54 protein-coding genes (1 of these 54 running past the window's edge) are annotated in these 57,671 nt (G+C 27.9%); 4 read left to right on the top strand and 50 right to left on the bottom strand.

Annotation, left to right across the window (positions count from 1 at the left end; all coding sequences use genetic code 11):
- The 12 genes from mraY to TY07_RS05905 form a co-directional block, all read right to left on the bottom strand.
- A protein-coding gene (gene mraY, locus TY07_RS05960; RefSeq protein WP_042396652.1) for a phospho-N-acetylmuramoyl-pentapeptide-transferase crosses the window boundary here: on the bottom strand, positions 1-981 show its 5' portion. 6 nt of this gene lie to the left of the window's left edge; 981 of the gene's 987 nt are visible here — the first part of the coding sequence; the start codon lies at positions 979-981; its stop codon lies off the left edge, out of view.
- Between the two features lie 40 nt (positions 982-1,021).
- Positions 1,022-2,380, bottom strand: a complete 1,359-nt coding sequence (locus TY07_RS05955) for a UDP-N-acetylmuramoyl-tripeptide--D-alanyl-D-alanine ligase (RefSeq protein WP_042396649.1) — start codon at positions 2,378-2,380, stop codon at positions 1,022-1,024.
- Positions 2,381-2,545: 165 nt separating this feature from the next.
- Positions 2,546-4,744, bottom strand: a complete 2,199-nt coding sequence (locus TY07_RS05950; RefSeq protein ID WP_042396647.1) for a stage V sporulation protein D — start codon at positions 4,742-4,744, stop codon at positions 2,546-2,548.
- Between the two features lie 96 nt (positions 4,745-4,840).
- Positions 4,841-5,344: a hypothetical protein gene (locus tag TY07_RS05945; RefSeq protein ID WP_195953529.1), complete on the bottom strand. Its 504-nt coding sequence runs from the start codon at positions 5,342-5,344 to the stop codon at positions 4,841-4,843.
- Between the two features lie 12 nt (positions 5,345-5,356).
- Positions 5,357-6,289 (bottom strand): 16S rRNA (cytosine(1402)-N(4))-methyltransferase RsmH, encoded by a 933-nt coding sequence (gene rsmH / locus TY07_RS05940; RefSeq protein ID WP_042396640.1) that lies wholly within the window; start codon positions 6,287-6,289, stop codon positions 5,357-5,359.
- 12 nt (positions 6,290-6,301) lie between these two features.
- Positions 6,302-6,730 carry a division/cell wall cluster transcriptional repressor MraZ gene (gene mraZ, locus TY07_RS05935; protein WP_042396637.1) on the bottom strand — a complete coding sequence of 143 codons (429 nt, stop codon included), beginning with the start codon at positions 6,728-6,730 and terminating at the stop codon, positions 6,302-6,304.
- A 299-nt stretch (positions 6,731-7,029) separates the two neighbouring features.
- On the bottom strand, positions 7,030-8,127 hold the full coding sequence (gene ychF / locus TY07_RS05930) for a redox-regulated ATPase YchF (RefSeq protein ID WP_042396633.1): 1,098 nt from the start codon (positions 8,125-8,127) through the stop codon (positions 7,030-7,032).
- A gap of 194 nt (positions 8,128-8,321) precedes the next feature.
- Positions 8,322-8,789, bottom strand: a complete 468-nt coding sequence (locus TY07_RS05925) for a GNAT family N-acetyltransferase (protein WP_052330626.1) — start codon at positions 8,787-8,789, stop codon at positions 8,322-8,324.
- Between the two features lie 180 nt (positions 8,790-8,969).
- Positions 8,970-9,491, bottom strand: coding sequence for a GNAT family N-acetyltransferase (locus TY07_RS05920; RefSeq protein WP_042396631.1), 522 nt, complete (start codon positions 9,489-9,491; stop codon positions 8,970-8,972).
- A 28-nt stretch (positions 9,492-9,519) separates the two neighbouring features.
- Positions 9,520-10,050, bottom strand: a complete 531-nt coding sequence (locus TY07_RS05915; RefSeq protein WP_242833233.1) for a GNAT family N-acetyltransferase — start codon at positions 10,048-10,050, stop codon at positions 9,520-9,522.
- Between the two features lie 61 nt (positions 10,051-10,111).
- A complete protein-coding gene (locus TY07_RS05910; RefSeq protein ID WP_394805640.1) occupies positions 10,112-11,863 on the bottom strand; it encodes an ABC transporter ATP-binding protein in 1,752 nt (583 codons plus the stop codon).
- 34 nt (positions 11,864-11,897) lie between these two features.
- Positions 11,898-13,628 carry an ABC transporter ATP-binding protein gene (locus TY07_RS05905; RefSeq protein ID WP_042396626.1) on the bottom strand — a complete coding sequence of 577 codons (1,731 nt, stop codon included), beginning with the start codon at positions 13,626-13,628 and terminating at the stop codon, positions 11,898-11,900.
- A 493-nt stretch (positions 13,629-14,121) separates the two neighbouring features.
- Between TY07_RS05905 and pdaA the strand changes: the two genes are divergently transcribed.
- Positions 14,122-14,928: a delta-lactam-biosynthetic de-N-acetylase gene (gene pdaA, locus TY07_RS05900; protein WP_042396625.1), complete on the top strand. Its 807-nt coding sequence runs from the start codon at positions 14,122-14,124 to the stop codon at positions 14,926-14,928.
- 221 nt (positions 14,929-15,149) lie between these two features.
- On the opposite strand, the gene TY07_RS05895 is transcribed toward pdaA, so the two are convergent.
- The 7 genes from TY07_RS05895 to TY07_RS05865 all read right to left on the bottom strand — a co-directional run bounded on the left by TY07_RS05895 (position 15,150) and on the right by TY07_RS05865 (position 22,804).
- Positions 15,150-15,782 carry a cyclodeaminase/cyclohydrolase family protein gene (locus TY07_RS05895; RefSeq protein WP_042396623.1) on the bottom strand — a complete coding sequence of 211 codons (633 nt, stop codon included), beginning with the start codon at positions 15,780-15,782 and terminating at the stop codon, positions 15,150-15,152.
- A gap of 12 nt (positions 15,783-15,794) precedes the next feature.
- On the bottom strand, positions 15,795-16,940 hold the full coding sequence (locus tag TY07_RS05890) for a glycosyltransferase (RefSeq protein WP_042396621.1): 1,146 nt from the start codon (positions 16,938-16,940) through the stop codon (positions 15,795-15,797).
- Between the two features lie 5 nt (positions 16,941-16,945).
- A complete protein-coding gene (locus tag TY07_RS05885; RefSeq protein ID WP_042396620.1) occupies positions 16,946-18,226 on the bottom strand; it encodes a glycosyltransferase in 1,281 nt (426 codons plus the stop codon).
- Positions 18,227-18,243: 17 nt separating this feature from the next.
- Positions 18,244-19,770 (bottom strand): murein biosynthesis integral membrane protein MurJ, encoded by a 1,527-nt coding sequence (gene murJ, locus TY07_RS05880; RefSeq protein ID WP_042396617.1) that lies wholly within the window; start codon positions 19,768-19,770, stop codon positions 18,244-18,246.
- On the bottom strand, positions 19,770-20,507 hold the full coding sequence (locus tag TY07_RS05875) for a WecB/TagA/CpsF family glycosyltransferase (RefSeq protein ID WP_042396615.1): 738 nt from the start codon (positions 20,505-20,507) through the stop codon (positions 19,770-19,772). The genes murJ and TY07_RS05875 overlap by 1 nt, the downstream gene beginning before the upstream one ends.
- A gap of 19 nt (positions 20,508-20,526) precedes the next feature.
- Complete coding sequence (locus TY07_RS05870) at positions 20,527-21,615, bottom strand: tetratricopeptide repeat protein (RefSeq protein ID WP_042396613.1); 1,089 nt, start codon at positions 21,613-21,615, stop codon at positions 20,527-20,529.
- 253 nt (positions 21,616-21,868) lie between these two features.
- Positions 21,869-22,804, bottom strand: coding sequence for a hypothetical protein (locus TY07_RS05865; protein WP_042396611.1), 936 nt, complete (start codon positions 22,802-22,804; stop codon positions 21,869-21,871).
- 181 nt (positions 22,805-22,985) lie between these two features.
- Between TY07_RS05865 and TY07_RS05860 the strand changes: the two genes are divergently transcribed.
- Together TY07_RS05860 and TY07_RS05855 are read left to right on the top strand one after the other, a co-directional pair.
- The gene (locus tag TY07_RS05860) at positions 22,986-24,368 is read left to right on the top strand and encodes a GTP pyrophosphokinase (RefSeq protein ID WP_042396609.1); all 1,383 of its coding nucleotides are present in this window, start codon (positions 22,986-22,988) and stop codon (positions 24,366-24,368) included.
- Positions 24,369-24,527: 159 nt separating this feature from the next.
- Positions 24,528-25,631, top strand: a complete 1,104-nt coding sequence (locus TY07_RS05855) for a DEAD/DEAH box helicase (protein WP_042396607.1) — start codon at positions 24,528-24,530, stop codon at positions 25,629-25,631.
- 205 nt (positions 25,632-25,836) lie between these two features.
- Here TY07_RS05855 and TY07_RS05850 read toward each other — a convergent pair whose 3' ends face one another.
- The 26 genes from TY07_RS05850 to TY07_RS05725 all read right to left on the bottom strand — a co-directional run bounded on the left by TY07_RS05850 (position 25,837) and on the right by TY07_RS05725 (position 53,283).
- The gene (locus TY07_RS05850; protein WP_042396604.1) at positions 25,837-26,784 is read right to left on the bottom strand and encodes a ribonuclease Z; all 948 of its coding nucleotides are present in this window, start codon (positions 26,782-26,784) and stop codon (positions 25,837-25,839) included.
- Between the two features lie 20 nt (positions 26,785-26,804).
- Entirely contained in the window at positions 26,805-27,539 is a 735-nt protein-coding gene (locus TY07_RS05845; RefSeq protein WP_042396601.1) for a nuclease-related domain-containing protein, read from the bottom strand.
- A gap of 94 nt (positions 27,540-27,633) precedes the next feature.
- The gene (rsgA, locus tag TY07_RS05840) at positions 27,634-28,722 is read right to left on the bottom strand and encodes a ribosome small subunit-dependent GTPase A (protein WP_042396598.1); all 1,089 of its coding nucleotides are present in this window, start codon (positions 28,720-28,722) and stop codon (positions 27,634-27,636) included.
- A gap of 292 nt (positions 28,723-29,014) precedes the next feature.
- The gene (locus tag TY07_RS05835; protein WP_042396596.1) at positions 29,015-29,533 is read right to left on the bottom strand and encodes a GNAT family N-acetyltransferase; all 519 of its coding nucleotides are present in this window, start codon (positions 29,531-29,533) and stop codon (positions 29,015-29,017) included.
- Between the two features lie 92 nt (positions 29,534-29,625).
- Positions 29,626-30,204, bottom strand: a complete 579-nt coding sequence (locus TY07_RS05830) for a GNAT family N-acetyltransferase (RefSeq protein ID WP_052330625.1) — start codon at positions 30,202-30,204, stop codon at positions 29,626-29,628.
- Between the two features lie 144 nt (positions 30,205-30,348).
- Positions 30,349-30,885, bottom strand: coding sequence for a GNAT family N-acetyltransferase (locus tag TY07_RS05825; protein ID WP_172676147.1), 537 nt, complete (start codon positions 30,883-30,885; stop codon positions 30,349-30,351).
- Positions 30,886-30,910: 25 nt separating this feature from the next.
- Positions 30,911-31,792, bottom strand: coding sequence for an aminoglycoside 6-adenylyltransferase (locus TY07_RS05820; RefSeq protein ID WP_042396589.1), 882 nt, complete (start codon positions 31,790-31,792; stop codon positions 30,911-30,913).
- Between the two features lie 42 nt (positions 31,793-31,834).
- Positions 31,835-32,314, bottom strand: a complete 480-nt coding sequence (locus tag TY07_RS05815; RefSeq protein WP_042396587.1) for an NUDIX hydrolase — start codon at positions 32,312-32,314, stop codon at positions 31,835-31,837.
- Positions 32,315-32,496: 182 nt separating this feature from the next.
- A complete protein-coding gene (gene fliB / locus TY07_RS05810) occupies positions 32,497-33,645 on the bottom strand; it encodes a flagellin lysine-N-methylase (RefSeq protein ID WP_042396584.1) in 1,149 nt (382 codons plus the stop codon).
- 153 nt (positions 33,646-33,798) lie between these two features.
- On the bottom strand, positions 33,799-35,058 hold the full coding sequence (locus tag TY07_RS05805; protein ID WP_042396582.1) for an HlyC/CorC family transporter: 1,260 nt from the start codon (positions 35,056-35,058) through the stop codon (positions 33,799-33,801).
- A gap of 153 nt (positions 35,059-35,211) precedes the next feature.
- A complete protein-coding gene (gene codA / locus TY07_RS05800) occupies positions 35,212-36,477 on the bottom strand; it encodes a cytosine deaminase (RefSeq protein WP_042396579.1) in 1,266 nt (421 codons plus the stop codon).
- Positions 36,478-36,489: 12 nt separating this feature from the next.
- On the bottom strand, positions 36,490-37,743 hold the full coding sequence (codB, locus tag TY07_RS05795) for a cytosine permease (protein WP_157029146.1): 1,254 nt from the start codon (positions 37,741-37,743) through the stop codon (positions 36,490-36,492).
- Between the two features lie 327 nt (positions 37,744-38,070).
- Positions 38,071-39,120 carry a flavodoxin-dependent (E)-4-hydroxy-3-methylbut-2-enyl-diphosphate synthase gene (ispG, locus tag TY07_RS05790; RefSeq protein WP_042396577.1) on the bottom strand — a complete coding sequence of 350 codons (1,050 nt, stop codon included), beginning with the start codon at positions 39,118-39,120 and terminating at the stop codon, positions 38,071-38,073.
- A 12-nt stretch (positions 39,121-39,132) separates the two neighbouring features.
- The gene (locus TY07_RS05785; RefSeq protein WP_042396576.1) at positions 39,133-40,152 is read right to left on the bottom strand and encodes a M50 family metallopeptidase; all 1,020 of its coding nucleotides are present in this window, start codon (positions 40,150-40,152) and stop codon (positions 39,133-39,135) included.
- A complete protein-coding gene (gene dxr, locus TY07_RS05780) occupies positions 40,153-41,325 on the bottom strand; it encodes a 1-deoxy-D-xylulose-5-phosphate reductoisomerase (protein WP_042396573.1) in 1,173 nt (390 codons plus the stop codon). It abuts the gene before it with no gap.
- A gap of 9 nt (positions 41,326-41,334) precedes the next feature.
- Positions 41,335-42,318, bottom strand: coding sequence for an AI-2E family transporter (locus TY07_RS05775; RefSeq protein ID WP_042396571.1), 984 nt, complete (start codon positions 42,316-42,318; stop codon positions 41,335-41,337).
- 141 nt (positions 42,319-42,459) lie between these two features.
- A complete protein-coding gene (locus tag TY07_RS05770) occupies positions 42,460-43,254 on the bottom strand; it encodes a phosphatidate cytidylyltransferase (protein ID WP_042396568.1) in 795 nt (264 codons plus the stop codon).
- Positions 43,255-43,269: 15 nt separating this feature from the next.
- Positions 43,270-44,028, bottom strand: coding sequence for an isoprenyl transferase (locus TY07_RS05765; protein WP_042396566.1), 759 nt, complete (start codon positions 44,026-44,028; stop codon positions 43,270-43,272).
- A gap of 116 nt (positions 44,029-44,144) precedes the next feature.
- Positions 44,145-44,702: a ribosome recycling factor gene (frr, locus tag TY07_RS05760; RefSeq protein ID WP_042396563.1), complete on the bottom strand. Its 558-nt coding sequence runs from the start codon at positions 44,700-44,702 to the stop codon at positions 44,145-44,147.
- A gap of 13 nt (positions 44,703-44,715) precedes the next feature.
- Positions 44,716-45,426 (bottom strand): UMP kinase, encoded by a 711-nt coding sequence (gene pyrH / locus TY07_RS05755; protein ID WP_042396561.1) that lies wholly within the window; start codon positions 45,424-45,426, stop codon positions 44,716-44,718.
- Positions 45,427-45,498: 72 nt separating this feature from the next.
- Positions 45,499-46,413, bottom strand: coding sequence for a translation elongation factor Ts (gene tsf, locus TY07_RS05750; RefSeq protein ID WP_042396558.1), 915 nt, complete (start codon positions 46,411-46,413; stop codon positions 45,499-45,501).
- A gap of 86 nt (positions 46,414-46,499) precedes the next feature.
- Positions 46,500-47,201: a 30S ribosomal protein S2 gene (gene rpsB, locus TY07_RS05745; protein WP_042396556.1), complete on the bottom strand. Its 702-nt coding sequence runs from the start codon at positions 47,199-47,201 to the stop codon at positions 46,500-46,502.
- A 392-nt stretch (positions 47,202-47,593) separates the two neighbouring features.
- Entirely contained in the window at positions 47,594-48,370 is a 777-nt protein-coding gene (gene codY / locus TY07_RS05740; RefSeq protein WP_042396553.1) for a GTP-sensing pleiotropic transcriptional regulator CodY, read from the bottom strand.
- A 159-nt stretch (positions 48,371-48,529) separates the two neighbouring features.
- Complete coding sequence (gene topA / locus TY07_RS05735) at positions 48,530-50,635, bottom strand: type I DNA topoisomerase (RefSeq protein ID WP_042396551.1); 2,106 nt, start codon at positions 50,633-50,635, stop codon at positions 48,530-48,532.
- Positions 50,636-50,684: 49 nt separating this feature from the next.
- Positions 50,685-51,743 carry a DNA-processing protein DprA gene (gene dprA / locus TY07_RS05730; RefSeq protein WP_042396549.1) on the bottom strand — a complete coding sequence of 353 codons (1,059 nt, stop codon included), beginning with the start codon at positions 51,741-51,743 and terminating at the stop codon, positions 50,685-50,687.
- Between the two features lie 16 nt (positions 51,744-51,759).
- Positions 51,760-53,283 (bottom strand): YifB family Mg chelatase-like AAA ATPase, encoded by a 1,524-nt coding sequence (locus tag TY07_RS05725; RefSeq protein ID WP_042396548.1) that lies wholly within the window; start codon positions 53,281-53,283, stop codon positions 51,760-51,762.
- A gap of 125 nt (positions 53,284-53,408) precedes the next feature.
- Here TY07_RS05725 and TY07_RS05720 point away from each other — a divergent pair, with 125 nt between their 5' ends.
- A complete protein-coding gene (locus TY07_RS05720) occupies positions 53,409-53,780 on the top strand; it encodes a YraN family protein (RefSeq protein ID WP_042396544.1) in 372 nt (123 codons plus the stop codon).
- On the opposite strand, the gene TY07_RS05715 is transcribed toward TY07_RS05720, so the two are convergent.
- The 5 genes from TY07_RS05715 to rimM form a co-directional block, all read right to left on the bottom strand.
- A complete protein-coding gene (locus TY07_RS05715) occupies positions 53,781-54,599 on the bottom strand; it encodes a ribonuclease HII (RefSeq protein WP_042396541.1) in 819 nt (272 codons plus the stop codon). It lies immediately after the preceding gene.
- On the bottom strand, positions 54,599-55,552 hold the full coding sequence (gene ylqF, locus TY07_RS05710; protein WP_042396539.1) for a ribosome biogenesis GTPase YlqF: 954 nt from the start codon (positions 55,550-55,552) through the stop codon (positions 54,599-54,601). Before ylqF ends, TY07_RS05715 begins: the two co-directional genes overlap by 1 nt.
- Positions 55,553-55,870: 318 nt before the next feature.
- Positions 55,871-56,221 carry a 50S ribosomal protein L19 gene (gene rplS / locus TY07_RS05705; RefSeq protein WP_042396536.1) on the bottom strand — a complete coding sequence of 117 codons (351 nt, stop codon included), beginning with the start codon at positions 56,219-56,221 and terminating at the stop codon, positions 55,871-55,873.
- A 112-nt stretch (positions 56,222-56,333) separates the two neighbouring features.
- Positions 56,334-57,047, bottom strand: a complete 714-nt coding sequence (trmD, locus tag TY07_RS05700; RefSeq protein ID WP_042396533.1) for a tRNA (guanosine(37)-N1)-methyltransferase TrmD — start codon at positions 57,045-57,047, stop codon at positions 56,334-56,336.
- Positions 57,037-57,534 carry a ribosome maturation factor RimM gene (gene rimM, locus TY07_RS05695; protein WP_042396531.1) on the bottom strand — a complete coding sequence of 166 codons (498 nt, stop codon included), beginning with the start codon at positions 57,532-57,534 and terminating at the stop codon, positions 57,037-57,039. Before rimM ends, trmD begins: the two co-directional genes overlap by 11 nt.
- Positions 57,535-57,671: the final 137 nt, after the last annotated feature.

Below are 57,671 nucleotides of genomic sequence, written 5' to 3'. Positions count from 1 at the left end.
TGCAAAAAAACCTATTATACATAAAAGTACTGTTATAATTGAAAATACTGTTACTATTTTAACTTCATTCCATCCACATTGTTCAAAGTGATGATGTATTGGAGCCATTTTAAACACTCTTTTACCAGTTAATTTAAATGAAGTAACTTGAATTATTACTGATAAAGCTTCTATTACATAAATTCCACCAACTAAAACTATTATTAATGGATTTCCGCTTATAATTGCTATAGTTGTTATTGCTCCTCCAATTGCAAGAGAACCTGTATCTCCCATAAAAACTTTTGCAGGATATGCATTAAATTTTAAGAAACCTATTAATCCAGCTATTAAAGCTACTGAAAAAACAGTTAATGAATAATCCTTTAATATAAATGTTAATACTGCAAAAAATGTTAATACTAAAACTGATACTGTAGATGCTAAACCATCTAATCCATCAGTTAAGTTTACTGCATTTGTCATAGACGCATAAACAAAAATAACAAATGGTATATATAATACTCCTAAAGGAAGAGTCATACTTGTAAAAGGTATCGCAATATCATGTGGTAAATTTACATAGCTATAATAAGCAAATGCTCCTGAAACTATTAATAAAAGAACCATCTTTTGCCAAGCTTTTAATCCTTCACTTTGTTTTTTTAGTATTTTTAAAATATCATCTAAAAATCCTATAAATCCAAATGCTATTAGTGAGTATAATGCAACCATTCCTTTATCAGTCAAGCTACGACTTACAATCAACATAACTATTGTAGTTGATAAAATGAACATTACACCACCCATTGTAGGTGTTCCAGCTTTCTTTAAATGGCTTTTAGGACCTTCTTCTCTAATATTTTGACCAAACTTTAATCTCTTTAATAAAGGAATTGTAATTGGTCCAAGTATTAAAGCTATAATAACTCCTAATACAAATGTAATGATTAATGTTTTTGTTATATCTCCTTGTAATATGTTCATAATACTATCCCCCATCTTTTACTGCTATAAAAAGCAGTTCACCTCCTTCGTATAATTAAACCTCTTCTAATTTTTTAACAACGTCTTCTAGTTTAACACCTCTTGATGCTTTAACTAATACAACGTCATCCTTTTTAACAATACTTTTCAATTCTTTTATGCATTCCTCTTTAGTATTGTACATGATTATATTATCATTCTTAAAACCATCTTTAAAGTTATTTATATGTTCACCTATTACGATTAATAGATCAACTTTATCTCTTGCGTATTCCCCTACTTCGAAATGAGCTCTTTTAGCTTCATCTCCAAGTTCATACATATCTCCTAATATAGCAACCTTTCTACAATTTTTATAAGCAGAAAGTACATCTAAAGAAGATTTCATAGAATCTGGACTTGCATTATAACAATCATTAATTATAGTAAGCCCTTCTCTTTTTATCACTTGTAATCTCATTGATGTTGCTTCAATATTCTCTAATCCTAAAATCATTTCCTTAAAAGATACATTTAAACACTCTGCAACTTCGATAGCTAACATTGTATTTAACACATTGTGTTTTCCTGCCATTGGTAGAGTAAATACAGCTTCTTCACCAAAAGCATGAGCTAGAAACTCTGTTTCATCTTCTCTTAATATAATATTAGATGCGTAAACATCATATTCATGATTATAACCAATTTTTTTAACTTTAAAACTTTTTCCAGAAATATTCTTTAAAAATTCATCTTCTCCATTAACTATTAAAACATTGTTTTCATTAAAGAAAGTGCTTATTTCCATCTTAGCTTTTAATATATTTTCTTGAGTTTTTAAATTTTCTATATGCGATAATCCTATATTAGTTATAACACCTATATCAGGTCTTGCCACATCTGCAAGCAATTCTATTTCACCTAATGAGCTCATTCCCATTTCTAAAACTGCTACATCATAATCACATGTCAATTCTAATATCATTAATGGTAAGCCTATATCATTATTAAAATTTCCCTTAGTCTTAAAAACTTTATACTTATCACTTAATAGAGCGGCTATTAAATCTTTAGTAGAAGTTTTTCCAGTAGAACCAGTTACGCCTATTACTTTAAGTCCTAACTTTTCTCTATAAAACTTTGCTAAATCTAAAAGTGCTTGTCTTGTATTCTTTACTTTAATTACTGTTCCATTTACATTAACATCTTCTATATTAAATTTAACTTCATCTATAATTACTACAGATGCACCTAATTCTAATGCTTTTAATGCAAAATCATTCCCATTAAAATTAGCCCCTTTAATTGCAAGAAATACATTATCTTTTTCAACTTTTCTTGTATCAATACAAATCTTATTAAATTTAATTTCCTTTCCTTGTACAATAACTTCTCCATCCATAGCTTTTAACATTTCATTAAAAGTTATTTGCATAATAATCACTCTACTTTCATCTTTCAAATATTTTTTATACATCTATTTGTTAATTATTTATAATTATAAGCCTTACTTTATTTTATTATTCTAAAAAATAAAAATTTATCCTATACATAAATTTAGCATGTGAAAAATCCACATGCTAAACAACTTAATTAATAATTAATCTTCTTCATACTCAGCACTTAATGTAATCTTAACAACCGTGCCTTCAGAAATAAGTTCACCACTAGGAATACTTTGATTTATTACAACTCCATCTCCTTGAATTGTAGTTTCTATTCCTAGACTATTTAATAGCTCTATAGCAGATTCTTTAGAATAACCTCTTACATCAGGCATTACTACATCTTTATTATAAGATTCATTTTGATCTGTGTAAAGATTTATTGTAGAACCTTCCTTAACAGCATATCCTGGATAAGGCTGCATATTTGTAATTGTATCGCCATCCCCTTCTACTGTACATTCTATATTTAGGTCTTTTAATACTTTCTTTGCATCAGCTACAGAACTTCCTCTTAATTCTGGTAAAACTACATCTTTTAATATAACATTTTCATCTTCTGAAAATTCTTCATTCATGTAGTTAAATATATCTTCTAATAATACTTTACCTAATGGAGCAGTAACAACACCTGCATAGTAAGCTCCATTACTTGGTTCATCAATAGTAATAAAAACTGTTATTTGTGGATTATCTGTTGTTGCAAATCCAGCCATAGATGAAATATACTTTCCAGATTCATATCCTCCAGTTAGAGGATTAACTTTTTGAGCTGTACCTGTTTTTGCTCCTATATGATATCCTGCTATATAAGCTTTATTAGACCCACCTTGATTAACAGTTCTTTCTAAATAATCCCTTAATGTAGCTGCAGTTGATTCAGAAATAACATTTTCAACAGTTTTAGGTTCAAACTCTTCATCTATAACCACATTACCATTGCTATCAGTATGACTTATATATTTCATAACATGAGGTTGAATTAATGTTCCGCCATTAACTATAGCATTAAATGCAGTCATGTATTGCACTGCATTTACAGTATTAGTTTGTCCAAAAGATATTGTAGCAAGGTCTGCATCATTCATATTTTCAGCAGATTTAACAATTCCTCTTGCTTCTCCTGGTAAATCAACACCTGAAACTTGCCCAAAACCGAACTTCTTAATATATTCTACAAGTTTTTCACTACCTATTTTTTCTCCAAGTTTCATAAAACCAACGTTACAAGAATTTTGAAGTATTTCCGGTAATATTTGAGTTCCATGACCACCATGCTTCCAACACTTAATTGTATGAGGACCTACTTGTAAGCTACCACCACATGTAAATTGATCTGATTCAGTAACTAATCCTTCTTCAATTGCAGTGGACATTGTAATAACCTTAAAAATAGAACCTGGTTCAAATGTGTCATTTACTAAACTGTTTCTCCACATCTTTTGAAGCTTTTCAGCATCAGTTTCACCAACAAAATCTTCATACCCTTCAAAAGGATTATTAGGATCAAAATCTGGTTCATTTACCATTGCTAAAATTTCACCATTTTGCGGATTCATTATTAGTATTGAAACTCTTTTTGCCTTATTATCTACTAAACCTTTTTCTGCTACTTTTTCTGCTATAGCTTGTAAGTTTTTATCAATTGTTAAAGTTACATCTTTACCATCAATTGGAGTTGTAAAGTTTGAAATTGTGTAATCTAGTGCTTCACTATTTCTATCAAGCTCACTTATTCTTAATCCTGGTACACCTGAAAGGTATTCATTATATTGTAATTCCACACCTGTCAAACCTTGTCCATCACTATTAGTACTTCCTAGAACATGAGATAAAAAATCTCCTTCAGGATAATATCTCTTTGTATCTGGTGAAACAATAACACCTTGAATGCTTAATTCATTAACCTTATCTGCTACATCTTTTTCAACTCTTCTAACCAAGGTAGCAGAACCTGCATCACTACCATTGGCAAGTTTTGTTTCTAATTTATCTTTAACTGTAGCTGTTTCTATACCTGTAGCTTCTGCAATAAGCGGTGCAATATCATCAGTAGTCTTATCATTTTTCTTTAAATATTGTCTTATTGAATTTAAGTCGAAATCAACTCTATATACATTAGCTGAAACTGCAAGTTCATTTCCATTTCTATCTAGTATTCTACCTCTTCTAGCCTCAATTCTAACTTCACTGGTCCATTGTTCTTCTGCTCTGCTCGAATAGTCACCTCTTTTAACAATCATGATATAAGATAACCTTACTATTAACAAACCAAAAACAGCAGTAATAAACCATAAAGCTAGAACCATCCTTTTTCGCATGACAGCTCTGTCTTTAAATCCTTTCTTATTCATATGAAATTCCTCCACGGAAACATCTAATCAATGAATAAGCAAGGATTTAAGTACTTGTAAATAATTTTCAAAGCAGATAAACCTATTAACTATTCATTAATTAAATGCAGCCATAATTTTTTGTAAAAAATTATTCTTATTATTCTCCTTAGTTTTTAAATGAGAAAAATATTCTTTTGACATATCAATAGTTATAGTGCTTTCAGAATTGGGATAAACCATCCCTAATTCTTCTTCTGCAGTACTTTTTATTTTATCGAAAGATGCGAATTTAAGCATTTCAACATTTATTGCAGCATTTACATCTTCCTCTTCTTTCATATTGCTTTCTAAAATTAGTAATTGCTTTTGGTAATCATGTATTTTACTATCTAAAAATAAAGTTGTGGCACCTAAAGCAAACATAATTGTACCTACTGTAAAGCCACTAATTAAAAGATTCATCTTCTTTTCATATGCTCTTTTAGCTTTTTGTTTATTTTGTTTTTCTCTTTGCTTTTCAGCTTCTCTTATTTTTCTCTCTGGTGCTAAAGCTGTATTTCCTCTTATATAATCATATTCCCTAACTCCCATTTTATTCACATCCCTGCCAATTTTCATAATATTTATATTTTATATTTTTTCAATTACTCTAAGTTTTGCACTTCTACTTCTAGGGTTAACTTCAACCTCTTCTTTTGAAGGTTCTATTGCTTTTCTGCTAATTACTTTTACTTTTGCTTTTTCTCCACATATACAAATTGGAAATTCTTTTGGACATCTACAAGATACAGCTAAGTCTCTAAACTTGTTTTTAACAATTCTATCTTCTAAAGAATGGAAAGTAATTATAGCCATTCTTCCACCTTTGTTTAATTTATTAACTCCATCTTCTATTGCTTTATTTAAAATTGATAGTTCACTATTAACTTCAATTCTAATAGCTTGGAAAGTTCTTTTTGCTGGATGAGGTCCTTCTCTTCTTGCTTTTGCTGGAATTGCATTTTTAATTATTTCAACTAGCTCTAATGTTGTTTCTATATTTTTTTCACTTCTTCTAGTAACAATAAAATTAGCAATTCTTTTTGCAAACTTTTCTTCTCCATAATCTCTTATGATTCTATATAATTCTTCTTCACTATAATCATTTACAACATCATAGGCTGAAAAATTATTTTCTCTATTCATTCTCATATCTAAAGGTGCATCTTTCATATAACTAAAGCCTCTTTCACCTTCATCTAATTGATAAGAAGAAACTCCTAAATCCATTAGAATACCATCTACTTTTTCAATTTCAAGCTCTTCTAAAATTGCTCCTATATTATGAAAATTGTTATGCACGAAAGTAACATTTGAGAAATTATGTAACCTTTCTCCAGCTGCTCTTAATGCATCTTTATCTTGGTCAATTCCTATTAGTCTTCCTTCATTAGATAATCTTTTAACAATTTGAGAGGAATGACCTGCTCCTCCTAATGTACAATCTACATAAATTCCATCTTCCTTAATATTAAGTGCTTCTAAACATTCATTTAGCAAAACTGATACGTGATTAAATTCCATCTTCTTTACTCCTTATATTCCTAAATCGCCCATTTTTTCAGCAATTGAATTAAAATCAATATTTGATTCATTATATTCTCGCCATTTTTCCTTACTCCAAATCTCTACTCTAGTTAAAGCGCCTATACTTACTATATCCTTTTCTATGCCGGCGTATTCCTTTAGGTTTAATGGAATTAATCCTCTTCCTTGCTTGTCTGTTTCCACTTCACAAGCACCCGAAAAAAAGAATCTTACAAATGCTCTGGCATCTTTATTGGTAAGCGGTAACTTTTTAAGTTTTTCTTCAAGCATTTCCCACTCACTTATGGGATATGCATAAAGACCTCCATCAAGCCCTTTAGTAATAACAAACTTTTCTCCAAGTCCTTCCCTTAATTTTGCAGGTACAATCATTCTATTTTTGCTATCTAAGCTATGTGAGTATTCACCAATAAACATTTTGCACCCCCACTAAGTATTACTAAACCACTTTTAACCACTTTACACCACTTTATATATATATTCTATAAAATTATTATATTTCCTTCAAGATAAATTTGCTTTAAAATATATTTTTTTCTTTAACGAATATAGCAATAGCAATACTTCACGAAGTATTTTGAATTTGACAATACATATTATTTACCAATTTTACATTAATTGTTAATTATGTCTAAATTGATTATTTTAAATGAATCATACTTATATTTTTTGTCGCAAAAAAAGGAACTGTTTTATACAGCTCCCCTTTAAAAATATTATACATTAAATCTGAAGTTTACTACATCTCCATCTTTCATTACATATTCTTTTCCTTCTAATCTGTAAAGACCTTTTTCTTTAGCTGCAGCTTCTGAACCACATGCTACTAAATCATCATAACCTACAACTTCTGCTCTAATAAATCCTCTTTCAATATCAGAGTGAATCTTACCTGCAGCTGCTGGAGCTTTAGTTCCTTCTTTAATTGTCCAAGCTCTTACTTCTTGAACTCCCGCTGTTAAATAACTTATTAATCCTAATAATTTGTAAGATGCTCTTATAAGCTTATCTAACCCAGATTCTTGCAATCCGTATTCTTCTAACATTTCTGCTTTTTCTTCATCCTCTAATCCTGATAATTCTTCTTCAAGCTTAGCACATACAACAACTACTTCTGAATTTTCATTAGCTGCATATTCCTTAACCATTTGAACATATTTATTATTAAGGTTTCCGCTCATCATATCATCTTCTGATATATTGCAAGAATATAATACTGGTTTAGAAGTTATCATGAATAAAGATTTAACAAAAGCTTCTTCATCTTCATTTAACTCTAAAGTTCTTATTGGTTTATTAGCTTCTAAATGAGCCTTAACCTTTTCCATTATTTCATATTCAGCTTTAGCTTTTTTATCACCAGATCTAGCAAGTTTTACTCCTTTTTCCATTCTTCTTTCTAAAACTTCTAAATCTGCAAATATAAGTTCTAAATTAATAGTTTCTATATCTCTAATAGGATCTACTGAACCTTCAACATGAACTACATTTTCATCTTCAAAACATCTAACTGCATGTACTATAGCTTCTACTTCTCTTATGTGTGATAAGAATTTATTTCCTAAACCTTCACCCTTAGAAGCCCCTTTAACTAATCCTGCAATATCATAAAATTCTACAGCAGTATACACTTTTTTCTTAGTTCCGTACATTTTTTCTAAAACATCTAATCTTTTATCTGGTACACTTACAACTCCAACATTTGGCTCTATTGTACAGAATGGATAGTTTGCTGATTCTGCTCCTGCCTTAGTTATAGCATTAAATAATGTACTTTTACCTACGTTTGGTAGTCCTACAATCCCTAATCTCATCTATATAACATTCCTTTCTTCCGTTACTAATACTTCTAAGATTATACTCTATAAGTAATTTTATTTCAATGATAAAATGTACGTTAATTCTCCATACTTTTCAATTTTCTAAGAAATAATACTAAACACTATTTATTATTCGTTTAATATAACTTCTTATTAATAACATTAATCTTATTTACACTATTCCCTACTTAATTATTCCCTTTATAATCTACATTAGCAAACATTACGAGATTTGTTTCAGAAGCTCTAAATCCATTGTTTTCATAAAAACTAACACACGGATAATCTCTTTCAGTATTTAAAGCCAAATAAGAAATTTTACTCTTTTCCTTTTTTAACTCATTTCTTATGAATTCTATTAACTTACTACCAACACCTTTCCCTTGATATAAAGGATTTACACTAAATTCATCAATCCATAATTCTTTAAAATCTATATAAGTCATAATTCTTCCACAAGCCATTGCTACTACTGTATCTCCATCATAAACAACATATCCTCTTGATACTCTTGCAGACATAATCTCATCAATTCTTGTAAATGCCTGTTCAAATGTCCACTCTTCATTCCAAGGTTCTTCTTTAAATGCTTCAATAAGTTCATATGCGCAACCTTCAAAATCTTCTTCATTCATTATTTTATATTTTAAATTCATATTATTCACCTTCTTAATTTTTTCATCATATTATATATACAATAATTAAATTTATACAACCATACCTGCTATCTCCAGCCTATAAAAGTACCTGCTTATATTTCATAATATCTTTACCATATTCTAATGTTATTTTTATTAATTTTATTTCTATACCCCTCCAGTAATCTCATTTATCTATTATATAATTTTCTCATATAGTTTAAACCAATTTAATCCTATATCTTCCAATCCAAGACTTACAGTATCAATAAATTTATAGTGGCACTTTTCATACAAACTAATAGCAGGTATATTTTTTTCATATACATCTAAACGTATAGATTTTATTTTATTATCCATTGCATATTCCTCGATAAAATCAAGCATATTTTTACCTACACCTCGCTTAAGAAATTTAGGATTCACTACAAATGTATAAATAACCAGTACATTACTGTAATCTAATTCCGCTTGCCATGAAACATTTAAATAAGCTGGTTCTGGTTCATGTCGTAAAATCATACTGCCAATAATATCTCCATTTTCAACTGCTACAAATAAATTTCCTTCCCTTATACAATCTTCTGCATCCTTTCGTACAGGATATATTCCCTTTTTCCATCCTGGATAATTAATTGTACTTTCTAAATAATCATTTATGTTATTATACAGTTCTTCTAAAGAATCAATATCTTCTTCATTCCCAACTCTTATATCCATATCTCTAACCCTCTCTTAAATTAACTATTTACCAAATTTCTTTAATCATTCTAAACTCCTTATAAGTTACATCTTCAATTGCATATTCAAATGAACTTTTTATCACAAATCCATACTTCTGATATAGCTTAATAGCTATATCATTATCAATTTCAACACTTGTATATAAACTTTTATTAGGAAATTTACTTTGAAAATATTCTAAGAATTTTTCTAAAGCCTTTCTTCCAAAGCCTTTATTTTGATATTTTATATCAATCATAAATCTTGAAAAGGACCATCCATTTAACTCTTCATCATAGTCATATAACAAAAACCCTATCATTTCATCTTCATTAAATATTCCTAAAGGATACAATCCATCTTCATAAGAAGCCTGTACTAAGGAATACATATTACTTGCCACATAATTCTTTTGATGTTCTCCAACCCTCAAAGAAATACACTCATTATAATTTGATTTATCTATATCTCTAAATTTAATTTTATTCTCATCTATTATATATTTATTTATACCCATAACTACCTCACTATCTAAAATGTTAATAGCCTTAAACAATTGATATTATAAGAGAGAGTATCCACAAACTCTCCCCCATAACTCATAGCTATTAACTAATCTAAGCTCCCTCACTTAAAAAGTTATACTGTGCCATGTATAGCTCATAGTAGCTTCCCTTTTTCTTTAAAAGCTCTTCATGATTTCCAACCTCTTCAATCTCACCATTATTTATAACCATAATTTTGTCACAATCTCTAATAGTAGAAAGCCTATGAGCAACTACAAAAGAAGTTCTTCCATGAAGAATCTTTTCTATTCCTTCTTGAACTAACTTTTCTGTCTGAGTATCAATATTAGAGGTTGCTTCATCTAAAATTAATATTCTTGGATTTGCAAGAAGTGCCCTTGCAAAAGATATAAGCTGCCTTTGACCTAAAGATAACCTTGATCCTCTTTCATTAACTTCAGTATCATAACCTTTTTCTAATTCCATAATAAATTTATGAGCATTTACAGCTTTAGCGGCATTAATAACTTCTTGATCAGTTGCATCAAGCCTTCCATATCTTATATTCTCCATTATAGAATCCGAAAATAAAAATGTATCTTGAAGCATAATTCCCATTTGACTTCTTAAACTTTCTAAATCAACATTCTTAATATCTTTTCCATCGACTAAAATTTTTCCTTTAGTTGGATCATAAAATCTACTTAATAAAGAAACTATTGTACTTTTACCTGCCCCTGTAGCTCCTACTAAAGCAATCTTTTCTCCTTTAGCAGCTTTAAAACTTACATTTTTCAGTACTTCGTTTTCCTCATCATATGAAAAGGAAACATTTTTAAATTCTACATTTCCTTGAATTTTACCAATTGGTCTTGCATTTAAAGAATTTTTTATTACTGGTTGTACATCTAAAATATCAAAAATTCTATCTGCTGCTGAAAAGTTCGTAATTAACGTATTATAAAAGCTCGAAAGATTCATAATAGGTCTCCAAAACATACCTACATACATTGAAAATGCTATTAAAGTACCTAATTCTATTTCTCCATCCTTTATTAAAAAATATCCTACGGCAAAGACTACTAATGTACCTACACCCCATGATAATTCTACTAATGGCCAAAAGAAATCATTTAACTTTACTGCTTTAATAAATGAATTACTTAATTCACCTACCATACCTTTAAAATTATCCTCTGTTCCCTTTTCCCTAGCAAAGCCTTGTACAACCTTTATTCCTGAAAAATCCTCATGGGTAAACCCATTTAAATTTGAACGTTTATTTCTATAAATTTCCCATCTTCTTCTCGAAAAAATTTCTATACAAAACATCGCAACTCCTAATAAGGGAAGCAATATAATTGAAGCTAATGCTAATTTAACATTAAGTACGAACATTATGCTTGCAACACAAATCAAATTAATTATTTGTGGAATAAATGATTGAATTGCTTGAGAGAATAAATTTTTTAAAGCATTAACATCTCCAACAACTCTTGCAAGTATTTTCCCTACAGGTCTGCTATCAAAAAAATCAAAAGATAAATATTGAATATGACTATATAATTCATGTCTTATATTAACTAAAATATTATTAGTTATGCTAGTTATCATCTTCCACCTTATTTTAGATAATACCCAAGCTATTAAATTTAATGATATTAACGAACCCCCTATTATTATTAAGCCATTAACATTTTTATTAGCTACAAAATTATCAATTGCAATTTTTAACAACAATGGATTGACAATTTCACACATCATTACAAAAAGCATCAATAAAACCACTATAAGAGAACTAGCTTTATATGGTTTAAGATAAGATAATAATTTAATTGTTATTTCACTTTTACTACGTCTCATAACTTCTTCATCTTTATTTATATTATTTTGCATCTTATATAACCTCCTCTTCTAAAAGGTTAAAATCTTTAAATTGCTCACAATAAATATCATAGTAAGCACCTCTTAACTCTAATAATTCTTCATGAGTTCCTTTTTCTTTTATTTCACCATTTTCTAAATAAACTATTAAGTCTGAATTTTTTACTGCTGAAATTCTATGTGCAACTATAAATGTTGTGCTTTGCTTTTTCATCATTGATAAATTTTTTAATAATTCTTGTTCAGTTTCCATGTCCAAAGCTGAAGTTGAATCATCTAAAATTAAAATTGAGGAATTTCTTATTAAAGCTCTAGAAATTGATATTCTTTGCTTTTGTCCACCTGAAAGTCCAATTCCCCTTTCTCCTATTTCTGTATTAAACCCTTCATCTAAAGTTTCTATGAAGTCTAAAGAACATGCTAACTTAGAATATTTTTTTACTTCCTCTATATCTGCATTTTCATTGCTAAACTTTATATTATTTAATATAGAATCAGAAAATAAGAAAGTATCTTGTGGTACAATTGCCATACTGCTTCTTAAAACTTCTAAATCATAATTTTTAACATCTATATTATCAACTTTTATACAACCTTCTTTTACATCATAATATCTTCCTATTAGATTTAATAAAGTTGATTTTCCTGAACCTGTAGTTCCCATTATAGCTATGGTACTTCCTGCCTTTATATCTAAATTAATATTTTTCAATACTAATTCATCATTATAACTAAAACTAACATTTTCAAACTTAATATCACCCTTTATATTTACATCTTCTAAAGCTCCACTTTTTATTTCTGGCTCTCTTTCAATAATTGCAAATATTTTTTTAGCAGAAGCCAAGTTTCTTGAAATCAAATCAGTAAGCTCTCCTAACATCCTCATTGGCCATATAAGATTCCATATATACCCACTGAAAGCTACTAATACACCAATTGACATTTCTCCATTCATAACTAAATATCCGCCAAATACTATCATTAAAACTAGAGAAATATTCGTTAAAAACTCTATTTTAGGAAAGTAATCTCCTATTACCTTTGCTTGATCCATATTTAAATCATAATAAGACTTATTCAGTTTTAAAAATTTACTTATTTCATACTTTTCTCTTGAAAAAGCCTTTACAAGTCTTATACCTGCTATATCTTCTTGAGCCGTAGTATTAATTTCTGCTGTTTTATCACTTATTTCTCCATAACATTTACCAAACTTTTTTTCAAGCTGTACAGCTATAAAGCCAATTGGAATCATAACTATGAAACATGCTAAGGCTAATTTCCAATTTAAATAAAATAAAATTATTGTAGATATAACAAAATAAATTATATTTTCAACAAAAAGCCTTAAACCATAACCTATAGTCTGCCATATATTTTCTGCATCTTCTCCAATTCTAGACATTAGCTCGCCAGTATTCATTTCATCAAAATACTTGAATTCTAATTTTTGAATATGAGTAAAAAGATCATTTTTAATATCTTCATGAACCCAAGTGCTCAATAAATCATATTTAAATTCTTTATTATAGCCAAATATGGCCTTAATTATCGAAATACTTAAAATTGCTCCTAATACAAAAATTATGGTATTTTTATTTCCTGCAATAATTCCCTCATCTATAAATATTTGCTGCATATATGGAATTAATAAATCAACACCTATTACAATAAGCATAGATATAGTACCCCAAATTAATGTTCCTTTATACTTTAAAACATACTTAAATACTTTAGTCATTATTCGACTCCCCCTTTAGTTTAAAACTTAATGCTCATCCACCTTTAAAATCTCCATTTCCCATAACTTCGCCTCCTTTAAATAAAAAAAGCCATGGCTATGCCATGACTATAGTTATCATATAAGATAAAATACATACTAATTTTGTAAAAATACAAAAAGGCCATGGCTAATAACCACAACCTCTAATTATTACATATAATTTTAATTAAATTTTATACAAATTTTTATTATTTATATAAAACCATAGAGATAGGGTTATCAATACTTATTCTATTTTCTTTATTATTTCTAATTTTTAAATTTAACATATTCCTACCTCCTTATATTTTATTCTTTTACCATTATATTCCTGTAATTATTTCTTGTCAATTCCTTTTTATGTATTTTTTAGTTATTTATTTTCGATATCCCTATATACCCTTTTTTTACCACGTTTAATATCTTGTCATATACAAAACATATTAATATAACTTAGAAAGGGAGGATTTTAATGAGAAAAAATAAGTTATTTATATTTTTACTTATCTTAATTTTATCGGTAAGTTGTCTTTCTAGCATTGCTTTTGGTCATTCCATAAACATTGCTTCAGATGATACCGAATTAAATTGGTATTTTGTTAATCGTGGCAAAGATACATTGCCAGAATGTCCAAAAGAAGCAACCGGTCTTTTATCTAAATATGATGCTTATTATCTAGGAGATACTAATGAAAAAGTTGTTTATTTAACTTTTGATGAAGGTTATGAAAATGGTTATACCCCAAAAATTCTAGATATATTAAGAGATGAAAAGGTTCCTGCAGCTTTTTTTGTTGTGAAACCTTATATCGTTTCTAACCCTGAAATTATCAAGAGAATGTCTGATGAAGGTCATTTAGTTTGTAATCATTCTAATCATCATCCATCAATGGCAACTGTTACAGATCCAGAAAAGTTCAAAGCAGAATTTACTGATGTAGAAGAAGCATATAAAGAAGTTGTTGGTACAGACATGCCTAAATTCTTTAGACCACCAATGGGAAAATACTCAATTAATTCTCTAAAGAAAACTAAGGATCTTGGTTATAAAACTATTTTTTGGAGCTTTGCATATAAAGATTGGATTATTGATAACCAACCTAGTGAAGAAGAAGCTATCAAAAAAATTACTAATGGTGTTCATCCTGGTTGTATAATGCTTATACATGCTGTTTCTAAAACAAATACTGCTGTTTTAAAAACAGTAATTGAACAAATTAGAGCAGATGGTTATGAATTTAAACCACTTACTGAACTTCCTGAATATCAAGCTCAATAAACTTAATTCTTAGCATAAGATTGAGTTTGGGTTGGAATTTGTTCTTACCCCAATATAACCTTAGTCTACGGGCCCGTCGGTTGTTATCTCTAAGCTAAAGAGGTAGGATTATTACTTAATCTAACCATCAGATAAATATTAATATTTTTATCCTAAGTATTTCAAAAAAATAAAGTCATAATATATAGCTAACTATTGGCTATATATTATGACTTTTAATTTTAGATACCGTATTCTTTAAGTATCAACTCTTTTTTACTTAATGATTTTCTTATTATTTCTCTACAAATTTCCGGAATATCTTCATATCCTTCATTGCTAGATAAACTATTATAATTAACAAAAACATTAACTATTGAACTTTCAATAGCAGAATGTAAAAGTATTGCTGCAACAATAGCATCTGATGTTAAATTTTTATTTCCAAATTCAATTGCAAAATCAATATTATCATAAAACTCTAAAGAATCTTTAGCTAAATTTAATGGTGATTCCATTGCTGCTATTGTTTTTTCTTTAATAGTCTTAGATCTATACTTCTTTTCTTCATCAGTATCTTTTGGCAATTTAAAAGTATCCATTAACGCAGTAAAAGTATCTCTATCTGCTTCCATGTAAGTAATACTTTTACTTATAAATTCTTCGCATTTCTCTTTTAAAACTAACATCTTTTCTTTATTTTTATCATCTAATTTTTCAAAAGCTTTTTTATCTACAGTAAATGAGTATACCATGTTGTTTAAAGCTCCAGCTAATGCTGAAACCAACGCTGCAGTACTTCCACCTCCTGGAGATGACAAATCAGTTTTTAATTCATATAAAAACTTATCTATTGTATAATCCTTAAAATTCATACTAACACCCCTTTATTTTATTATTTCCTTATAAACATTTATTATTTTATTTATTATAACATTTGCACTAAACTTCTCAGTACAATACTTTCTTAATGCTCTAGGTTCATACTTCTTGTGATTCTGCTCAATATACTCCATAGCCTCACTTAATGCTTTGACATTATCTATTTCAACTAATATCCCAACCTCTTTAGTTACTATATCTTCAGCTCCACCATTAAAAGTTCCAATTACAGGTTTACCACTTGCTAATGCTTCGATATATACTACTCCAAATGTTTCATATCTTGAAGGTAATACAAAAGCATTACACTTATTCATCCAATTAGCAACCTCTTCTCTAGATAATGCACCAGTAAAAACAACTTGATCTTCTACATTTTCACTTTTTGCTATGCCTTTTAGCCATTCCATTTGACTTCCATCTCCACCAACAACTAATTTAGCATTTTTATTTTTATATTTTTCTGCAAATGCTTTAATTAAAGTATCAAATCCTTTTTCACCTTCTAAAAATGCTACACTAAAAAATATGAACTCATTACTTTCTCTTTTAATATCTCTAATATCAAATAAAGATAAATCTACAAGATTTCCAATAACCTCTATATCATTACGACCACTTAATTTTTCAATTTCTTTCTTAAGTCCATTTCCTACAGCTATAACTTTATTTGAACTTTTATAAGACTCTATTATCCTTTTGTAATAACTTTTCTTTACGTAAACTCCTCTTTCAACAGAAGAATGTTCAGTAATTACTAATGGAATATTATATTTTTTTGCTACATAAGAAGCGCTTATACCACCCCATAATGATGATTGTGCATGAATAATATCTATCTTTCCCTCTCTTTTAGTAATTTCCTTATATAACTTTTCCATTCTTTTATCAAAAACTTTAAACATCAATGGATTTTTGGGAATAAAATTATAATTTTTATATCTATAAGTTCTTAATCCTTTTTCAACTTTAAAAGATAAACCACTTTTTTCTTTTATTTTTCCCATTAATGTTAATGGCCAAATTTCATTATATGCAACAGTTACTTTTACTCCATTTTCTTGAAGCTTATTTGCCTGTTCTCTAAAAAAACTACCATGAACTTTATTTCTATTATTATCATACCAAGAAGGTATAAACATTACATGCATAATAATTACCCCTTTAAAATATCATTAAGCTTCTTTGATATATATTGCCATTTGTATTCTTCTATAGGACCATATTTTTCACCATTTTTAATCATAGAAATTATTTTATTAATTCCACTTACAATTTCATCAGCAGTATTATTTACAACAACACACTTATTTTTATTTTCTACTACATCTTTTATAGGATCATTTTCATCTCCAAGTATCACAAAAATAATACCATCTGCTCCAAAGTAATCATAAATTTTAGCCGGAATTTGTTTTGAATTTTTATTTCCAAACAATAATAGCACTTCACTATTAAGCATATAAGCTAACGCTTCATCATAAGGAATTCTTGGTGAAACATTAATATTATCAACTGCCATTAATTTATTCTTTATTTCTTCATCATCAATATTCCCAAAGAACATAACATTTAAATCATTATACAAACTAATATTTGTATCTTTAATATTATTTAATGCTTCTATAAAAGGCCTAACATCTCTCAGCTTTGAGAATATTTCTCCTGCATAAACAAAATTAACTTTTTCTTTATTTATAAGTTTTGGAGTTAAACTCTTTTTAATCTCTTCATATTGATTTTCATCATATCCTCTTGTTACAATATAAGTTTTTTCAACTGGAATATTATAAGAAGATACGTAATCATCTCTATTAGCTTTAGTTACAAAAATAAATCTATCACTTAATTCAACTATTCTTTTTTCAAATGATCCTTCAAATTTTCTTCTTGCTTTGCTTATATTAGCCCTAGTTGAATCCTTCAGCCATGGATCACTCCAATATGTAACCCAAGGTAAATCCTTAAATTCCTCTTTAATTTTAAGAGCACAAATATGACTAGAAGGCGGTTCATGCATTGAAAACATAACATCAAACTTTTCTCTTTTTACTAATTCAATACCATATTTACTTGCAGCTTTTGCCCAATTAAAATACATATCTGGTATCGCTACTATTGATTTACCTTTTCTTAATAAAGCTTTTACAAAACTTTTATTACCGTTAGATACATTAACTACTTCTGCATTTTTAGATTTCTTAGGCATTATTCTTTCAAATATTTTTCCGCCAGAAATTATATGCTTTTTAACTCTTTTATCTAACATACTTAATATATACTCATCATAATAAATTGAATTTTTGGGGAAGTTCACTGTTAAAAGATGAACTTCATTCCCATCAATTTTTGCTAAGTTATTTAAATATTGTAAGGTTTCAATAGATGCCGAATTATTAATTAACGGTGAATAACATGCTATAAATAATATCTTCATATTTCCTCCTAAGTCCCTTACTTATATACTCTATTTTTCATCATATTTATTACTTCATCTAATTCTTCAATTTTAAATATTTTACATGATATAAAATAAACAACGCCTCCTACTACCCCATTAAATAAGATAGTTAATATTGCATTATTTAAATTTATCATAATATTTAATATTTTTAGTACTAATAACATTACCATTGCTGATAAACTTATTTTTAACAGTTTAATTATCATAGGTACAACATCAAAGTGTCCACCAAACTTTCTAGTAGAAATAAATAATAAAATTGACGTTACCATTGATGCTATTGTAGATGCTATTGCTACCCCAAATACTCCGAATATTTTTGATAAAGTAATACTTAAAATAATATTAACAACTACTCCAATAATTCCGTTAATTGTTGTTACTTTAGTTTTTTGCATAGAAAATAACGATGAATTTAAAATATCTCTTACTCCTGTAAATGGCAATACTAATGAATATCCTAAAAAAGCACTTGCTGTAATCTTTACAGCTGCTTCATTAAAATTACCCCTTTCATAAAAAGCACTTATGATATCTTTGTTTAATAGTATAAATCCTATTGAAATAGGCACCAATAATAAGGCTATAATAGAAATAGATTTTGTTAAGTAATTAGTAAATCCTTTAATATCTCCTTCATTTAATTTATTAGCCATTAGTGGATACATTACAGATACGATAGAAGTTGTTATTGCAGTATTTGCAAAAACTATTATTTTTTGTGCAAAATCTAATGCACTTACTGCTCCATCACCTAATGAAGATGCTACCTTCATATCAACTACCATATTTAAGGAGTTTGCTCCCGAACCAATGATTACAGGTATAATTAATATCAATATTTTCTTTATTCTTTCATCTTTTAAATCAATAAATAACTTAAATCTATATCCATGTTTATATAAAACCGGTAACTGTACTGCAACTCTCAAAAAATTTCCTATAACATTTGCAATAGTTAATCCAATGATACTAATATCTTTAAAAAATATTAAATAAATTATCATTGGAGCATTAAAAAACATTCCTAAAATTGAAGGAATTATAAAATCTTCACAAACTTGAAGCATTGCAGTATAACATGCATTTATTGATAAGAATAAAAGATTAAATAAAGTTATTCTTGTTAAAAAAACTGTAAGATTAAACTTTTCTTCATTAAACCCATCAAACATAAAAGCAACAATTTTATCTGTGAAAACAAATCCTAAAGCAAAAGCAATTACTGAAATAACTAATAATATAGAAATAATATTATTAGAAAACTTAAACATCTCTTCTTTATTCTTTTCAAACCTAACTTTGCTAAGCATTGGAATAAACACTGTTGATATTGCAAGTCCTACAATAGTAAAAACAGTCTCAGGTACTGATACTGCTGCTTTATATGCATCTGTATAAATACTAACTCCAAATTGATATCCAACCAGCATATCTCTAAATAAACCTAAAAATCTACTTAGAATGCTAATTATCATAACTAAGAATGCAGCTTTAAATATCTTGTTACCCTTCATTAGTTTTTACCTCTACTCTTGGTAACAGTCCATATAAATTTAGGAATACTTCCAAGTCTTTTTATTCTCCATGGCTCTTTTGCAACTCTATAAGCCCATTCCATTCCTATATCTATCATCCATCTTGGGGCTCTATTTACCTTTTCTGCAATAACATCAAAGCTACCTCCAACCCCCATAAATATTTTGCATGGTAATTCATCCATATATCTTACAATAAATTTTTCTTGTCTTGGACAACCCATTGCTACAAAAACTGCCATAGGCTTTTTTTCTTTTATTTCTTCTAATATTTCTCTTGGATTATCTAAATCAAAAAAACCATTGTGATATCCAGATATATTTATTCTTGGATAATCTCTTAAAATATTGGCTACACAAGCTTTTAAATTTTCTTCGCTTGCACCTAATAGATAAATACCTTCTCCACTATCTTCACACTTTTCAAGTATCTTCTTCATAAGTTCTATTCCTGCTATTTTTTCTTCTACAGGAGTTTTTAATATCTTAGCACTTATTTGTACACCAACACCATCTGGTATAATTAATGATTTATCACTTGTAAAATTATCAAATAGATTTTTATCATTTAATCCTGTGTATAGTACTTCAGGATTTCCTGAAACAATATGTACCTTTTCTTTTGAAAGTACAACTTCTAAGCATTCATCCATATTAGCAGCAAAAATTTCATACCCTAACATATCTATACTCTTATATTTTTGATTTTTCCCCATATAAACTCTTCCTTTATTATTACTTATTAATCATAGTTTCTAATTGTTTTACTATTTCATCATCTGGATTTAAATTTTTAGCTATATCTAAATGTAATTTAGCATTTTCTAAATCATTAAGATTTAAATAACACATAACTATATTTGTACAAATTTCTACATCCCTTGAAGCTTCAAATGCTTTTTTGAATAGCTTAATTGCCTCTTCAAATTCATTTATACAAGCATAATTTAAACCTAACTCAACAATAACCTCTAAAATACCACTTTCTCTCTTAACACTTTCTTTTAAGTAATAAATAGCTTGATTATAATCTTCTAATTTTCTAAAACCAATTCCTAAATAATAATAAATTAGTGGATTTTCTTCAAACTCTTCAGCTAATCTTAATAATATTTCAATACTTTTCGCTGGATCTTCTGCTAAATATTCTATAGCATTTTCATAATCTGAAATATTTTGAATATCTGCTTTTATAATTTCAACTTCTTTTGTTACCTTACCGCCTTTATTTAAATATTCATTAATAGCAACTCTAGCAGCTTTAAAATCTCCATCATTCTTTAAGACAATTGCTTGATATAGATATGGTTCTGCTATCTTTAAATTATTATTAATGCAGTAATCTATATCCTCAAGTAATAAATCTTTAAAACTACTGTCTTCTTCCCTTATAGTTTCCCCTACAAGTAATATTCTTTTCATTACATCTAAATCTTTAGAATATGTATAATAACCCTTTAATAAAAGATAAGCATCTAAGTATCTTTTATCTTCAATTCTTTTACTAATTAATGACTTAATACAATTTTCTGTATCTTTAATATAATCCAAAATTAATTCATAGTCTTCATTAAATCTTAAATTTTCATCAGCACCAATTGCAGTAAACATTCCTTCAATAAAGTAATATATAGGAAGATTCTTAATTTTTATTTCATCATTAATATTTGAACTTATATATTCTGAACTAATTGGTAAGTATAAATCTTTATTTTTAAAAGTAACATATGATGGAATACCTATATTTTCTTTAAATCCATCTTTATTCATCTCCAAAAATAATAATTTACTCATCTTTTCTTTAATTTTTGCCTTATAATCCATAAATTACACTCCTTTAGTAAATTATTTCATTATCCATAATACATTATTACCTTAAAAGTTTCAAATTAATTACGTAAAACAATAAAATCAAAAATGTTCGGCAAAACTATTTTTCTTATAAACAACTTTTTTTATTATTTAATTGTGTTTATTTATTATGTTTTTATATTGAATATAAAATAAAGCAAATTAATAATAATACATATTAATTTGCTTTTAATATTAATAATTTTATTTTTATGCTATGAATTAATTAATTTGCTTCTTCAATAAATAAAATATATTCATTCTTTATGTTATTTAGATTTCTTACAACTTCTTCATCTTTATCTTGTAAAACATATAAAATTTCTTTTATTTTATTTTCTAGATTTTCAATCTCATCTATAGATTCATTAATTCTTCTTTGCACTGAAATATCTGTAAAAATATTATCAAAAAATACATCAAGCGCAAATGTAACGTTAGAAAACTCCAAACTATTCAATTTAATATCACCTAATTCCTTGTTAAACTCTGATATTAGTTGTGACACTCTTTCAAATTTAATATTTGCTTTTCTTATTTTACTTTGTTTTGCTATTGATGACATAGCATCTCCACCTATAATATCAAAAGTTCCCCACTTCTTTGCTCCCTCTAATTCCTCTTTAGCTGAAACCACCTCTTCTAATAATCTCTTACCAGCACCATAAGCTTCTCTTATTTCATTGTTTTTATCTATAAGCTCATTTAATTTGTCATCTAGCCTTTTAATATTTTCCTTTGTTGCATAATCACCATTATTTTTAAGGATGCTTATTTTTTCATCCATTACTTTCTCATATTCTTTTTCACAATTTTCTATGCTAAAAAGCTTTTCTTTTTTATTTTGTAAATCTGATTTTATTACATTTATATTATATAATACCTCTTCATGCTTTATTTTCACATTAAGATATTCTTCTTTTTCCTTTTCTAACTTTTCATCTTTATTTTTAAATATAGTTGCAAAAAAATTAGAAAATGATGTTTTGTTTAAATTATCCACATCCTTTTTTTCCTTTTTAAGCTTCTTTTCTAAATTGCTTAACTCTATTTCTTCATTTTTTAAATTACGCTCTAATACGACTATTTCATTATCTAACTTATTTTTAACAGAAATATCTTCTTTTAATTTTTTTATTTTTAAATTTATTTCGCTTACCATATTTACTCCTTCTTCTCATATCTCCACTAAACAAATAGTTATATTTTTAATAATATCATTTTTATTCCTTAATTACTATTTTACTACAATTTTAGATAATAAACTATTATAATATTATTGGTTATATTAAATAGTAATTTGTATAATCATATTAATATAATTATTTAACAGAGGTGTAGTTTTGAATATTAAAGAATTTGACTATTTAGAAATAGCATTAAATGAATTAAAAAGAAATCAAAATACTTTACTAAAAGCTTCAGCAGAATTGGAGGATTCTTTTTTTTCAATATTAAATGAAAGTTATTGTGAATACTCTAATATTAGCTGTAGAGTTAAATCTGTTGAAAGTTTACGTGAAAAAATCTTAAGAAATCATTATTACAAACGCTATCCTGATGCTAATGAACTTATTTTTAGATTAAGCGACCTTATTGGTATAAGAATTGAATGTAGATTTGGTGATGATGAAAAAAAGATTTATCGTTTTTTAAAAAAGTATTTTAATAAAAAAGCTGATAACGACTTTTATTTTTGTGAAGATAATAATCATATTTCTCTTAAACTATCAGGAAAACAGCCACAAAAGCAAAAAAATGGTTTTACCATTTATAGAATTGATGGTAGATTTACATTCGAAAATTTAGTTATTCCTTTTGAATTACAAATTAAATCTTTAACTAATATGTTTTGGAGTGAAATAGAACATCAAATAATTTATAAAAACTCTAATTATATTATTGAAGATCAATTTTTAAGAGACATTATGAATTCTATAAAAAATAATTTAACAATGATAGATAATCAATTATTAACAGTTTTAAAGCACTTTGAATCTAAAAAAGTAAAATCAAATACTCCTAATAAAAGACAACTTCAAGAAATAATTTCTAAACTTATTTACGATATGTTTTCTCATAAAATGAAAGAATCTATTGATATGACAATTAACTTTAAAGACTCATGTGAAACTATCGTTGAATATGTATTTTTTAAAAATAATATTTCAAACGAATCTGATTATACTAATGTTCTTATATCAGCATTAAATACTTTAAATTCAGTTTCTGAAGAAAGTTTAAATTTCAACTCATCTTTATCATTTGAAAGAAAAGTTATTTATAATGATTATTTTAAAGAAACCCTTGGAAAGTATTTTGAAAATGTAATAAATAATGAATTTAGTTGGAATTTATTCTTTAGAATTTTATTCACTTTAGAACCTCTAGATAATGTTGGAGATTTTGAAAATTTCCTAGATTATCTTAAAATAACTTATACAGAATCTAAGCATATTAACAAACAAAAAGATATTTTAATTTCTAGATTTGGAGTCAATTTTAACATAATAGATGATGCTGTAAAAGCACAAGTAGCTGAAACATTAGTATTAATCGATAAAATAGATATTGTATATGATTATACTATTGAAGATGTTAATGAAATTGTTGAATATATTTATAAGTATATCAATGATAATATTACTACTTTTGACTCTTGGGAACGAGCAAAAAATTCAATATTATTACATTTACACAATGAAATAATTCAAGTATTGGAATAAAATTTATTTTACCCGATAAGAAAAATATATATTTTCTTATCGGATTTCTCATTTTTATATATAAATAATTATTATTTTTCCAGTAATCTACTTTCTACTATTGCTATATAGATGTTATAATAATATGAAACTTTAGATGAAAGATAAAAGGTAAATTATATGAACTTTAAAAATTTAGGAATTAGTCATGATATAGATAATGTATTAAAAAAATCTGGAATACAAAATCCAACTCCCATTCAGCAAGATAGTATTATACATATTTTAAATAATAAAGATGTTATTGCTGAAGCTCAAACTGGTACTGGTAAAACTTTAGCATTTTTACTACCTATATTTGAAAATATCTCATTAAACTCACAAGGAATACAAGCATTAATTATTTCTCCAACAAGAGAATTAGCTATTCAAATTACAGAGGAAGCTAATAAATTAAGTACAGCTAAAGATATCGGTGTTTTATCAATGTATGGTGGTAAAGATATAGGTTCACAAATGAAGAAACTTAAAGGAAACATAAGACTTATTATTGCAACACCTGGAAGACTTTTAGATCATTTAAAAAGAAAAACGGTTAAGTTAAACACATTAAAAACTATAGTATTAGATGAAGCTGATCAAATGCTTTTAATGGGATTTAGAAACGAAATTGATTTAATAATGAAAGAAACCCCTAAGAAAAAACAAACTTTATGTTTTTCAGCAACAATGGACAGTGCTGTTAAAAAGCTTGCGTATAGATATATGAATGATCCAATTATCGTAAGTGTTAAAAAAGAAGAAATCACCTTAGCTAATATTAACCAAGAAGTTGTTGAAACTATTGATAGAGAAAAAAGAGAAGCTTTATGTAAAGTGTTAGATGAAGACAATCCTTTTATGGCTATAATATTCTGCAGAACTAAAAGAAGAGCTGATGAACTTGAAGTAGTTATGCATAGACGTGGATATAACTGTAAGGTTATTCATAGTGACATTCAACAATCAAAAAGAGAAAGAATAATGAAATCTTTTAGAAATGCTGATATTCAATATTTAATTGCAACTGATGTAGCTTCTCGTGGATTAGATATTGGAGGAGTTGATCATATTTACAATTATGATATACCTGAAAATGTTGAAACTTATATCCACAGAATTGGTAGAACTGGAAGAGCTGGTGAAAAAGGCTATACTTGTCTTTTCGTAGATCCTAAAGACTCAAGAATGCTTTCAGAAATTGAAAAATCTATTAAATTAAATATTCCTAGAAGAAATCTTTAAACAGTAACAAAACTAGATAATTTCAATTAACAAGTGGTAAGTTGATGTGGAAATTCCTTTGAGAGTTGAGACTATAGATAGATTTGTACAATATAAGCATAGATGAAAATTACTTTAGTGATAGACATCTATGCTTATTTTTTTTATAATAGGTTTGTGTAAAAACAAATCTATCTATTCTCCTCTCTTGGGAGTTTCTTCATTTTTACTTATCAGCAAAGCTAATACTTTTTATTAATCTATCTTCTCCAATAATAGTATTCTTAAAAATTCTAGTTGCATTTTCTTCATATTCTTTTGGTTCTAACATCGCAGGTGAAAAATGAGTTAATAAAAGTTCTTTACAATTGCCATCTCTTGCAAGTGTTGCAGCTTCGCTAAATGTCATATGTTTTTTTCCTATAGCTTTATCTATATCATCATCACTTCCAAAATTACCTTCACAAATAAACAAATCACTATCTTCTATAAAATTAACTATACAATTTAAAGGTCTAGTATCCGTAATTAAACTTATTTTTATTCCTCTTCTTTCATCACCAAGTACCATTTCTTTTTTATATTCTTTGCCCTCATAATTTATTATTTCTTCATAACCTTTTTGTAGCTTATTCCATAATATTTTAGGTACATTATTTTTTTCAGCTTTTTCTACTGAAAACTTCCTATCACGCTTAAAATATAAACTATATCCTATACAAGGTGATGAATGATCAACTTCTAATGTTGTAAGCTTTATTTCACCACATTTTTCAACAACTTCAAGATTATCATCATTAACCTTAAAATTAATTTCCCTAGGGTTTTCTATTATATTTAAATCATATGTAAGATATTTTGCTATAACAGTAAGTCCTTTAACTACTTCTGTTATTCCTTCTGGTCCAATTATAGTTAACGGTTTTTCTCTTCCGCTATTTGCTATAGTTGATAAAAGTCCTGTTAAACCAATAATATGATCACCATGACAATGTGTTATACAAATTACATCTATGGATTTAACCCCCCATCCAATCATTCTCATAGATACTTGAGTTCCTTCCCCACAATCTATTAGAATTTTTCTTCCTTTAAAATTTAAAAGTGTTGCAGATAAATTTCTATAGGGCATTGGCATATTTCCACCACAGCCCAATAAACATAAATCAACCATACTCCCACCAACTTTCTATATTATGCATTTAATTTAAAGGTACAATTAGGATAATTTTTACATCCTTTAAACTTTCCATACTTACTTTTTTTCTTTTTAAGCTTTCCTCCACATCTTGGACACCTATTTTTTTTCAGTTTTTTCTCTGCATTTTTTACTGTTCTTTTAACATTTTTAACATGAGCCTTTCTTTCTTTAAATGAATTAACATTTAACTCTTCTAATTTCTTAAATATTCTTTCTACTTCTTCAATTGTATACTCTTTAGTTTTATATGATTTTATTATCTTACTTACTTTATTAATATATGTAACATCAGTAACTGCATTTACATTTAACCTTGCTCTTTTACTAAATAAAATAATAGATTTTATCTTTTTGTATCTTATTTCAGGAATTAAATCTTTTATTGCCTTTATATGACCATTATTTTGTTTTATAGGATTTCTTAAATTTTCATTTTTATTTATTAGTATTTGACTCCAGTTTTCATCATATTCATTTCCTTTTATTATTCCCTTATAATTTTTTGTTTCTATAACAAAAACTCCATATATAGATATAACAACATGATCTATTTGTGTACTACCATTTGCAGTTTTTAGCAATACATTATTTAGCACCTTATATTTTCGTTTATTTAATTTTCTTAATCTTTTACTTACTTGTTTTTCTCCAATATATCCTTTTATCTTAGCTTTATATACCCTTATAAAAACAAATGAAATAACCACTATTCCTATTATTATTTTCATATTATCACCTAAAATATCTTTATTGAGATATAATATTTACTTAAAAAAGCCCCAAATAATAAATTTGGAGCTCCTACATTATTTTAAAAGCTATTTAATTATATCTTCTTTTATTTTTTTCTTTTGCAAATTTTCTAGCATTTTTTATTCCACCAACACTTGCAAACATATTATTAATTTTTTCTTTTTCTAATTTTCTACCTTTTAATTCTGAATATTTTAATTCTTTTTGAATCTTCTTATAGCTTTCAAATCTATTTATATCAATTATTCCATCTTCTATTGCTTTTCTTACAGCACATCCTGGTTCACTTTCATGCTTACAATCTGAAAATTTACACTGTGCTGCTATTTCATCAATATCAGAAAAAGATTTATCTACATCTCCAGTAATAAGTTGCAACTCTCTCATTCCAGGTGTATCAATAACTACGCCTCCATTAGGTAGTACTAAAAGCTCCCTATGAGTTGTAGTATGTCTTCCTTTATCATCATTTCTTAAACCATTTGTAAGAAGAATTTCTTCTCCCATTAGTTTATTTATAAGAGTTGACTTTCCTATACCTGATGAACCTATGAATGCTACTGTTTTATTATTACCTATATAATTCTTAATTTCTTCATAGCCTTCACCATTTATAGAGCTTGTTACTAATACATCAATTCCAAATGCAACGGCTTCTACCTCTAATTGCTTTTCTAAAACATTATCACAAAGGTCAGCTTTTGTTAATACTATTACAGGTGTTGCCATACTATCCCAAGCAACTGATATATATCTTTCTAATCTTCTAATATTAAAGTCATTATTAAGTGCCATACATATAAACACAATATCTATATTTGCAGCCACTATTTGAATATCTCTTCTATTTCCAGCAACTTTTCTTTCAAAAGCACTTTTTCTTCTTAATACATGATGAATTATAGCATTTCCATTACTATCATTTAATCTATCTACCATAACCCAATCTCCTACAGCTGGAAAACTTTCTGTGCCTAATGCTTCATGCTTAAATTTACCTGAAACTTCTGCTAAAGCCTCTCCCTCTTCTGTAATAATTTTATATTTATCTTTATGCTGAACAGATACCCTTGCTAAAAATAAATTATCTTCATACATTGTTGCTTCAATTTCAAATCTTTCAGTTAGTCCAATATTATTTAAATTTGTTTTTTCCAATTTTCTTTCCTCCGAAATGCACTTAAAGTTTAAATTAATTTCAACTAAACCCTTAGTGAGGAGGTATCAAAAGTTTCATTACAATTCTGTAAGGCTAATTAATACCCACCTCACTAATTAATACACTATCCATTTCAATGCTTATTATTTTCATCATAATACATCACTCCTTTTACGAAATTAAAGGTATGAGAACCTAATTCTCATACCTAGTTTATCATTATTTTTTTAATATATCTACTATTAATTTCCTAATTTTAATTACCCTTTTACACTAATATACAATTAAATTTCACTTTATATATTTATGCATAATAAATTTAGTTTCAAGCTTCTCTCCTACTTTAAAAGAATGTTTACCAATTTCTTTAAATCCATTCCTTTCATAAAATGAAATTTCTCTATCATTTCTTTCACATATACCAAGCCATATAAATTCTTTACTATCATTTCTTGCAACTTTAATTACTTGTTCAATAAATTCCTCGACTATATCCTTACCTTGATAATCCTTTAATATATATATCTTTTCTATTTCCATTGATCTTGGATTCTTAATATCTTTTTGCGCTTTATATTTGTTTAATTTTACATATCCACCTAACATGTCATCTATATACATGAAATAAACTCCAGAGTTTTCATTTATTATTTCACGACTTAGCTTTTCAACACTAAAGCTTTTATCAATATATTTTGCCATATTTACCGGTGTATTATCTTGACCATATGTATCTACATAATTAATTATTGATAATTCTTTAAGTGTAAATAAATCATTTAATGTACACTTTTTTAAAGCAACTTTCATTACGTTATCCTCCCTTAAATTCCTCACTCTTATTCCTCTATTGTATTTTCATAATAATATATCAACAACCTATCCACTTATTAATTACACTATTATTTATTTTGTTTTTCATTCCATTCTTCTTTTAAAATTCCATAGAAAAGTTCATCATGATATTCATCTTTATAACCAACAACCTTTCTATTTTTAATAGCATGTCCCTCTCTTCTCATTCCTATATTTTCCATAACACGATAAGAACCATAATTTTCTGCATCACAAGTAGCATATAATCTATGCAATTTTAATTCCTCAAATGCAAATCGAACTAATTCTTTGCCTGCTTCGGTCATATACCCCTTCTTCCAATAATTCTTATGTAAAACCCATCCTAGCATTGCTTCATCTAATGTATCATTTAAATAAATACCACATCCCCCTATTACATTTCCTGTATCCTTTAAAGTCACTGCAAAATCGTATTGTTTTCTAGGATTTTTATTAGCATTTTCTATACATTCTACTAAAAATTCAACTGTATCATCTTCTGAATTAGGTCCCCATATCATATACTTAATATTTTCTATATCAGAAGCATAAGCATGCACCGCAGCGAAATCATTTTCATTAAATTCCCTTAATATTAATCTATCAGTTGTCAACTTTATTTCTCTTTCATCATTAATTCCCATATCCTATTCCCTTCCCATATTTCAATAATTTTTAACTAATCATTACCAATTATTATAACATATATTTAATCACTTTTCCATTATATGTATTTCAAAGAGGTTATTGTAATTTTTTATTACAATAACCTCTAAAGTAATTAATATCTATAAAACAAATTCTAACTGACAATCATAAGGTTCTTTTGAAACAATTTTTTCATTATATTCTTCAGCTTCAACACATCCCATTACTTTGTAAAATGCTTGTGATTCCTCTGAAGAATGTGCCGAAATATATAGTTTTTTTGCACCAAGTAGTTTTGCTTCTTGAATAGCAATTATGAAAAGTTCTTTACCTATACCTCTGCCACGACTTTTATAAGAAACGTGAATAGATGATAATTGTACATATTCTTTATGTGCTCCAAAGAATTCACTTTCTATAGAAAAAAATCCTATTAAACTTTCCCTATCAAATGCGCCTATAACAACTCCATTTGTTCTTATAGTATTTTTTAAACATTTTACTAAAAATTTATATTCTTCTTTACCCCATTGTTCTATAAATGGAACATCTTCTAATTCCCACTTATCTCCATGTTTTCTCCAACATCTTTTTACCTCTTGATATCTATTAAACTTTGAAAATAATTCTTCGTTTATTTCTTCTTCTTTTAACTTTTTATAAATAATCTTATCCATTTTACATCCTCTTCTCATGCTTTATTTAATAAATTTCTAAGGCATCATCTGGTAACTCTTTTATATGTTTAATAAAATTAAAACTTCTTTGTGCTTCATCATAATTATACTCATATCCTAATTGTTTAGATACACTATAAGCAACCTCTTCAAATAACTCACAAGTTATAAAAAGCGCTGTCCATGATGAATTATAATCACTCATATTAAAAGTACTCATTAATTTATCCCATAATTCTTTATCTATATATTCTTTAAGAAACTTATTAGATTTTCCAATACTAACTTTAAAATTTGTCTCTATTCCAACCTTCCACTTAATCATAGTTATTAATCCATCTCTTACATAGTTATTCATAACACCTATTGAATAGAGAATTTCTTTTCTCCATAATCCTTTTGCACAATATGGTGCTACCCACCAAAAATTATTACATTCACTAAAGTATTCTTCATAACTAGGTTTTTTAATCCAGTAATCTTCATCACTAGCAGGCTTAACTTCTGGTAAAATATTATCTTTATCTAATAATTGAACTACTAATTTATCTTTGTTATATTCCTCAGTTAACATATTAATTGGTTGCAGATGCAAATCTATTCTATTTCCATCTGTAAATTGCATCAAATAAGTATATCCATTATTAAAGTCAATATTAATTCCTTGCATTTTATCCAATTTATCTGGTTCTTGAAAAATAATTGGTTCTCCAAAATTACTTGTCCATTTTTTATCTTCTATAAAAGTTTTAGTTTCTGTTACCACATATACAATATCATAATCTTGAAATATATCTTTTTTTATATTAGGATTAGCTCTTGAGCCATTCATATATACAGCTCTAATTCTTTCATCTCGTTTAGCTATATCTAAAATCAAATCATACATTTCCTTTTCACTTCTCATAAACTTCTCCTTATATAACTCAATAGTAATTACTATTTAATTTTAATCTTGGTAAGTGATAATATGTTGGATTTCATTTTTTAAATCTTTTAATTTTTCTCTAAAAAATGTTGGATATGCTCTATACTCATTTAATTTATCTATAGGTAACCAATACATATTTTCTTTTACCCCTTGAGTATAACTATTGCTATTTAATTCTTGAGTCCCTCTCGGTTTCATTAAGAAATATAAGGCTATCTCATGACATTCCCTTCCTTCTAAAGTACCATCTCCATCAAAGAAATTTTCATGTATAAATGCTAATCTTTCTACTTCATACTCAACACCAGTTTCTTCTAACACTTCACGCTTTACAGCTTCTTCTGCAGATTCTCCAATATGAACTCCACCACCAATAGAATAATAATAACTTTCTCTTTCATTTCCAGCAAAAAGAACATGTCCATTTTCTATAATAATTGCCGCTGCACGATATCTAAACCATTTATTTCTCTTTGTAAATCCACAATCATACTCCATTTATACTCACCTCACCCTTTAAAATATAAATACTAATATTATTATACCATTGCTTATTCTCAAATAATCAGTCTCATTTTTAATTTCTGAATTCTTACAAACCTCAATTTATTTAATTTATTATTAATTCTAATAAAAAACGTATTACTAAACTAATATTAATTTAGTAATACGCCTTTAAACTATATATTATTTTCTAATATATTTTTAAATACTTTATTATGCTCTATATCTTTACTTAAACTTTGAATAACTCTTATTATTTCATCTTCAGTTATTGCCTTTTTTGAATTTAAAGCAATTCCTATTACATAAGCCTTTATTATCTTATAACTATTAATTAATACATTTATACTTAAGTTTAAGCTTTCACCTTTATTAAATGGAATTAAGTCCTTAAAAATTTGATTAACTAAATAATTTTCTAAAATATATGAGTATTCTTTAAGTCCTATAAAAACATCTTGATTTTCACTTATATATTTGCTTAAATCATCATATTTTGAAATACCCTCTTTATATTCTACTACACATTCTTTAAGCCTTATTCCCTTTATATTATTAATAAGTTTTTCATCTATAAGGCTTAAATAAAATTCATTACTTTCATTAAAAGGACTTCCTTTTAACTCTTCTAAATTTACATTATCCTCACTAAAATCTTCTAAAAGCTCCTCTATACTTTCAAAGTCATTTTTCTTATAAAACTCTTGGATTATATTATAAAAATTCTTTAATATATTTAATCTTTCTTCTATAGTAAAATTTCTATTTTGAATTATATTTATTGAATTAACTCTTATATCCCAAAAATATTGAAGTAAACTATCGCTATCTTCAAAGGCTTCTGTATCTATTATCCTTCTAATTTCAATAGCACTTTCATCTATTTTTTCTTCACACTCAATAAACTCCATTTTTTCTTTATTTAAAAATGCAATTTTACATGCTTCTTCACATGATGGTAAAGCCGATTTTTCGTATACATCATCTATAATATTATATACTCGCGGAAACCTCTTACAAGTTATACAAAGATTTTCTTCACCTATTCCTCCATGAATATCACATAGTAAATTATCATTTAAAAATGGACATCTATTTTCTTCTTTTAAAATCATAAACCCTTTATTAAAATAATCGCCACTATTTTTATTTTCTCTAAATTTACCCTTAACTAACTCTTTAAGCTCTCCAGTACAATTACTATACTTTTTATATGTATCTTCATCTATATTTATATCCCATCCTGCACAACATGTATCTACACATTCTGATCCAATACATTTAAAAGTTAACATATATTTTGGCATAAACATATTTGCTTTCATTTTTTACTCCAATCATTTATATTTATATTTATATTTCCTATTAATAATACATCAAAATTTATATTATGTAACTAAAATTAGCTTGTAATATATTTAAAAAAAGTAAAATACATTTGAGAATTTCATCTCAATTGTATTTTACTTTATTAAAAATTAGCTACATTTCTGTTCCTCAATTCTTTCAACTATTATTTCTTTTACCCTTCTCTCCTCAATTTTAGAAATAGAAATACTTAAATCTCTATATACAAAACTTTCTCCAACCTTAGGTAAATATCCAAATTCTTTTATAACCCATCCGTTAACAGTTTGTACTTCAAAATCATCTACTTCTTCCTTCATATTAAATTCTTCAAAAAAATCCCCTAATGAAACACTGCATATAACCGAATACTTATCTTCATCTATCTTTTTAAAATATTCTACAACTTCATCATGCTCATCCCATATTTCACCTACTAGTTCCTCTAATACATCCTCAAGTGTTATAATTCCCATGGTTCCACCAAATTCATCTATAACTACAGCCATATGATTTTTAAGATATTGAAACTTCTTTAAAAGTTCTGAAATCTTAGTATTTGAAGTCACATATAATATTGGTTTTATAATACTATCAATATTAACTTTTTTATCATCTAGTGCATCATAAAAATCTTTTTCATGAATCACACCAATTATATTATCTATATTATTTTCATAAACAGGAATTCTTGAAAATTTATTTTCTTTAAAAACCCTTCTTACATCCTCTATTGTAGCTTCTTTAGATATTGAAATTAAATCAACCCTTGAGGTTAGTATTTGATCTGCATCTAAATCATTAAATTCTATAGCTGAACGTATAAGCTTACTCTCATGTTCATCTATTCCACCTTTAATTTCAGCTTCTTCTACAATAGTCAATAATTCTTCTTCAACTTCTATTGGAATTTCTTCAACTTTTATTACCTTAGAAATAGTCTTTTTCCATAACCCAAACACAAAATTTAGTGGGGTAAATATAATAAGCAATACTTTTAATATTGGTGTAGAAAACATTGCAAATTTTTCAGGACTCTCCTTTGATAAGCTTTTAGGAGATATTTCCCCAAATATTAATACAACTATAGTCATAACGATTGTTGAAATTGTTACACCTGCATCCCCATAATATTTAGTAAAAACTATAGTAGCTATTGATGCTGATGCTATATTCACTATATTATTACCTATTAATATGGTTGAAAGTATGCTATCAAACTTTTTAGCGAGATTTAATGTACTTTCGGCTCTTTTACTTCCATTTACAGCTAAGTTCTTTAGCTTAATTTTATTTAAGCTAGAAAAAGCTGTTTCTGTAGCTGAAAAGTAAGCTGACATAATAATAAGAATAGCAATAACAACAATCAATATCAGGGCATTATCATCCATTTTAATATCACTCCATTTTTATAAATATTTTAGTTTACTAACAATATATGTAGAATCAATTAAAATATTATATAAATTAAGTTCATTAATTTTAAATATAATAAAAAAATAAAAACAGATGAATTTAATGCAATTCATCTGCTTTTATTTCTACTATCTTTTAAATGTTACTTCTTTTTCTTCATTTACAGTTATAAATGACTTGCTTGGTATAGTCTTTGCTATAACTCTACCTTCTCTTATTGAATATAAAACCTCTGCTCTTCTTCTAACAGCATCATAACCACTTTCAGAATTTAGTAATATTAAATTCCCTGGTTTACCTATTTCTATTCCATATATATCTTCAATATTTAATGTTCTTGCACTATTAGTAGATATAAACTTTAATGATTCATTTATATCATCATAGCCCATCATTTGGCATACATGTAACCCAAAATGAACTACTTCTATCATATTACCAGTTCCCATTGGATACCATGGATCAAAAATATCATCATGTCCAAAAGAAACATTTATTCCTGATTCGTTTAATTCCTTAACTCTTGTTATACCTCTTCTCTTAGGATATGTATCAAATCTTCCTTGAAGATGAGTATTTACTAAAGGATTTGAAACAAAGTTTATTCCAGACATTTTTAATAACCTAAATAACTTATATGTATATGCATCATTGTACGATCCCATTGCTGTAGTATGACTAGCTGTTACCTTATTTTTAAGGCCTGTTTCTAAAGCTCTTGCTGCTACTACTTCTAAAAATCTTGATTGCTCATCATCTATTTCATCACAATGAACATCTACTAATACATTGTATTTTTTAGCTAATTCAAATATTTTATTTATAGATTCTACACCATACTCTCTTGTAAATTCAAAGTGAGGTATAGCCCCTATTACGTCAGCCCCTAACTTTATAGCTTCTTCTATTAATTGAATACCATTAGGATAAGAAAGAATTCCTTCTTGTGGGAAAGCTACTATTTGTAATGTAACATAATCTTTAATTTCTTCCCTTACTTCTATCATTGCTTTTAAAGCAATTAAACTCTCATCAGTAACATCAACATGAGTTCTTATAAATTGAATTCCATTAGCAACTTGCCATTCTATAGCTTTTTTAGCTCTAGTTTTAACATCTTCTTTAGTTAAGAATTCTTTTCTTTGAGACCATCTTTCTATTCCTTCAAAAAGTGTTCCACTTTTATTCCATTCTGGTTCTCCAGCTGTTAAAGTAGTATCTAAATGTATATGTGGTTCTATAAAAGGAGCAGAAGCTAATGCTCCATTTCCTTCTATAATTTCTTCATCATTTACAACATCTAAATTTTCTGCTATTTCAGTAAACTTTCCATCAACTATTCTTATGTCAAATAATCCTTCTCTATCTAAAAGTCTTACTTTTTTAATTAACATATTATCATCACCTTATTTTTCAGTTATTTTTGTTCCTATTACGTAAACTATCATTGTTGTTAAAATTGCATTTAATGCTATAACTCCAACTGTTACAACATTTGCAACTATAAATCCTACTAAGAAAGCCATTATTGCTATCCAGTTTACATTTTTAAACTTTGCATTTTCAATATTATCATATTTTCTTTTCTTTATAAAGAAATAATCTGCTATTATTATTCCACCAACTGGAGGTAACATTGAGTTTAAGAAAGTTAAGAATGCTGTAAAGTTATTATTTAACCATATTGATCCTACTGTTCCTATAAGTCCTCCTATGATTACCATTTGTTTTTTAGGCAACTTAGTTATGTTTGATAATCCAAGTCCAGATGTATAAATTGCATTATCATTAGTTGTCCAAATATTTAATCCTAAAACTAATATTGCTGGTATTACTAAACCTTGTGAGAACATTACATCTGCTATATCAGAATTTCCTGTAACCATTGCACCTACTGCTCCAAATAAGAACATTAAAGAATTTCCTATAAAGAATGCTACTACTGTTGTTCCAACTGCTACTTTTTTATTTTTTGAGAATCTAGCAAAGTCAGGTGTTGCTGTTCCTCCGCTTATAAATGAACCAACACATAAAGTTACCGCTGTTACCATTGCCATTTTACTAGTTGGCTCTATATTCATTAACCCTTGTACTCCACCTACTGAATTAGTTGCCATCACTGCTGATGTACTTCCTAATATAGCTATTGCTGGTACTGCTATTGCACTTAATATTGTTAAAGACTTCATTCCAAAATAAGCTGTTGCTGTCATTAATAATCCTGTTACTGCTACTAATAAATATAAATTTATATTAAATCTATTTGCTACTGGTATTGCAAACATTGCTATTCCAACACCAAACCATCCAATTTGCGTAATACTAGTTATAAATGATGCAAGATATGAACCCTTTTCTCCAAATGAATACCTAGCAAGTAAATGCATCGAAAGTCCTGTATCTGCTCCTATATATGCTAACAATCCTGTATAACAAGCTAATATTAAATTTCCTAATAATACTGCTATGAAGAACTCTTTTAATGTTAAGCCTGTCCCTAGATTTCCACCTGTTAACATACTAGCCGAGAAAAATGTAAATCCAAGCATTACTACAAACATTGAAAGAAATCCTTTCTTATCTTTGCTATGCACATGACCTAATGCGTAATCATGGTCCTCCTTATTTACATTGCTATCCATTTTTAATTTTACTTCCATTTTTAAATCTCCTTAAACATAAAATTTAAAAACCAGTGCCTAAGGTATAAAAAAACGACCTTTCTTTTTATAGAAAGGTCGTTACTACTTAAAATTAAACATGGTATAAATATATTAATTTAATTTATTTTTATCATATTTAAAGCTTTATCTGTCGTACAATATCCGACCTTTTTAATCTCTCTGGATTAATTTTAAAGGACTAGTTTTTCTTGAAATCATTATATACTCAATTGTCGAAAATAGTCAACACTTTTTTATATAATTATAAAAAATATCCCCAAGGTTAATCTTAATATTAAAGTAACCTTGGAGATTATTGTATTTTTATAAATTTTCTATTTCTTTCATTAATTCTTCAATAAGGTCCTCTTCTTTAACTTTTTTAATTATTTCACCTTTTTTGAAAATTAATCCTTCACCTTTTCCACCTGCAATACCAATATCAGCTTCTCTTGCTTCCCCTGGGCCATTTACAACACAGCCCATAACTGCAACCTTAATATTTTTATTACAGTTTTCAAGTCTTTTTTCTACTTCTTCTGCAATTTTTATAAGGTTTATTTGAGTTCTTCCGCAAGTTGGACAAGATACAAAAGTCATTCCTTGCTTTCTTAAACCTAAGGCAACTAACATTTCCTTTGCTACTTTAATTTCTTCTATTGGATCACTAGTTAATGATACTCTTATAGTATCTCCTATCCCTTCCGCTAATAATGTTCCTATTCCAAGTGTAGACTTAATAGTTCCTCTAAAAACAGTACCTGACTCCGTAACCCCTAAATGAAGAGGATAGTTACACTTTGTACTCATTAATCTATATGCTTCTATCATCATAGGAACATCAGAAGATTTAATTGATATTACTATATCATGAAAATCTAATTCTTCTAATATCTTTACATGTCTTAATGCAGATTCAACAAGACCTTTTGCTGTAGGTTTTCCATCTCTTTCTAAAATATCCTTTTCTAAAGAACCTGAGTTAACTCCAATTCTTATTGGAATATTTTTAGCTTTACATGCTTCTGTAACAGCCTTTACTCTTTCAACATTACCAATATTACCTGGATTAATTCTAATTGCACTAATTCCATTTTCAACACACTTTAAAGCTAATTTATAATCAAAGTGTATATCTGCTACTACAGGCATTGGTGATCCTGCACATATATCTTTAATTGCTTCTGCAGCAATCATATCTGGTACAGCACATCTTATTATTTCGCATCCGGCAACATGTAATTCTCTTATTTGATTTAATGTTGCTTCTACATCTCTTGTATCTGTATTAGTCATAGATTGAATTGAAACTGGTGCATCTCCTCCAACATAAACAGATCCAACCTTAACTTTTCTTGTAATTTTTCTTTCCATTTTTCCTCGCTCCTATAAACTAATAGGGAATAATATATCTTTTAATGTTACTACAATCATAAAGCCTATTAATATCATAAACCCTACATAGTTTGCTGCTCCAACAACTTTATCTGGAACTTTTCTTCTTGTTATTAGCTCTATTAATAATATTACAGTCCATCCACCATCAAGTGCAGGGAAAGGTAATAAATTAAACACAGCTAAGTTAATACTAATGAATCCTAAGAAATATGTCAATGTCATTAATCCATTTTTAGCTGCTTGCCCTGACATTTTAATTATAGTTACCGGTCCACCAACATCTGTTTTAAAGTTTATATTTCCAGTAACCATCATCTTAAGACTCTTAAATGTTTGTGTTGCTAATGAAATTGTCTCATTAAATGACTCTCTTATAGATTCAAGTATTGTTGGATTTTCTACAGGTGTATAGTGAAATCCTATTTGATACATTTGTGTTCCATCTTGTTCAATTAATCTTGGAGTAACTGTAATGTTTTCCTTTTCTCCATTTCTATCTACTACTAAATCTACAGAATCTCCCTTAGAAAGTTGAATACCCATTGATACATCTGTAGTCGTAAATACTCTGGCCCCATCTATTGTTAATATTTTATCTCCTACTTGTAAACCTGATTCAATTGCAGGAGTATCTGGCTCTAATTTACTTATTGTAGTTTCTGTATATCCTCTATTACTAATTATTATAGAAAATGCTATAATTGCAAAAATAATATTCATTGTAGCACCAGCTAATATAACTGTAATTCGTCTTAATGGTGATTTAGAAGAAAAGCTTCTTTCATCTTCAACGTCTTCCTCTTCACCAAGCATTTTAACATATCCACCTATAGGAAATAGTCTTAATGAATATTGAGTCTCCTTTCCCTTTTTAGAGAAAACCTCAGGTCCCATTCCTATTGAAAACTCTTCTACCTTAATACCATTTACCTTAGCCATAATAAAATGTCCTAATTCATGAACAATAATTAGTAAGCTAAAGCCCAATATTGCCATTATAATATACACTTACTTCACTCCTAACTCCCATTTATTTCTTATATATTTTCTTACCTTTTTATCTAACTCTACAATATTTTCTAAAGTTAGCTCATCATAATAGTTTTCTTTAAATACATTCATACACTCTTCTATTATTTCTGCTATTTGTAAGAACTTTATTTTTTCCTCTAATAATAATGCTACTGCTTCTTCATTAGCACCATTTAAAATAGTAGGTGCAAGACCTCCAATTTTACCTGCATCGTATGCAAATTTTAAACACTTAAAAGTATCTAAATCTGGTTTTTCAAACGTTAATGATCCTACTTCATAAAAATTAAGTGGCTTTGCAATCATACCTTTTCTTTCTGGATAATTTAATGCATATTGTATTGGTAATCTCATATCAGGCGTTCCCATTTGAGCTATAATACTTGCATCCTTATACTCAACCATAGAGTGAATTATACTTTGAGGATGAACAACAACCTCAATATTGTCATAATCAGTATCAAATAAGAAATGGGCTTCTATAACCTCTAACCCTTTATTCATAAGACTAGCTGAATCTATAGATATCTTTTGCCCCATATTCCATTTTGGATGTTTTAGTGCTTCCTTTACTGTCACATCTTTTAAATCTTCTAAGTTCTTTCCTCTAAATGGACCTCCTGAAGCAGTTAATATTATTTTATTAATATCTTTATTCTTATATCCACTTAAACTTTGGAAAATAGCGCTATGTTCTGAATCAACTGGTAATATTCTAACATTATTTTCTTTTGCTTTATTCATAACAAGTTCCCCTGCTACAACTAATGTTTCCTTGTTAGCTAAAGCAATATCCTTTTTTGCTTCTATTGCAGCCATAGTTGGTTTTAATCCTATCATTCCCACAACAGAAGTAACCACAGTATCAATCTCATCTAATGTTGCAATTTTAATTAATCCATCAATCCCGCTAAAAACTTTAATTTCTGGATAGCTTTCATTACAAAACTCCTCAATAACTTTAGCAGAATTTAATTCCATCATGCCTACATATTTTGGTTTAAACTCTTTAATTATTTCTTTAATCTTATCAACGGAAGAATTAGCAGTAATTCCTATAAGGTTAATCGTCCCCTCTGAATTTCTAATTACGTCTAAAGTTTGTGTCCCAATGGAACCAGTTGCCCCTAAAATTGAAATACTTTTCATTTATACCTCCTACAATGTTCCTTCATATATTAAATCTTTTGCTATTAAACAGTATATAGGACCTATGAATATTCCTATTATTCCAAAGACTTCTGCTCCTATATACATAGATAACATTACTACTAATGGATGAATATCTAATTTAGAGCTTAGAAACTTTAATTCTAATATCTCTCTTACTACCTGTAATAATAAGTATAAAGCTATCAATCCAACTACTAGTAAGTATTTCTTCATTATTATATTGTATATTATAATTGGAATAAATACAATTATTGTTCCTACATATGGCAAAATATCTAAAATTCCGCATATAAGCCCTAAAAATATTGCACTAGGAATCCTTAATATTTTAAATCCTATAATAGTAATTATCATACATATTATTACTAATTTAATTTCTATTTTTACTACTTCTCCTAAATTATTTTTTTTCTCCCTTATAGTTTCTACAACATCATAAGGTAATAAACAATTTAACAACTTTAAAAATAACTTTTTATCCACTAAAGTAAAATATACAGTTATATTGGCTATAATATATGATATTATTCCTTGCCCTGTAACTGCTAAACTACTTTTAAAAGAAGTTACTGATGATAATCCTTGTGATCCATTATGTAGCATTTCTTCTAAATCTACATTAAATATAACTTTAATTGTGTTAAGCCATTCCTTTAAGTCATTTATATGATTTATGTAAAAGCTCTGAACTAAATCTATAATTGAATTTCCAAAATAAAATACAAAACAAAACATAAGCACATTAATTACTAAAATTGTTAGAGCTCCTGCAATTTCATTCTTTTGAAATACTTTTTTCATTAAATCATAAATTGGAGTACATATTATTAATAAAATAATAATAGATAAAAATGGTTTAAAATAATTCTTAATAACAAAAGCTATTACAATAAAAAGAAATAGCAATAATAATAAATTAACTAGTATTTGATATTGATAATGCTTTTTATATCCATTATATATTCTCATTTTACCTCCTTATTTCTACTACGATAACTTAGTTTATATTACTTCATACTATTAATTTATTATATTCATATATTTTTTAGACTACTTTTCATTCAAATAAAAAAAAGATACAATAGTTTATTTCTATTGTATCTATTAAACTTAAATTCCTATTACAAACGTTAAATAGTAAAATACTACAACTGCATTAAATAAGATTGAATCAAATCTATCTAATATTCCACCATGTCCTGGAATTAAATTACTATAATCTTTTAATCCTACATATCTTTTAATTGATGAAGCAACTAAGTCCCCAAATTGACTCATTATTCCGCATAAAGCACCAATTAAAAAGAAATGAATAAGTTTAACTTCTGGAACATAACTACTTACTATAATTCCAAATATCCCACATCCAAGTGTTCCTCCTAAAAATCCTCCTATTGAACCTTCAATAGTTTTCTTAGGGCTAACCTTTGGACATAATTTGTGCTTACCAAAAAATCTTCCAAAATAGTATGCAACAGTATCAGAAACCCATGATCCAATAAATATTAACCATACTAAATATCCACCATTAACTTTCGAATTTACTAATGGAATAAAACTAAATAGAATTACTACATATATAAATCCTAAAAATGTTACTGCAACATCTATAAATGAATATTTTAAATCTATAATTGGTATTATTAAAGCTAACACAATTGCTATAACTAAAATATACATCATATATTCAAAATTATTGTTTAGCGCGTAATAAACTACTAATAAAATGTAACTTATTATTGGAATACTCTTAATTTCTTTAGTCTTTAAGGCATGATAAAACTCATATAATCCACATACTGATAATGCTATAGTGAATAATTTTAATGGTAATCCGCCTAAAAGCACAAATATTAGTAGTGGGGCAAGTACAACTGCACCTATATATCTACTATTAATTTTCATACTTTTCCTCCTATGCTATACTCCACCAAATCTTCTATCTCTATTTTGATAATCATATATAGCTCTTTGTAAATCTTTCTCTGAAAAATCAGGCCAATTTACATTTGAATACCAAAATTCAGAATAAGCACATTGCCATAATAAGAAATTACTTATTCTTTGTTCTCCTGATGGTCTAATTATTAAATCTGGATCTGGTGAATCCTTAGTATATAAATAATCTGAGAATAATTCTTGATTTATATTTTCCTTATTAATTTTACCTTCTTGCACATCATCTATAATATTTTTTACTGCTTTTATTATTTCATCTCTTCCACCATAATTAAAAGCAAAATTTAATACTAATCCTGTATTATTTTTAGTTAATTCTATAGATTCTTCGATTTCTCTTCTACAATCATCTACAAGTGCATTAATATCACCTAACACCCTTAAAACTACTCCATTTTTATGTAGTTCGCTTACTTCTGTTTTTAAATATTGAACTAAAAGTTTCATTAAAGCATTAACTTCATCTTTTGGTCTTTTCCAATTCTCAGTTGAAAATGCATATAAAGTAATATATTTTACACCTAGTCTATCAGCTTCTTTTATAACCCTTCTAATAGTTTCTACACCAGCTTTATGACCCATAGTTCTAGGTAAATTTCTCGCTTTTGCCCATCTACCATTACCATCCATAATTATAGCTATATGTTGAGGTATATTATCAAAATCTAATTCAAAATTATTTTCTTGTACATTCTTATTAGCTTTAAAATAACTTAACATTCTTTCTGCCTCCACTTTATTTTAAATAAATCATATCATATTTAAAGTGTAAAGTAATATTTATGAATAAAATTTAATAATTACACTTAAGAAAAAAACCTGCTAAATAGCAGGTTTTAAATTGACATAATCTCTTTTTCCTTAGCTACAATTAGTGAATCTATTTCTTTAACATATTGATCTGTTTTCTTTTGAACAGCATCTTCACCTTTTTTAACTTCATCTTCTGAAATATGTCCGTCTTTCTTTAATGCTTTAATTTTTTCATTAGCATCTCTTCTAATAGATCTTATTGCTACTTTTGCATCTTCACCTAATTTTTTAACATTTTTCACAAGATTTTTTCTTGTTTCTTCTGTTAATTCAGGAACTAATAATCTTATTATAGATCCATCATTAGAAGGATTGATTCCTAAATCTGATTTTAAAATTGCTTTTTCTATTTCTTTTAATAAAGATTTATCCCATGGAGTTATAACTAACATTCTTGGTTCTGGAGCAGATATGTTACCTACTTGCTCTATTGGACATAATCCACCGTATGCTTCAACTTGAATTCTATCAAGCATCTTTGGATTAGCTCTTCCAGCTTTTAATGTAGTTAAATCTGATGATAATACAGATATTGTCTTTTGCATTTTAGATTCAGCAGTGTTTAAAACTTCTTTAATCATATATACCTCCCTATTATTTAGATACGATTGTACCTATTTTTTGACCTTCCATAACTTTTTTAATATTTCCTTCTTCACTTATACCGAAAACTAGTATTGGAATATTATTATCCATACATAATGTAGTTGCTGTTGTATCCATAACTTGTAATCCTTGTTCGATTACTTCCATATAAGTAAGTTTATCATATTTTTTAGCATCTGCAAACTTATTTGGATCCTTATCATATACACCATCAACATTTTTAGCTAATAATATAACATCAGCTTCAATTTCAGCTGCTCTTAATGCTGCTGCAGTATCAGTTGAGAAATATGGATTTCCCGATCCAGCTCCAAAGATTACAACTCTTCCTTTTTCAAGGTGTCTAACAGCTCTTCTTCTTATGAAAGGTTCAGCTATTTCTTTCATTTCTATTGCAGTTTGAACACGTGTCATAACCCCTATTCCTTCTAATGCATCTTGTAATGCAAGTGCATTAATACAAGTAGCTAGCATTCCCATATGGTCAGCAGTAGTTCTGTCCATACCTTCACCAGTTCTACCTCTCCATATGTTTCCTCCACCTACAACTAAACCAACTTCTACACCCATGTCAACTAAAGTTTTAACTTCTCTTGCGATTCTTCCTACTACTTCGAAGTCAAAACCAAATCCGTTGGCTCCAGATAAAGCTTCCCCTGAAATTTTTAACATTACTCTTTTATATGCGATATTTGCCATTGTAATCCCTCCTTGTGGTATATATGTACTCTTTTCCTTAAAAAAAGAGAACACAAAAGTGTTCTCTCGATATTACATACCCATAGTCTTAGCAACTTCTGCAGCGAAGTCTTCTTCAACTTTTTCGATACCTTCTCCTCTTTCGAATCTAGCGTATCTTGTAACAGTTATTGGAGAACCTACTTCTTTAGATTTTTCTTCTAAGAACTTAGATATTGACTTATCTCCATCTTTAACCCATGCTTGATCTAAAAGACAAACTTCTTTGTAGTACTTTTGAATTCTTCCCATTACCATTTTTTCAACGATATTTTCTGGTTTTCCTTCATTTAATGCTTGAACTCTGTAGATTTCTTTTTCTTTTTCTAAAGCTTCGTTATCTACTTGTTCTCTGCTTAAGAATAATGGATTTGCAGCAGCAACTTGCATACAAACTTCTTTAGCAACTTCTTCTAAAGCTGCAACATCTGTAGCTTCGCTAGCAACTTCTACCATAACTCCGATTCTTCCACCACCGTGGATGTAGCTAGCTATAGCACCGTTTTCTATGTTGAATTTAACAAATCTTCTTACTGTCATGTTTTCGCCTAATTTAGCGATTAAAGCTGTTAAAGCTTCAGTTACAGTAGATTCACCATCAAATTTTTCAGCAACTAATTCTTCAACAGTTGTAGCTGAAGTGTTAGCAGCCATTTCTGCAACTTTTGTTGCAAATGAAACGAATTCTTCATTAGCAGCAACGAAGTCAGTTTCACAGTTAACTTCTACCATAGCAGCAGTTTTCTTGTCAGCTGAAACGAAAGTCTTAACTATACCTTCAGCAGCAACTCTACCAGCTTTTTTAGCAGCAGCAGCTAATCCCTTTTCTCTTAAAAATTCAACAGCTTTTTCTATATTTCCTTCAGTTTCAACTAAAGCCTTTTTGCAGTCCATCATTCCTGCGCCAGTCATTTCTCTTAATTCTTTAACTGATTTAGCAGTTATCATTATTAAATTCCTCCTTGACATTAAATGTAAACCTTATTTTAGGTTAAAAGGTAAATGAAGTTTCCCTCACCTACCTCTTAAAATTATTACTCAGCTAATTGTTCGCCTTGTCTTCCTTCGATAATTCCATCAGCAAGTTTAGCAGTTATTAATTTAACAGCTCTGATAGCGTCATCGTTTCCTGGGATTACGTAATCAACTTCTTCTGGGTCACAGTTAGTATCTACGATAGCTACTACTGGGATTCCTAAGATTTTTGCTTCAGATATAGCATTCTTTTCTTTTCTTGGGTCAACTACAAACATAGCTCCGATGTTGTTAACATCTAAGTTAGTGATACCACCAAGGTTAGTTTGTAATTTTTCCATTTCACCCTTTAATTTGATTACTTCTTTCTTAGGTAAAACTTCAAATGTTCCATCTTGTTCCATTTGTTGTAATTCTTCTAATCTCTTAATTCTAGTTTTGATAGTCTTGAAGTTAGTTAACATACCACCTAACCATCTGTTGTTAACGTAGTGCATGTTTGATCTTATAGCTTCTTCTTGAATAGCTTCTTGAGCTTGTTTCTTAGTTCCAACGAAAAGAATGTCTTTTCCTTCTGTTGATACTTCTCTAATGAAGTTGTAAGCTTCTTCTACCTTCTTAACTGTCTTTTGAAGATCTATTATATATATTCCGTTTCTTTCTGTGAATATATATGGAGCCATCTTAGGGTTCCATCTTCTTGTTTGGTGTCCAAAGTGAACGCCTGCTTCTAATAATTGTTTCATTGATATTACTGACATTTTGTTACCTCCTGGTTTTTCCTCCACAGCCTTCATTCTTATAAAGCTTCCCAAATTCAGGCACCAACTTTATAAATTGGGCTGTGTGCGTATTTTATTACCTAGGTTAGTATATCACAAGCTTCTTATACTAGCAACATATTTTTTGCATATTTTATCTTTCACGTCATAAAAGAATAAATTCACTATAATTTTATTACTTCTAAACACTAATATACTACCTTTTTAATAATAATTATCTTTCTTATTATTCCCGAAATACAAAATTATAAACAATTGATAAAATATAATAAGTCAATAAACAATCATTTACTGCATTTTTTACCTTTAACACATTATATAACCATATATATGCAAAAGAGATTATACTCTCGTATAATCTCCATTTATTTTTATCTTATTTTCTTTAATTCATCAATTAACTTTTCATTTAAAATTTTGATATGAGTTCCCTTCATACCTAATGATCTAGACTCAATTACACCAGCACTTTCGAATTTTCTTAAAGCATTAACAATAACACTTCTTGTAATTCCAACCTTATCAGCAATCTTAGAAGCTACTAATAACCCTTCGTTGCCATCTAATTCATTAAATATATGGTCAACAGCTTCCAATTCCGAATAAGATAAAGTTCCAATTGCTAATTGAACAACAGCTTTCTTTCTCGCATCATCTTCTAACTCATCTTGTTTAGCTCTTAACATTTCCATTCCAACTATAGTTGCACTATGCTCAGTTAATACTAAATCATCTTCAGTAAACTCATTACCAAATCTCGCTAAAAGTAATGTACCCATTCTTTCTCTATTTCCTATTATAGGTACTATAGTAGAAATTTTATTAGACACTTCGCAAACTCCCTCACCTTTAAAAACGCAATTCCCATTGCTTTTTGAATTTGCTAAAGTTTCTGTGATCTTTAATAAAGTTTCATTATATCCTAATGGAAATCTACCTTCATCTAAAACATATTTCTTCATTATTTCACATTCAAAATCTGTTGAAAAAGTATGTCCTAAAACTTTTCCCTTCCTACTAATAATATATACATTACATTCTAGCACTTCGCTTAAAAGATTGCATATATCATCAAATACAACTGGATCAGCTCCACCCGTTTGTAAAATCTTATTTAATCTTCTCGTTTTATTTAATAATGATGACAATTAAATACTCCCCCCATCATACTTCTTATCTACTAAATGTTAATTTTCTAAATAATCAAAATCTTATGATATCTCTTATCTTTTATAGTATCATAATAATTTTTTATTTACAACATATTTTACATTCTTTCGACACTCAGTTTTGTTAGGGGTTATATTTTATTCTTCCTTTTTGTCATTTTCTAACTTATCATTTTCTAAAGGCATTGTATTTCCACATTCACCATTTGAACAAACTGCATAATTTCCTTTTGTTTTAGAAAACTTCATTGTCATATAACTTCCACATTTAGGGCATGGTTCTTTAATTGGCTCATTCCAACTTACAAAGTCGCAGTTAGGATAATTTGAACATCCAAAAAACTTTTTACCCTTTTTGCTTCTTTTAGATAATATCTTACCTCCACATTTAGGGCATGGCACATCTAACTCTTCAACTATAGGTTTTGCATTTTTACATTCTGGATATCCTGGACATGCTAAGAATGTTCCGTATCTACCTTTCTTTATAACCATCATTCTTCCACATTTATCACATGGAACATCGCTTACTTTATCTTCAATTACAACTTTAGAAATTTCTTTTTCTGCTTTTTCTATAGCAACTTGTAATGGTTCAAAGAATTCACCAACAACTTTTTTCCACTCTTCATTTCCTTCTTCAATATTATCCAGCTTTCTTTCCATTCCTGCTGTAAAATCTACATCAACTATTTGTTTAAAATAATCTGACATTATATTATTTACAATAAACCCTAATTCAGTAGGAATTAAATTCTTCTTTTCTCTTATTACATACTCTCTACTTAATAAAGTTGAAATAGTAGGTACATATGTACTTGGTCTACCAATTCCCTTTTCTTCAAGTAATTTTACAAAAGAAGCCTCTGTATATCTTGCAGGTGGTTGAGTAAAATGTTGTTTTCCTTCAACAGATGAAGGTTCTAATACTTCTCCCTCTTCTAAGCTTGGTAGTAATACATCATTTTCATCATCTTCTGTTGTATAATCATATACCTTCATAAAACCATCAAATTTTATTGTAGATCCAGAAGCTTTAAAAGTATATTTTCCATTAGCAATATCAATGCTATTTGTATTTAATGCACATGATGCCATTTGGCTTGCAATAAATCTTTTCCATATTAAGCTATATAACTTATATTGCTCAGGTGTTAAATTAGCCTTTGCTATTTCAGGTGTTATTTCTATATGAGATGGTCTAATAGCTTCATGAGCATCTTGAATATTCTTCTTGCCCTTATATACTCTTAACTTTTCTGGTATATATTCTTCACCATAGCTTTCTTTAATAAATTCAATTGCTCTTCCTTGTGCTTCTTCTGAAATTCTTACAGAATCAGTTCTCATATAAGTAATAAGCCCAACTGTACCAAACCCTTTAACATCTACACCTTCATATAAAGCTTGAGCTATTGACATGGTTCTTTTAGTAATAAAGTTTAATTTTTTAGCTGCTTCTTGTTGAAGAGTACTTGTTGTAAACGGTGGAAGTGGATTTTTTAGTCTGCTTCCTTTTTTAACTTTTTCTACCCTATATTCATTTTCTTTTAAATCACTTATTACCTTATTAGCTTCATTTTCATTGCTAATTTCTATTTTTTTATTTTCGTATTTCGTTAATTTAATTGGGAACTTTTTTCTTTCCTTCTTTAAAACACAATCAACGGTCCAATATTCTTTTGGTTCAAATGCTTTAATTTCTTCTTCTTTATCACATATTAATTTTAAAGCTGCAGATTGAACTCTTCCTGCGCTAAGTCCCCATTTTACATTTTTCCAAAGTATTGGACTTATTTCATAACCAACTAATCTATCTAAGACTCTTCTAGCTTGTTGAGCATCAACTAAATTTAAATTGATCTTTCTTGCTCCTTTGATAGATTCTTTTACAGCACCTTTTGTAATTTCATTAAAAACTATTCTACAAGTTTCATCTTCAGAAATTTTTAAAATATTTGCTAAATGCCAAGAAATAGCCTCTCCCTCTCTATCGGGGTCGGTTGCAAGATATATTTTATCTGCTTTCTTAGCTGCTTTCTTTAATTTAGCAATTAATTCACCTTTTCCTCTTATAGTTATATACTTTGGAGTAAAATTATCTTCTATATCAACACCTAATTTACTTTTAGGTAAATCTCTAACATGCCCCATTGATGCTTCAACTGTATAATTCTTTCCTAAATACTTACTTATTGTTTTTGCTTTTGCAGGTGACTCTACTATAACAAGATTCTGACCCATACCATCAACTCCTATATATTGCTTAGGAGCTTTTACCCCCCTAAAACATCTAACTAATCTTTACGTAATAATTGCCTGGCAGGCAAATAATTTCATTTTCATTTTGCATTTCAAATAATAACTCAAATAAAGCTATTCTGTCAATATTTACACTTCCAATTATTTTATCTATATGGATAGGTTCTTTTCCTATTATTTCTAACAAATTTACTTTTATGCTACTTTTTTTATTATTTTTACTTTCTTTTTTAATTATATTAAGAAAATCATATAAATCTTCTTTTCCTATAAAAGGGCTAGCACCCTGATGTATTAACAAATTACAACCAGCACTACTTTCATTAAATATTGGTCCAGGCACAGCTAAAACATCTTTCCCTTCATCTAAAGCATAATTTGCCGTAATTAAAGAACCACTTTTCCTTGATGCCTCTACAACTATTACCCCTTTATCACTAAAACCACTTATAATTCGATTACGCTTAGGAAAATTATACGATAATGGTTTAGTTCCTGGTAAAAATTCTGACATTAACAATCCTTCACTTACAATTTGATCATATAATTTTTTATTAAACCTAGGATAAACTACATCTATTCCACACCCTAATATCCCAATCGTTTTTCCCCCTCTGCTAAGTATCTGCCTATGCATTACAGAATCTATTCCTGCTGCTACACCACTTACCACTCCATAAGAAATATCAAATAATTCATTAGCTATAAATTTAGCAACCTGTTCTCCATAAATAGTATTTTTTCTTGAACCAACAACCGCTACCATTTTATAATTTACTAATGACAAATCTCCTTTATAAAATAATACATAAGGTGGATTATTAATACTCTTTAACTTTTGAGGATATAATTCTGATGCTAATGTTACGTATTTTATTCCATTTTTATGTAAATATTCTTCAAAAGCCTCTTCTTCAATAGTATTTCTATGCTTTAATCTAGATATAAAAAACCTATTTATTTCATTTTCATTAATTATATTATCAATATTATTATAAATATTTTCTTCATTATTATACTTTTCTATTAATTTAACCTTTGATTCTTCACTTATTTTCAATAAAATAAACCATATCTTATACTTATCCATCTACGTATACCTCTCTTTAAATTATTTCCCCAAAAACATTTTTTCTAAATCCTATTGCTTCAATAATATGATAATCCATTATTTCATCTCTACATTCTAAATCCGCTATAGTTCTTGCAACTTTAACTATTTTGGTATATCCTCTAAGTGTAATATCATATCTTTTATAATATGATTCAAGAACTTTTTTCCCTTCTTTACTTAAATTACACATTTTTAAAACATCTTTTCCAACTACTTCTGAATTATATCTATAATTTGATCCTTTAAATCTCTCTTTTTGAATTTCCCGTGCAAGTATTACTCTATGTCGCATATTGTCAGAATTAATTTTATCTTTTTCTCCATCAATCTCTGTAGATTTTATTCTTGGAACAAAATTTAAAATATCAATTCTATCTAATAAGGCTCTAGACATTCTATTAATATACCTTTTTTTCTCTATCTCACTACAAGTACATACTGAAGTAGAATCATAATCAAGCATTTTTCCACAAGGGCATGGATTAAATGTTCCAACTAAAATAAAATTACTTGGCAATGTATAACTTTCTTTTAACCTTGAAACATTTATAATTCTATCTTCTAATGGCTGCCTCAATAATTCTAAAATTTCCTTTTTAAACTCAAGAATTTCATCTAAAAACAATATCCCATTATGTGCAAGTGTTATTTCTCCAGCTTTAATATCCCTTCCCCCTCCGATTAAAGCAGTTTTAGTTATAGTATGATGAGGTGCTCTAAATGGCCTTTTTATATCATATCCATCATTTAACATCCCCGATACACTATAAATCTTTGCAACTTCCATTTGCTCTTCTAAAGTCATTGGAGGTAATATTGATGGTAAAGCTTTTGCTAACATTGTTTTACCACATCCAGGCGAACCAAAAAGCATAATATTATGTCCTCCGGCTGCAACTATCTCCATTGCATGCTTTGATGTATACTGTCCCATAATATCTTCAAATTTATTTATATAAATTTCCTTCTTAACTCTTTTTTTCTCTCTCTTATAAGGAAGTAAATCATTATTTTCAATAAAGGAAATTGCTTGATTTAAAGTTTTAAAAGGATAAAAATTTCCTAATACAAAGCTTCTCATTTCCTTTAAATTTTCCAACGGAAATATGAAGTTTTTCTTTTCATTAATATCTCCTTCAAAAATTATAGGGATAGCTCCTTTAATGCCCTTTAATTCACCATTTAATGATAACTCTCCAAAGATAATATAATCATCTAATTCTTTCTCATCTATTTGTCCTGAGGCCATTAAAATTCCTAACGCAATAGGCAAATCTAATAGTGTCCCAATCTTTCTCACATCAGCCGGAGCTAAGTTTATAGTAATTCTCCCTAAAGGAAATTCATAACCACTATTTACAATTGCAAGTCTCACTCTCTCCTTAGATTCTTTAATCGATATATCAGGTAATCCAACTATATTAAATATAGGTATACCTTTCGTTATATCTACTTCAACATTAATCAATACTCCATCTAGCCCACTATGAGTTGCACTTATTATTTTTATAGCCATGTTTTTAAATCACAATCCCTTCATATTTCAATAGTACCTCTTCATTATTGACAATGTGATATTTCTTTAATCTCAAATGAATAAAAATAATTTCATAGTCCATCATTAAAATAAGGAGTGATTTTATGAATAATTACAAAAAGTTAATTGGTGAATTTGGTGAAAGTTTAGCTCGTGATTACCTAATATCTAAAGGTTATAGAATTTTAAATATGAATTATAGAAATCGATTTGGCGAAATCGACATTGTGTGTATGAATAAAGATTTGCTAATTTTTTGCGAAATAAAAAGTAGGTACTCAAATTCATTTGGTTTCCCAATAGAATCTGTTACCTACTATAAACAAAATCAAATTATTAAACTCTCAAAATTATATTCAATGTCTAAAAAATATTTTGATTACAATATTAGATACGATATAATCGAAATAATATTTAACAACTTAAACTCTTCTTATATTATTAATCATATAGAAGATGCTTTTAGAGCATATTAACTAACGTTCTAATATATTATTTAAAAATGACATTCTATGTATTTCTGTTGGCCCATATTCTTTAAGCCCTTCTATATGCTTAGATGTTCCATAACCTACATTTTCTTCAAAAGCATAATATGGGTATTTTTTTGAATATTCCTTCATTAAGTTATCTCTATATACTTTTGCAACTATAGATGCAGCTGCTATGCATGCAGATTTTGTATCTCCTTTAATAACAGATTTATTAGGTATTTTTATTCCCTTTACTGTATATCCATCAGATAAAACTAAATCTGGTTTAACTTCTAAACTATTGCATGCTTCAAGAAATACTTCATTATTACAAACACCAATTCCTCTAGAATCTATTTCCTTTGAATCACGCGAAGCAATATGATAAGCTAATGCCTTTTCTTTTATAACTTCTGCTAACTCTTCTCTTTTCTTTTCATTTAACTTCTTAGAGTCATTTATCCATAATATTAACTCTTCATCTACAACATTTAAATCTAATACTACAGCACATGAAACAATTGGTCCCGCTAATGGTCCTCTCCCAACCTCATCAACACCAGCAATAATATTAAATCCTTCAAAAGACTTATCAAAATCATACATACTTCTTACTCTTTTGATTTCATTTTCTATCTTTTCCTTAGCTCTTTGAAGTTTATCACCTAAGCTATTGATATTTTTTCTTTTATCAGCCTTTAATATATCTATAATATTAATTAATTCTTGAGAATCATGTAATTCATTGACATTAATTTCATCAACTTTTTCTTTAACAATTTTATAGCTTAAACCGCTAATATCCATAGTTAATATATCCATTATCTCTTTTCCTTTTTCTTTTCATTTCTCTTTTCTTTTCTTATTCTTCTTTTTCTTTCTTTTTCAGTTTCTTCTTTTACTACAGTTTCAACTTCTTCAAAAACATCATCAGGACGCTCTAAAGAAATCTTTCCTAGCTTTCCACCTCTAAATTCATCAATAAGCATTACGGCAATTCTATTATAATTAATTTCATTACGAGCCATAATACATCCTCTTTTTCTTGCAATGGCATCAAGATTATCTAATGGATTTTCTTGTATTTCTGTAATACCAAATCTCTCTATCAATCTATCTGGATAATACTCTTGAAGTCTTTCAACAAGCTTAAGCGCTAATTCTTCTATATCCATTATTTCATCTTTTATAGCTCCTGTGAAGGCTAAATTTAACGCAGTTCTCTCATCTTCAAATTTAGGCCATAATACACCTGGAGTATCTAACATTTCCATATCAAGAGATGTCTTTATCCATTGCTTGCTCTTAGTAACACCAGCTCTATCTCCTGTTTTAGCAATATTATTTCTTGCCATTTTATTTATAAATGTAGATTTACCACAGTTAGGTACACCAACTACCATAACTCTCATCATAAATTTAACTAATCCTTTAGCTTTAGCTCTTTCATGCTTTTCTTTTAATAGTTCTAATAATGCAGGTTTTATTTGTTGTAATCCTTGACCTTTTAAACAATTAACTTCTAAAACCTTAACATTTTCATTAGATAATTCTTTTATCCAATCTTTAGTTACCTTTGCTTCCGTCAAATCACTTTTATTTAATAAAATTATTCTTGGCTTTCCAGCACAAAGTTTATCTATATCTGGGTTTGCAGAACTTCTTGGAATTCTAGCATCTCTAATTTCTATTACAGCATCAACAAGCTTTAAATTATCTTCAATTTCTCTTTTTGTTTTTTTCATATGACCCGGGAACCAATTTATTGTAGCCATAATTCATCCTCCTTTAACTAAATATCTATTATTTATTCTTAACAATTATATTTATCTAAATCAACTTTCAATAAATATTGAACTTTAAGTTTTGTTAAGTTAATTAAAATTTCTTTTATTAAGTTTAAATCCTTCAAATGAAACTCAACTCTCTTCCATAGCTGAGTACACTAAAGTGTACCTTCAACTTAGCAAATTAAAATTTGGACTTTCAAGCAAGTTCAACTAACTAAATCGAAGATTTAGAGTTTCACTTATATTATTGCAAACAAAAAGGGACTTAATACTAAGTCCCTTAATATCTTTATTAACTTTAAATTATCTAGTTAATAATTCTTTAACTTTAGCAGCCTTACCTACTCTATCTCTTAAGTAGAATAACTTAGCTCTTCTTACTTTACCTCTTCTTGTAACTTCCATCTTTTCGATGATTGGTGAGTTAACTGGGAAAGTTCTTTCAACTCCAACTCCGTAAGCTAATCTTCTTACAGTGAAAGTTTCTCTTAAACCACCGTTTTGTCTCTTTATAACAGTACCTTCGAACATTTGAATTCTTTCTCTGTTACCTTCTTTAACTTTAACGTGTAATTTAACATTATCCCCAACGTGGAATTCTGGTAAATCAGTTCTGATTTGTTCTGCTTCTATAGCTCTTAATATTTCGTTCATCGTGCATTCCCTCCTAAATTGATAATTGACGCTCTTAACAAAACTTTGACAGCGGAACGCCCGTACTAGCACAAAAGTTATTGTAACATAAGTTTTTTTATATTTCAAGATATTATTTTTTACTATTTAATAATTTTTTATCCTCTTTTGTCAAAATAACATTTTTATATAAATCTGGTCTTCTTTCCCTTGTAATTTCTAGAGACTTTAATCTTCTCCATTTTCTAATATTCTCATGATGTCCTGAAATTAATACTGCTGGTACACTTTCTCCCTCAAAAACTTCCGGTCTTGTATATTGTGGATATTCTAATAATCCATCAGAAAAAGATTCATCTTCATGACTTTCAGATTTATTTAAAACACCAGGAACTAATCTCAAAATAGAATCTATTACTGGAATAGCAGCCATTTCTCCACCTGTTAATACAAAATCTCCAAGTGAAATTTCTAAATCTACTTCTTTAAATGCTCTTTCATCTATTCCTTCATAATGTCCACAAAGGAAAATTAAATTTTCTTCTTTGGACAATTCTTCTGCCATTTTTTGATTAAATGTTTTTCCTTTAGGACCTAAAAAAATAACCTTCCCATTATTATTTTTTCTACATGCTCTTATAGCATCTACTACTGGTTGAGCTGCCATTACCATACCAGCTCCACCCCCATATGGATAGTCATCAACCTTTTTATGTTTATTTAAAGTATAATCTCTAATATTTTCAGTATTAATAGAAATTAATCCTTTTTCTTGTGCTTTTCCTATTATACTATGATTAAATATATTAAACATTTCAGGGAAAAGAGTAAGAATACTAATCTTCATCCATCCATTCTCCTACTGGTTTTATAGTTATTTTTCTTTCTTCTATATTAATATCCAACACTATATCTTTTAATACAGGTATTAGTAATTCTTTAGGTTTTCTAATCCAATATACATCATTATTTTTAGTTTGAATAACATCATATATTTTACCTAATTCTTTACCAGTTGTATCGAATACTGTACATTCTCTTAAATCAGCTAAGAAATAGCAATCTTCTTCAAGTTCAACTGCATTTTCTCTTTCTACTTCCATAAACTTTTCCTTAAGTCTTTCAGCATCTTCAATTTTATTGATTCCTTCAAGCTTAACTATAACCCTATCTTTTTGATATTTACAGCTTTCTATCTTAACTTCTTTACCATTTATTAATACATGCTCTAAATCATCAAACCTTCTCATATCATCAGTTAATGGAATAACTTTAACTTCACCTTTTAAACCATGAGTATTTACTATCTTACCTACTTTTAAATTTTTACTCACAAACTTCACCTCTTATGTAGCTTTATTTTTTCCTATATTATTTATATCAAACTTTTCATCTTTTAGCAAAGTAATTATTGTTTACCTCTACATTAATGTACATATTAAATTCATCATGAAATAACCCTATTTTTATA

The organism is Clostridium saudiense, from assembly GCF_000577815.1.
Classification (GTDB): Bacteria; Bacillota; Clostridia; order Clostridiales; family Clostridiaceae; genus Clostridium; species Clostridium saudiense.
Note: the sequence above shows the minus strand (reverse complement) of the source record. Positions and strands in the feature narration are given on the sequence as shown.

Excerpts from the sequence above, each read along its gene's own strand:
- TY07_RS05955 (WP_042396649.1), bottom strand. The coding sequence starts at position 2,380 with ATGCAAATAACTTTTAATGAAATGTTAAAAGCTATGGATGGAGAAGTT.
- TY07_RS05950 (WP_042396647.1), bottom strand. The coding sequence starts at position 4,744 with ATGAATAAGAAAGGATTTAAAGACAGAGCTGTCATGCGAAAAAGGATG.
- TY07_RS05945 (WP_195953529.1), bottom strand. The coding sequence starts at position 5,344 with ATGAAAATTGGCAGGGATGTGAATAAAATGGGAGTTAGGGAATATGAT.
- rsmH (WP_042396640.1), bottom strand. The coding sequence starts at position 6,289 with ATGGAATTTAATCACGTATCAGTTTTGCTAAATGAATGTTTAGAAGCA.
- mraZ (WP_042396637.1), bottom strand. The coding sequence starts at position 6,730 with ATGTTTATTGGTGAATACTCACATAGCTTAGATAGCAAAAATAGAATG.
- ychF (WP_042396633.1), bottom strand. The coding sequence starts at position 8,127 with ATGAGATTAGGGATTGTAGGACTACCAAACGTAGGTAAAAGTACATTA.
- TY07_RS05925 (WP_052330626.1), bottom strand. The coding sequence starts at position 8,789 with ATGAATTTAAAATATAAAATAATGAATGAAGAAGATTTTGAAGGTTGC.
- TY07_RS05920 (WP_042396631.1), bottom strand. The coding sequence starts at position 9,491 with ATGGATATAAGAGTTGGGAATGAAGAAGATATTGATTCTTTAGAAGAA.
- TY07_RS05910 (WP_394805640.1), bottom strand. The coding sequence starts at position 11,863 with ATGAGACGTAGTAAAAGTGAAATAACAATTAAATTATTATCTTATCTT.
- TY07_RS05905 (WP_042396626.1), bottom strand. The coding sequence starts at position 13,628 with ATGACTAAAGTATTTAAGTATGTTTTAAAGTATAAAGGAACATTAATT.
- pdaA (WP_042396625.1), top strand. The coding sequence starts at position 14,122 with ATGAGAAAAAATAAGTTATTTATATTTTTACTTATCTTAATTTTATCG.
- TY07_RS05895 (WP_042396623.1), bottom strand. The coding sequence starts at position 15,782 with ATGAATTTTAAGGATTATACAATAGATAAGTTTTTATATGAATTAAAA.
- TY07_RS05890 (WP_042396621.1), bottom strand. The coding sequence starts at position 16,940 with ATGCATGTAATGTTTATACCTTCTTGGTATGATAATAATAGAAATAAA.
- TY07_RS05885 (WP_042396620.1), bottom strand. The coding sequence starts at position 18,226 with ATGAAGATATTATTTATAGCATGTTATTCACCGTTAATTAATAATTCG.
- murJ (WP_042396617.1), bottom strand. The coding sequence starts at position 19,770 with ATGAAGGGTAACAAGATATTTAAAGCTGCATTCTTAGTTATGATAATT.
- TY07_RS05875 (WP_042396615.1), bottom strand. The coding sequence starts at position 20,507 with ATGGGGAAAAATCAAAAATATAAGAGTATAGATATGTTAGGGTATGAA.
- TY07_RS05870 (WP_042396613.1), bottom strand. The coding sequence starts at position 21,615 with ATGGATTATAAGGCAAAAATTAAAGAAAAGATGAGTAAATTATTATTT.
- TY07_RS05865 (WP_042396611.1), bottom strand. The coding sequence starts at position 22,804 with ATGGTAAGCGAAATAAATTTAAAAATAAAAAAATTAAAAGAAGATATT.
- TY07_RS05855 (WP_042396607.1), top strand. The coding sequence starts at position 24,528 with ATGAACTTTAAAAATTTAGGAATTAGTCATGATATAGATAATGTATTA.
- TY07_RS05850 (WP_042396604.1), bottom strand. The coding sequence starts at position 26,784 with ATGGTTGATTTATGTTTATTGGGCTGTGGTGGAAATATGCCAATGCCC.
- TY07_RS05845 (WP_042396601.1), bottom strand. The coding sequence starts at position 27,539 with ATGAAAATAATAATAGGAATAGTGGTTATTTCATTTGTTTTTATAAGG.
- TY07_RS05835 (WP_042396596.1), bottom strand. The coding sequence starts at position 29,533 with ATGAAAGTTGCTTTAAAAAAGTGTACATTAAATGATTTATTTACACTT.
- TY07_RS05830 (WP_052330625.1), bottom strand. The coding sequence starts at position 30,204 with ATGGGAATTAATGATGAAAGAGAAATAAAGTTGACAACTGATAGATTA.
- TY07_RS05825 (WP_172676147.1), bottom strand. The coding sequence starts at position 30,885 with ATGGATAAGATTATTTATAAAAAGTTAAAAGAAGAAGAAATAAACGAA.
- TY07_RS05820 (WP_042396589.1), bottom strand. The coding sequence starts at position 31,792 with ATGAGAAGTGAAAAGGAAATGTATGATTTGATTTTAGATATAGCTAAA.
- TY07_RS05815 (WP_042396587.1), bottom strand. The coding sequence starts at position 32,314 with ATGGAGTATGATTGTGGATTTACAAAGAGAAATAAATGGTTTAGATAT.
- fliB (WP_042396584.1), bottom strand. The coding sequence starts at position 33,645 with ATGAAAGCAAATATGTTTATGCCAAAATATATGTTAACTTTTAAATGT.
- TY07_RS05805 (WP_042396582.1), bottom strand. The coding sequence starts at position 35,058 with ATGGATGATAATGCCCTGATATTGATTGTTGTTATTGCTATTCTTATT.
- codA (WP_042396579.1), bottom strand. The coding sequence starts at position 36,477 with ATGTTAATTAAAAAAGTAAGACTTTTAGATAGAGAAGGATTATTTGAC.
- codB (WP_157029146.1), bottom strand. The coding sequence starts at position 37,743 with ATGGAAGTAAAATTAAAAATGGATAGCAATGTAAATAAGGAGGACCAT.
- ispG (WP_042396577.1), bottom strand. The coding sequence starts at position 39,120 with ATGGAAAGAAAAATTACAAGAAAAGTTAAGGTTGGATCTGTTTATGTT.
- dxr (WP_042396573.1), bottom strand. The coding sequence starts at position 41,325 with ATGAAAAGTATTTCAATTTTAGGGGCAACTGGTTCCATTGGGACACAA.
- TY07_RS05775 (WP_042396571.1), bottom strand. The coding sequence starts at position 42,318 with ATGAGAATATATAATGGATATAAAAAGCATTATCAATATCAAATACTA.
- TY07_RS05770 (WP_042396568.1), bottom strand. The coding sequence starts at position 43,254 with ATGAAAATTAATAGTAGATATATAGGTGCAGTTGTACTTGCCCCACTA.
- TY07_RS05765 (WP_042396566.1), bottom strand. The coding sequence starts at position 44,028 with ATGTTAAGTTATTTTAAAGCTAATAAGAATGTACAAGAAAATAATTTT.
- frr (WP_042396563.1), bottom strand. The coding sequence starts at position 44,702 with ATGATTAAAGAAGTTTTAAACACTGCTGAATCTAAAATGCAAAAGACA.
- pyrH (WP_042396561.1), bottom strand. The coding sequence starts at position 45,426 with ATGGCAAATATCGCATATAAAAGAGTAATGTTAAAAATTTCAGGGGAA.
- tsf (WP_042396558.1), bottom strand. The coding sequence starts at position 46,413 with ATGATAACTGCTAAATCAGTTAAAGAATTAAGAGAAATGACTGGCGCA.
- rpsB (WP_042396556.1), bottom strand. The coding sequence starts at position 47,201 with ATGTCAGTAATATCAATGAAACAATTATTAGAAGCAGGCGTTCACTTT.
- topA (WP_042396551.1), bottom strand. The coding sequence starts at position 50,635 with ATGGGTCAGAATCTTGTTATAGTAGAGTCACCTGCAAAAGCAAAAACA.
- dprA (WP_042396549.1), bottom strand. The coding sequence starts at position 51,743 with ATGGATAAGTATAAGATATGGTTTATTTTATTGAAAATAAGTGAAGAA.
- TY07_RS05725 (WP_042396548.1), bottom strand. The coding sequence starts at position 53,283 with ATGGCTATAAAAATAATAAGTGCAACTCATAGTGGGCTAGATGGAGTA.
- TY07_RS05720 (WP_042396544.1), top strand. The coding sequence starts at position 53,409 with ATGAATAATTACAAAAAGTTAATTGGTGAATTTGGTGAAAGTTTAGCT.
- TY07_RS05715 (WP_042396541.1), bottom strand. The coding sequence starts at position 54,599 with ATGGATATATTAACTATGGATATTAGCGGTTTAAGCTATAAAATTGTT.
- ylqF (WP_042396539.1), bottom strand. The coding sequence starts at position 55,552 with ATGGCTACAATAAATTGGTTCCCGGGTCATATGAAAAAAACAAAAAGA.
- rplS (WP_042396536.1), bottom strand. The coding sequence starts at position 56,221 with ATGAACGAAATATTAAGAGCTATAGAAGCAGAACAAATCAGAACTGAT.
- trmD (WP_042396533.1), bottom strand. The coding sequence starts at position 57,047 with ATGAAGATTAGTATTCTTACTCTTTTCCCTGAAATGTTTAATATATTT.